We start from the raw sequence: 55,464 nt of genomic DNA on the forward strand, positions 1-55,464 counted from the left end.
TCGTGCCAAACTGTGCGGCGGTGGGCGTGTCTACGGTCGATGCTTGCATCTGACTCTCCGATGGTTCGAGTGTGGAAACCCAAACCTACCGGAGAGGGCACGCTCACCGCCCCATGGAATCTACGAACTATTCCCCCTTCACAAACTTCGCGAACGCTTCCGCGTAATCCGGATGCCAGCGCGACAATGCGGGGCGATTTTCGACGATGTCGCCGGCGGCCCACAGCATGCGCCGTTCATCGAGCTGCCGCGGCACATCGTTGTCGGGGCACAGGATGTAGAAATCGCCGGCGTCGATGCGCTCAATCATGAAGTCGACGGTCTGCTCCGGCGTCCAGGCGCCCGGCGGCTTCTCGGTGCGGCCGCGGGCGGTCAGGGCAGTGAAGACGTGACCGGGGATCATCAGATGCGCGCTGATCTGGCAGCCCGGCAGGTTGCGCAATTCGTGCTGCAGTGCCTCCGTCTGCGCTTTCACGCCGGCCTTCGAGACGTTGTAGGCGGGATTGCCGGGCGGCGTCGTGATGCCCTGCTTGGAGCCGGTATTGATGACGAGGCCGGGGCGCCCGCGTTCGACCATGTGGGGCACGAAGGCCTGGGTGCCGTGAATGACACCCCACAGGTTTACCGCGAGAATGCGCTGCCAGTTCTCCAGCGGACCAAAGCTGTTGCTGTCGGGGCCGATGCCGGCATTGTTCATCAGGATGTCGGTACCGCCGAACCGCTTTTGCACCGCGGTTTCAAGCCCGGCGACGTCATCGAAGCGGCTCACGTCGACCGATGCCGTCATGATGTCGGCCGCGCCGCCCTTGGCGACAGACGCCAGTTTGGCCGCGGCCTCGGCGAGGCGCTCGGCGCCGATATCGGCGATGCACACCCTCATGCCGAGGCCGGCGAAACGCATCGCGGCAGCGAGCCCGATGCCGGAGGCGCCCCCGGTGATCACGGCAACATGATTTGGCGACATCGCTGGATGGGGCATCGTCATTCTCCGGACATATCTGAGGTATGGTTTCGCTCGGCGGATACCTTAGACTACCATGGACGAAAGGGCATGGGAGGTCTTCGCGTCGGCCGCTTTCGGCAAGCGTTCGGCTGCGTTACGGTTTCATGCCACCGTTATAGATATTCAAATATAGCGACCACAAGAATCCTGACTGACTTCAAGGGAGTGTAGACATGGCTGTCACCCAGGCAATTCCGATCACGCGCCATCCCTATGCGGACGGCTCCTACAAGAAGATGTTGATCGACGGCCAATGGGTCGATGCCGCCTCCGGCAAGCGGTTCGAGACCCACAACCCGGCGACCGGCGAATTGCTCGCGACCGTCGCCGAAGGCGACGCGGAGGATATCAACCGCGCCGTGGCGGCGGCCCGCCGCGCCTTCGAGGGGCCGTGGAGCAAGGTCAAGCCATATGAGCGGCAGGGCCTGTTGTTGAAGCTTGCCGATCTCGTCGAGAAGAATTTCGAGGAGTTGTCGCAGCTCGACACGCTGGACATGGGCGCGCCGATCAGCCGCACCCGCGGCAACCGGCTGCGCGTGCTCGGCATGCTGCGCTATTACGCGGGGCAGGCGACGGCGCTGCACGGCGAAACCATCGAGAACTCGCTGCCCGGCGAAATCTTCTCCTACACGTTGAAGGAGCCGATTGGCGTCGTTGGCGCAATCATTCCCTGGAACGGTCCGCTCGCCGCGACCGTCTGGAAGATCGGTCCCGCGATCGCAACCGGATGCACGGTGGTGCTGAAGCCCGCCGAGGAAGCGCCGCTGACCTCGCTGCGGCTGGCCGAGCTCTGCATGGAAGCCGGCGTCCCGCCCGGCGTCGTCAATGTCGTGCCCGGTTATGGCGAGACCGCGGGCGCTACGCTGGCGTCACATCCCGATGTCGACAAGGTTGCGTTCACGGGCTCGCACGTCACCGGACAGTCGATCATCCGCGCCTCCGCCGGCAACCTCAAGCGCGTGTCGCTCGAACTCGGCGGCAAGTCGCCCGACATCGTGTTCGCCGATGCCGATCTCGACGCCGCGGTGCCCGGTGCGGCAATGGCGGTGTTCGCCAATTCAGGGCAGATCTGCAGCGCCGGCACGCGGCTGTTCGTCGAACAGAAGGTTTATGACGAGTTCGTCGGCCGCGTCGCCGAATTCGGCAAGAAGCTGCAGGTCGGCAACGGCATCGATCCGAACACGCAAATCGGGCCACTGGTCTCGCAGCAGCAGATGGATCGCGTCAGCGAATATCTCAACATCGGCCAGAAGGAAGGCGCCAGGGCAGTGGCCGGCGGCGGCCGGTTGACCGAAGGCCCGCTTTCGAAGGGCTATTTCGTGCAGCCGACAGTCTTCGCCAATGTGCAGGACAATATGCGCATTGCGCAGGAGGAAATTTTCGGTCCGGTGATCTCGGCGATTTCCTTCGAGGATACCGACGAACTGGTCAAGCGCGCCAATGCCACCACCTTCGGATTGGGCAGCGGCGTCTGGACCACCAATGTCAGCAAGGCGCATCAGGTTGCGAAGGCGCTGCGCGCCGGCTCGGTCTGGGTCAACTGCTATCAGGCGATGGACCCGGCGGTGCCGTTCGGCGGCTACAAGATGAGCGGTTATGGCCGCGAGTCCGGCAAGCAGCACGTCGAGGAATATCTCAACGTCAAGGCAGTCTGGATCAAGACGGCCTAACGCCGCGTCAGGATTGCGCTCCCTCTCCCGCTTGCGGGGGAGGGCTGGGGTGGGGGCTCTCTCCGCAAGCCATAATGTGGAGAGAGCCCCCACTCGGATCGCATCATTCGATGCGATCCGACCTCCCCCGCAAGCGGGAGAGGTGAAGAGAGTCCGTGGCGGCTTCGAGCCATCATTTCTCTTTTACTACCGGCTGGCGGTTTTCTTCGGCCGCCCGATCTCCCTGTGTAGCGCCTCGAGCTCCTTGCGCGCGGCGTTGGCGGCATTGCGTTCGATCTTGCGGTAGCGCGCAATCAACGACGTGCCGAACGGCGTCAGTACCGCGCCGCCTCCGTTCTTGCCGCCGGTTTGCCGTTCGACCGCGGCCTGGCGGCAGATCCGGTTGATCTCGTCGACCAGGTCCCACGCGCGCTTGTAGGACATATCCATCGCGCGGCCAGCGGCCGAGATCGAGCCGCAGGCCGCGATGCTCTCCAACAACTGAATCTTGCCGGGTCCGATGCGTGCCTCGTCAGCCAGGTCGATCCGGACGCTCAGCGAAGGCAGCGATCTGGCGTTCGTTTTCGGCATGGGCGACTTGCTCTCTTGCATCGCGTGGCGAGATTGCCACCGGAGCCTTTTACGAACAAGCTGAAGCGGTTACATATCCGTATCAACACGGGGGTTCTGGAATAGACATGAAGTATCCATCGCTGTTTTCGCCGCTCAAGGTCGGTCCCTATCAGCTCCAGCATCGTCTCGCGCTGGCGCCGTTGACGCGGATGCGGGCAGCCAAGCCCTCGCTGGCGCCGCGGCCATTGAATGCGGAGTATTACGCGCAGCGCGCGACGCCGGGCGGATTGCTGATCGCCGAAGCTTCGCCCGTGATGGCGACGGGCTTCGGCAGCCCCGGCGTGCCCGGCATCTATACGGAAGCGCAGATCGCCGGCTGGCGCGAGGTGGTCGATGCGGTTCACGCTAAGGGCGGCGTAATTTTCCTGCAGCTCTGGCATGTCGGGCGGGTCTCGCATTCCTCGTTCCAGCCTGGTGGCGTGCTGCCGGTCGCGCCTTCGGCGGTACCGATCGCGGACCTGAAAACAGGCACGGCTGATGGCAAGGCTGTCCCCTACGAGACGCCGCGCGCGCTCGAGACGTCGGAAATTCCCGGCGTGATCGACGCCTATCGACAGGCCGCGAAGAACGCGCTTGCCGCCGGCTTCGACGGTGTCGAGGTACATGGCGCCAACGGCTATCTGATCGAGCAGTTTCTGCAATCGCACACCAACCTGCGCACCGATCAATATGGCGGTTCGATTCCGAACCGCGTGCGCTTCCTGATGGAGGTGACGCAGGCCGTGGTCGAGGTCTGGGGCGCCGACCGCGTCGGCGTGCGGCTGTCGCCCTATGGTGTTGCCAATGGCAGCGGCGAGCCGGACCCGATGCCGCTCTACACATATGCGGTCGAGCAGCTCAATCCGCTTGGGCTGGCGTATCTGCATTTCATCGAGCCGCGCTCCTCCGGCGCCGGCCGCGCCGAGGTCAACCACCAGAACGTGCCGTCGGCGATGGTGCTGTTCCGCCCGATCTGGAAGGGCGTGCTGGTCACCGCCGGCGGCTTTACCGGCGAGACTGCCGATGCAGCAATCAGGGATGGCCATGCCGATGCGGTCGCCTTCGGCCGCATCTTCATCTCCAATCCGGACCTGCCGCGCCGCCTGCAGCGCGGCTTCCCGCTGACGCCTTATAACCGCGCCACCTTCTACGGCGGCGACGTGGCGGGCTATACGGACTATCCGGAGCACGATGAGCTGGAGCAGGCGTGAAGCTCCGCCGTCATTGCGAGCGAAGCGAAGCAATCCATCGTGCCATGAGCCGAAAGAATGGATTGCTTCGTCGCTTTGCTCCTCGCAATGACAAAACGTGAGGATGGGCCAAACATGTTTCCGGAAGAGGAATTAGACAAGAAGAAAACCAAGGCTGTCGCACTCGGCAAACCGGCCGTAGGACAATGCCTGTGCGGCAAGGTCGCCTTCGAGATCGACGTGCCGGCGCGCTGGGCCTGGCACGATCATTCGCCGTCGAGCCGTCGCGCGCACGGCGCGGCGTACGCGACCTATGTCGGGAGCTGGCGCAAGCGTTTTCGGATCACCAGGGGCAAGACCAGCCTCGCGCGCTACGAAGACGAGGCCACCAAGACCGTACGCAGTTTCTGCTCCAATTGCGGCACGCCGATTGCCTATGAACGCCCGCGCTCGCCCCACATGGTCAACATTCCCCGCGCGCTGTTCTCGGGCCGCACCGGCCGCCAGCCGCTCTATCACATCGCCATCGAAGAATTGCAGGAATGGGCCTATACGGGCGAGCCGCTGGTGCCGCTGAAGGGATATCCCGGCGTCGTCTGGCAGCGCTCGAAAAAGAAGAAGCGCGCGGAGCGTGAGGGGATGGTCTAGGGCAGGATGAGATCAGGTTGGGTCATGACGACGGACCGTCTCCTGCCTCGGGCGCAAGCGGCCTGAGTGCGGCGTGCCGGGGGCCCATTCTACTTTGCATGGGGTTGTTTTCGCGATTTTGTGTCTGGGCCCTGCGGTGTACCGCCGAAGAGTGTGCGCCGCGTCCGGGACACGAGAGTGCACGCGCAGAGCAGCCATGACCTCGCTCCATTGCGCGCGACGTTCAAGTTTGGTCATCTGCCTCCATCCCGCAGGCCGACGGACCGGCGGGCAGGAGGAGACATGAAGAACAAAATCACCGGCCGCTCCGCTTTCCTTGCACTGCTGAAGGACGAAGGCGTCACGCATCTGTTCGGCAATCCCGGCACCACCGAATTGCCGATCATGCACGCGCTAAAGGACCATCCCGACCTAACCTATGTGATGGCGATGCAGGAAAGCCTCGTCGTCGCCATGGCCGACGGTTTCAGCCGCGCCTCGGGCAAGCTCGTCGCCTGCAATGTCCATGTCGCGCCCGGCCTCGGCAACGCCATGGGCTCGCTCTACAATGCCAGCTTTACCGGCACGCCCCTGATCCTTACCGCCGGCCAGCAGGAGCAGGGCCACGGCCTGACCGAGCCGGTGCTCTATGGCCCGCTGGTGCAGATGGCACAGCCCCTGGTCAAATGGGCGGTGGAAGTGACCCGGCTGGAGGATCTGCCAAGGATCGTGCGCCGCGCGGCCAAGATCGCGACCACGCCGCCGACGGGACCGGTGTTCATCTCGCTGCCGGGCGACATCCTCAATTCCGAGGCCGGCATCGAGCTCGGCCGCTCGACCCGCATCGACACAAGTGTCAAGCCGTCGGAGGAGGCGCTGCAGGCGCTGACCGCGCGTATTCTCAAGGCAGAGCGGCCCGTGATCATCGTCGGCGACGAGATCGTCAAGAGCGATGCATTGCGGGAGGCCGCCGAGCTGGCGGAAACGCTGGGCTGTCCGGCGTATCAGTCGTCGACGCCCTATGGCGCGCATTTCCTGTCCGAAAGCCCGTGCTTCATGGGCGCGATCGCGCGCATCCAGAAGATCGCCCGCGAGACGCTGGCGCCCTACGATCTCCTCATTGCGCTCGGCGGCGATCCCCTGCGGATGTCGGTCTACAGCGAGACCGATCCGCTGCCGGACGGGCTGTCGATCGTGCAGGTTGGGTTGGTCGACAACGACCTTGCCAGGAATTACGGCGCAGACATTGCGGTGAAGGCTGACGTGAAGGAAACCCTGCACGCGCTTGTGCCGGCGCTGCAGGCCGCCGGCGGCGGCGGGCTGCAGGCGCGCGCGAAGCGAGGGCTCGACGCGCTCGCATCAAACAACTGGACGGCGCGGCGCAAGCCGCTGGTCGAACAGATCTCAAAACATGCCAACACCTCGCCGATCGATCCGGACTGGCTGGCGCTGCAGGTTGTCGAGGCGATGCCTGATAGCGCGATCCTTGTCGATGAAGGCCTGACATCGTCGCGTCAGATAATCGCGCTGCGTCCGCATCGTGATCGCTATGGCTATCACGCGCTGGCCTCCGGCGGCATCGGCTGGGGCTTGCCGGCGTCCGTCGGCGTCAGCCTCGCCAATCCGCAGCGGCCCGTCGTGTGCTACTCCGGCGACGGCAGCTCGATGTATTCGATCCAGTCGCTGTGGACGGCGGCGAACCACAAGCTGCCGCTGACGTTCGTGATCGTCAACAATGGCGGCTACCGCATCATCAAGCAGCGGCTGCTCGCCTTCCATGGCGACGATCATTACGTCGGCATGGATTTTGTCGATCCACCGGTGGATTTCACGGGTGTGGCGAAATCGCTGGGGTTGGAAGCGACCAAGGTGACCGATCCCGGTGAGTTGAAGTCGGTGTTGTCGTCCGCCTTCAGCCGCCCCGGCGCGAAGCTGATCGAGGTGGTCGTCAGCAATTCGGTGAATTGATTACCCCCGTCATTGCGAGGAGCAACGCGACGAAGCAATCCATTTCTCTGCTTGCGGCGCGATGGATTGCTTCGCTTCGCTCGCAATGACGGCGGGACTAGTGTTGCGCTACTCAGCCGCTTTCGCCCGCCCATGCGGCCGATACCTTGCCGCCGGGTGCTGCTCCGTCAGCCGCGCTCGGCCCTTGCCGAACAGTTTCTCCCGCAACGTCCCTTCCGCATACGCCGCCTTGTATCGCCCGCGCCGGGTCAACTCCGGCACCAGCATGTCGGCGATATCCTCGAAATCGCCGGGCGAGATGGCGAACGCGACGTTGAGGCCATCGACGTCGGTCTGCTCGAACCACGCCTCGATATCGTCGGCAACCTTCTCAGGCGTGCCGACCACCACGGGGCCTGCGCCGCCAATGCCGACATGCTCGACCACCTCGCGCACGGTCCAGACCCTGTCAGGATCGGCGCGGGTAACATTGTCGAGCGCGGTGCGTCCGGCATCGTTCTGGACATGGCGCACCTGCTGCTCGAGGTCGTAACTCGAGAAATCCACGCCCATCCAGCCCGACATCAACGCCAGCGCGCCCTCGGGCGCGATGTGCTTGCGATAGTCGGCGTATTTCGCCTTGGCCTCGGCTTCGGTGCGGCCGAGAATGATCGTCATCATCGAGAACATCAGGATTTCAGCCGGGTTGCGCCCGATCTCCTTGGCGATCGCCCGGATCGCCGCTACCCGCGGGCCGATGATCTTGGCCGACGGTCCCGACATGAACACACATTCGGCGTGTTGCGCGGCGAACTGCCTTCCACGCGGCGAGGTGCCGGCTTGATACAGCACCGGCGTTCGCTGCGGCGACGGCTCGCTCAGGTGAATGGCGTTGAGCCGGTAGTTGCGTCCCTCATGCTGGATGCGATGCACTTTCGTCGGATCGGCAAAGACGCCGCGCGAGCGGTCGCGTAGCACGGCGTCGTCCTCCCAGCTTCCTTCCCAGAGCTTGTAGACCAGCTCCATATATTCATCCGCGATCTCGTAGCGGTCGTCATGCGCGGTCTGCTTGTCCTTGCCGGCGCCGCGGGCGGCAGAGTCGAGATAGCCGGTCACCACGTTCCAGCCGACGCGGCCTTCGGTGAGGTGATCGAGCGTCGACATGCGCCGCGCAAACGGGTAGGGCGGCTCGAAGGAGAGATTGCTGGTGACGCCAAAGCCGAGATTTTGCGTCACCGCCGCCATCGCCGGGATCAGCATCAAGGGTTCGTTGGCCGGGGTCTGCGCGGCATTGCGCAGCGCAGCGTCCGGGCTATTGCCGAATACGTCGTAAACGCCGAGCACGTCGGCGAGAAACAGCCCGTCGAACCGCCCGCGCTCCAGCACCTTTGCCAGATCGAGCCAGTAGGGCAGACGGTTGTAGCCGAGGGTGCGGTCGCGCGGATGGGTCCAGAGCCCCGGCGATTGATGCGCCACGCAGTTCATGGCGAAGGCGTTGAGCCGGATTTGCTTTGTCATGACGCGAACCTCGAAGCGCGCAGAGTTCCCGCGCGCATCCGCCCGGTTAATCGCCGGGCTGTTGCCTGAAATTGTTGCATCCCCGCTGTGTTTGGCAAGGCCCATTCGGCACGCCCCACCACTTCCAGCGGGCGGGTTATCCCGATAGGTTGCGGCCCAACACGGCAACGAACAAAGGAAGAAAATATGGCTGATAGAGCCGACGCGGTTGCGCGGGCACGCGAGTATCTCCATTCCGGCGCGTTTCTCGCCGAACTCGGGCGCAGGGTCGGCTATCGGACCGAAAGCCAGAACCCCGGCCGCGAGGACGCGTTGCGCGCCTATCTCGTCGAGGACCTTCAGCCTGCCTTTGCCGCGCTCGATTTCTCCACCCGCCTGATCGAATCGCCGACTGGCAGGGGACCATATCTGCTGGCGGATTATCGCGAGGATGCCTCCTTGCCGACCGTGCTCACCTATGGCCATGGCGATGTCGTCGACGGCATGGAGGGCGAGTGGCGCGACAATCTCGATCCCTGGAAGACCACGACCAAAGGCGAACGCGTCTATGGCCGCGGCACCGCCGACAACAAGGGCCAACACAGCATCAATCTCGCGGCCTTGCGCGCCGTGCGCGAGATCCGCGGCGGCAAGCTCGGCTTCAACGCCAAATTCATCATCGAAACCGGCGAGGAGATCGGCTCGCCCGATCTGCGACAGGTCTGCGAAGCCCATCGCGAGGAACTGAAGGCCGATCTGTTCCTGGCGTCCGATGGGCCGCGCCTGTCAGCGGAGCGGCCGACCATCTTCCTCGGCTGCCGCGGCGGCAACCGCATCCATCTTGATGTCAATCTGCGCGAGGGCGGAAACCATTCCGGCAATTGGGGTGGGGTGCTCGCCAATCCCGCGACGATCCTTTGCAATGCCATTGCCAGCCTCGTCGACGGCAAGGGACGGATGAAGCTCGACGCGCTGAAGCCGCCGCGGATCTCGAACGCCGTCCGCGCGGCGCTCGCGGACGTGAAGATCGAGCCGACCGCGGACGAGCCGGCGCTGGCGCCCGACTGGGGCGAGGAGGGACTAACGCCGGCCGAGCGGCTGTTCGCCTGGAATACGCTGGAAGTGCTGGCGATGTCGTCAGGCAGCATCGACAAGCCGGCCAACGCCATTCCCGGGCGCGCCAATGCCGTGCTGCAGCTTCGCTTCGTCGTCGGCACCAAATATGAAGAGGTGGTCGACGCCGTGCGCGCGCATCTGCATGCCAACGGCTTTTCGATGGTGGAGGTCAGCGGCGCGCAGCGTTTTGCTGCTTCGCGCACCGATGTCGACAGTCCCTGGGTAAACTGGACGGCGGAATCAATTCTCAAGACCACCGGCAAGGCACCGGCGATCCTGCCGAATTTCGGCGGCTCGCTGCCCAACGACGTGTTTACCGAGGGACTGGGGCTGCCGACGATCTGGGTGCCGCACTCCTACCCCGGCTGCTCTCAGCATGCGCCGGACGAGCACATTCTTCTGCCGGTGACCGAGGAAGCGCTCGCCATCATGGCGGGGCTGTTCTGGGATCTCGGCGAGAAGAAGCGGGCGTTCTAGCTGCGGCTCACACCCCCTCGTCCAGCGCGACCATCTCGCGCTTCTTGCGCAGCGCGGGCAGCAGCGGCGCGATAAGCAGCACCAAGGCGAACAACAGGCAGGCGGCCGAGATTGGCCGCTGCACGAAGGTCATGAGATCGCCTTGCGATAGGATCAGCGATTTGCGCAAATTGTTTTCCAGCATCGGCCCCAGCACGAAGGCCAGCACCAGCGGTGCCGGCTCGTAGCCGAGCTTGCGCATGAAATAGCCGATCACGCCGAATGCAATCATCACATAGACGTCGAACACGTTGTTGCTGGAGCAATAGACGCCGATGATGGTGAACAGGATGATCAGGGGAAACAGGACGTTGTAGGGCAGCTTGAGAAGCTGCACCCACATGCCGATCATCGGCAGATTGAGCACCAGCAGCATCAGGTTGCCGATATACATGCTGGCGACAATGCCCCAGAACAGGCCAGGGTTTTGCGTGATCATCAGCGGGCCGGGCTGCAGCCCATGAACGACGAAGGCGCCCAGCAACAGCGCCATCACCACGTTCGGCGGAATGCCTAATGTCATCAGCGGAATGAAGGCGCCGCCGGCTGCGGCGTTATTGGCTGCTTCGGGTCCCGCCACGCCCTCGATCGCGCCGTTGCCGAAGCGCTCCGGTGTCTTGGACAGCCGCTTCTCAAGCGCATAGGACGCGAACGACGAGATCACCGCGCCGCCGCCAGGCAGGATGCCGAGGAAAAATCCAAGGATCGTTCCGCGCGACATCGGGCCGGCACTGGCTTTCCAGTCTGCCCTGCTTGGCAGCAGGTGCGTGATCTTCGTGTTGATGATGTCGCGCTTGATGACCTGCTCGGTGTTGAGCAGCACTTCCGCGATTCCGAACAGGCCCATCACCACGGGAACGAGGCCGATGCCGTCGATCAGTTCCACCCGGCCGAAAGTCAGACGCGGCTGGGCGGTAATGCTGTCGAGCCCGACCACGCCAAGCACGACGCCGATGCACGCCATCAGCAGCGCTTTCGCCATCGAGCCCTGCGTCAGGAAGGTGAGAACCACGAGGCCGAGCACCATCAGGCTGAAATATTCCGCCGGTCCGAAAGCGATCGCGACGCTGGCGAGCTTGGGCGCCACCAGCATCAACGCGATCAGCGCGAAGGTGCCGGCGACGAACGAGCCGAATGCGGAGATGCCGAGCGCCGGCCCGGCGCGGCCCTGCTTGGCCATCTGGTGGCCATCGATACAGGTGACGACGGAAGCAGCTTCGCCGGGAATGTTGACCAGGATCGAGGTAGTCGAGCCGCCATACATCGAGCCGTAGTAGATGCCGGCCATCATGATGATGCCGGACTCCGGCGTGCCCGAGAGCGTGATCGGCAGCAGCAGCGACATCGCAGAGATCGGGCCGATGCCGGGCAGCACGCCGACCAGCGTGCCGATGAAGACGCCGATGAAGCAGTAGATCAGGTTGACGGGTTGCAGGGCGACGCCGAAGCCATGGGCGACATTGACGAGTGTGTCCATGGTGCGATCAGCCGATTTCGAAGATGCCCGAAGGCAGTTGGATCAGGAGCAGGCGCTTGAGGATCCACCACATGCCGAGCGGAACCAGCACTGCAATTGGAACGGCCAGCGGCCAGCGGACCGGATCGACCACGCGCAACAGCAGCAACATCAGCGGAATGGAGGTCAAAAGAAAGCCGAGCGGGTTGAGGGCGAAGGAAAAAGCGATGAGGCAGACGATCACCAGCAACGGCTTGGTCCAGCGCGTATTCACCCAGCGCGAGCCAAAAGTCGGCCCGCCCTCGGTCAATGCGGCTGTCATGATCGAGGTGGCGAACAGGCACATCAGAATGCCGGTATAGAACAGCACGAACCCGGAGCCGGGGTCGTTGATAGTGCCGAGCTTGAGCTTCAGCCCGGACCAGATCACGAAGCCGCCGAGCGCAAGCCCGATCAGCCCGCCCCACAGTTCGGAATTGTTGAGGCGGAATTTGACGTCGCTGCCGTTACTCATGTGCTTCTCTCAGCCGTCCCTCGGACACTGCGCAGCACCATCAGCGCGTTTTACGCGCGTCTTGACGCGCTATGGTGGTGCGCTGCAGAGCCGGGGCCCAATGTGTTTGCAGGCGTAGTGTTTGCGGGCGTAGGGTTTGCGGGCGCCGTGGGTCCCGGCTCTGCGAAGCAGCGCTTGCGCGCTGCATCGCGCCCGGGATACGGCGGTTCAGTTCGTCTTCTTCGCCAGACCGAGCTTGTCGACCACCTTGCGCTCTGACTCGGTAACCTCGACGACGAACTTCTTGTAGTCCTCGGTGTTCTTGTAATTCGGCACCATGTCGAATTTGGCGAGCGTCGCGATTACGGCCGGATCATCCAGCGCCTTCTTGAAGGCGTCGTGCAGCTTGGCGACGATCTTCGGGTCCATGCCCTTCGGTCCGGCGATACCGAACGGGGAATCATAGACCATGGGATAGCCGAGCTCCTTCAGCGTCGGCACGTCGGGATAATTCGGCGAGCGCGCCGAGGTCCACACCATCAGCAGCCGCAGCTTGCCGGCGTCGACCAGCGGCCGCCATCCCGTCGAATCCGCCTGCAGCATGGTGTGCTGTCCGAGCACCGCCGCATTGGTTTCCGCGCCGCCCTTGAATGGCACCTGGGTGAGCTTGACGCCGGCCATGGTCGCGATCTGCTCCATGCCGATATGCAGCGATGTGCCGGCGCCCGGCGTCGCATAGGTCACCTTGCCGGGATTCTGCTTGGCGTAATCGACGACGTCCTTCCAGGTCTTGAACGGCGACTCGGCGCTGGTGGTGACGCCGAACGTGTAGCCGGTGAGGTGGACGATATAGGTGAAGTCCTTGTCCGGATTCCAGGACACTTCCTGCATCAAGGGTAGGCGGAATACGGTGATCGGAATCTGCGCAATGGTGTAGCCGTCGGGCTTGGCGCCTGCCGCCATGGTGGCGGGGCCGACGGTGCCGCTGCCGCCGGCCTTGTTGTCGATGGCGATCGGCTGTCCGAGCACCTTGGAAGCGCTTTCGGCGATGGCCCGCATCGAGAGGTCGGTCGAGCCGCCTGCCGGCCATGGGACGATCAGGGTGATCGGCTTGGTGGGATACTCCTGCGCGCCGGCGGCTGCTGAAATCAGCATGCCGACGGCAACAACGGCGATCGTCAGACGGCCATATCGAAACATATGCAACACCTCCCTGCGGCTTCCCTTGATACCGGAGCCGATTGTTTCTTTCCCGGGCGCGATCTTCCCTGAAATTGCCCTGGAAGAAAAGCTTGTTGACCGCGGCGGCTGAGGCCGCCCGCGCCGCAGCAGGCTGGAAACGATGTATGCGACAAATGGTCTGCCGCCGGCATCCCGAATTACGGAATTAGATCGCCACTGCACCGTGGGATGTTGGGCAAGATCTGGTGCGGACCGACCTGGACGGTTGGTTCCGCTGGTTCGCAACCTGCGTCCGTCAGGCGGCGCGGCGCAGGGCGAACGCCCCGGCCGCGGTGACCGAGCGCTTGCACTCAATCATGTCAGCCGTCAGCCGCGCGCTGCCGCATGCCAGCGTCCAGCCGAGCATGCCATGGCCTGAATTGATGAAGAGGCCGTCGAGCGGCGACCAGCCGATGATCGGGCGGCTGTCCGGCGTCATCGGACGAAGCCCGCACCAGGGCTCGACGTCACCGGCCGCGTCGATACCAAGCAGCTCGGTGGATGCGCGGCGCAGCACGCCGACGCGCCCTGCATCGATCGTGGTGCCGCGTTCAAGATCGGCGATGCCGGCAACCCTGATGGCGGGGCGGCGATCGCGCGCGAGCGGGGCGAATACCAGCTTGCGCTCCATATCCGTGACGCTGTGCCGGAGCACACGCGCCTCCGGCGCCGGTGAAAGGGTGATGCTGTAGCCTTTGAGCGGATAGATCGGCAGATAGAATCCGCACGCTTTCGCAAATGCCGCCGATGCCGCGCCCATGCACAAAACGAAATAATCCGCCTGCACATGGCCCTGGTTCGTGTCGATGGCCACCAACCGGCCGCCGGATCGAACCGGCCCGCGAACTTCCGTACCGAGTACCCATTCGACGTTGCGTTGCCGTTTCAGTTGGAGCGTGAGGCCCGCACAAAACGCCGCGCAATCCCCGACCTGTTCGGAGGCCGTGAAGATTCCGCCCGCGAGTTCGCCGGCATCAAGTCTGAGCGCAGGCTCGAGCGAAAGGCATTCCGCCGGCGTCAATGCCTGTTGGCCATCCTCGCCGGCATTCGCGGTGATCGCGCGCCGCGCTGCCTCGAATTCGCCCTGGCGTCGGAACAAGACGAGCTTGCCGGCGGTCCGCAATCCGAACGAGAGCATCAGGCTTTGCGTCAACCGCGCCAGTTCGCTCCGGCTCAAGGCGGCGAGCGCGAGCTGCGCTGCAATGGTCTCGCGCACCGCTGCGGGCCGGCAGGCGAGCAAGAAGCGCAGGCCCCAGGAAATCAACGCGGGATCGAGCCCGGCGCGGATGCGCATCGGCGATTCCGGTGACAGCAGCAGCGACGGCAGCTTCTTCAGGGTTGCCGGCGACGCCAGCGGCGCCACGAACGCGTAAGAGAGCTGGGCGCCATTGGCGGCGCTGGCATCTTTCGCGGTGGAAGCGTGCCGGTCGACGATGATGACGTCGTGCCCGGCCTCGGCAAGGCACCATGCGGTCGTCAGTCCGATGACGCCGGCGCCCAGTACACAGATTTTCATCTCTAGGTCTCATCCAAGGTGATCGTCCGATCAGAACGCGAGAACCGATCGGGCGAAGGGTTGTCACCCACCAGGTTTAAGCCGTCCGAACGCCGCCATCGATGCCAAGTCTGCATGATGCAAAATTTGCATAACCTGTCGGTGGCGTGGCAGGATAAGGAAGGCGAGGACATTGGAGGCGCATGCGGAACGGCTGAGATGAGCGGGCAAGGAATCAGGGAAATTGCCGCCGAGACGGCGCGGGGCGATGCAAAGCTTGCATTGGTCATGCCGCATCCCGATCCGCTACGTTTGCCGGCATGGGGCATCACATTTCCTATTCTGAACCAGCGCCGGTTGGTGGCCGCTTCGATGCGTTGCCCCAAGGTGGCCATCACGGCGGTGGCGCGGCGATCGCCTGCAAAGCGGGGAGGGTGATGGAGCTTCGCTGGCTGCAGGATTTTCTGATGGTGGCCGAGACCGGCAATTTCACTCGCGCCGCCGAGAAACGGAACACGTCGCAGGCCGCCTTCAGCCGCCGCATCAAGTCGCTCGAAGCCTGGCTCGGCTTCGACCTGATCGACCGCAGCGTCTACCCGACGCAGCTCACGCCGCAAGGCGAGCGCTTTCGCGAACATGCCGGCGAGTTGCTGCGACAGATGCTCGACAGCCGTCTCGAGCTTGGCGGCAAGCCGCTTCACCGCAACGAGCATATCCGCATCGCGCTGCCGTTTGCGATGGCCACAGCGCGGCTGCCGCAATGGTGGCAGGCCTGGTCACAGGAGCGGCGGCTGAGCTGTTCGGTGGTCGTGGGCAACATCCATGATCTCGTCACCTCGCTGGTATCAGACAATGTGGACCTGATGATCTGCTACCATCACGCGCAGCAGCCGATCCATCTCGACCCGGATCGCTACGAACGTGTGCTCCTCGGCACAGAGTTCCTGCGCCCCTATGCCAGCGAAGCGCTGGTGGCGAAGGGCGGCGCGTCGCTGCCTGGGCGAGCGTCACATCCGGTGCCGCTTCTGATGTATTCGCCCGGCGTCTATTTCGCCCGGCTGGTCGATCTCATCCTGGAGAATGCCCCCATTACCGGCGTCCGGGTCATCGAAAGCGATATGTCGGACGTTCTGTGCGGGATGGCGCTCAGCGGACGCGGCGTGGCTTGGTTAACGGAGGGCACGGTTGCGGCTTCGGGCCGGAAGCGGCTGACCCCGATCGGCGGCGACAAATGGGCTTTGCCTTTATCCTTAGTCGCATTTCGCGATCGGACGAATAGCCAGCGGCCGCTAAATCTGTTTTGGTCCGAATTGTGCAGGTATAGTGCCGGGCACGCCGGGGGCGGTCTTGCCAAGACAGGTTCGAGACCGCCGGCCAAACGGCCCGGCAAGTTGAGTTAGGGTGGATGAGCAATCATCTGAAACCTTTAGAGGGAGAAGTTACGTGAAACACCGTCAGATTATCGGCTGTCTGCTCGCGGGTGCATTGTGCACCACCCCGGCAATGGCCCAAGAACTCACCGGGACTCTGAAGAACATCAAGGATACCGGCGCGATCACACTCGGCTTCCGCGACTCGTCGATTCCGTTCTCCTATCTCGACGACAACCAGAAGCCGATCGGCTACGCCATGGACATCTGCTACAAGATCGTCGATGCCGTGAAGAAGGAGCTGAAGCTCGACAAGCTCGAGGTCAAGCTCAATCCGGTGACGTCGTCGACCCGCATTCCGCTGCTTGCCAACGGCACCATCGATCTCGAATGCGGCTCGACCACCAACAATGCCGAGCGCCAGAAGCAGATTTCCTACACCAACACCCACTTCCTGACCGCCAGCCGCTACGTCACCAAGAAGGCGAGCAAGATCAATTCGATCGACGACCTCAAGGGCAAGTCGGTGGTTTCCACCGCCGGCACCACCAACATCAAGCAGCTCACCGAGGCCAACGCCGCGCGCAGCCTCAACGTCAACATCATCCCGGCCAAGGATCACGCCGAGGCATTCCTGATGGTCGAGACCGACCGCGCGGTGGCCTTCGTGATGGACGACATCCTGCTGGCGAGCCTGGTTGCCGGCTCGAAATCGCCGGATGATTACGTGATCTCGAAGGATGCGTTCTCCAAGCCGGAGCCTTACGGCATCATGCTGCGCAAGGACGATCCGGCCTTCAAAAAGGTGGTCGATGCCGCGACCGCCGCGCTCTACACGGGCGGTGAGGCGCAGAAGATCTACGACAAGTGGTTCACGCAGAAGATTCCGCCGAAGGGGCTGAACCTCAACGTTCCGATCAGCTCCGAACTGAAGAACGAGTTTGCCAAGCCGTCGGACTCGCCGGATCCGGATTCGTATAAGTAAACGTTCCCGCGCTCATGCAATGGCCCGGCCATTGCATGAGCGTACTCCTGTGGGACGAATGGCGGACGGTGGGGACCCGTGAACTATAACTGGAACTGGCATATCTTTTTCGAGCAGAACCCGACCGGGGCCGGCACCTATCTCGATATGCTGGTCGCGGGACTGCTGCTGACCATCAAGACGGCGCTGCTGGCCTGGATCATTGCGCTGATCTTTGGCACGATCGTCGGTATCTTGCGCTCGCTGCCGTCGAAGACGGCATCCTGGATCGGCTTTGGCTACGTCGAATTCTTCCGCAACATGCCGCTCTTGGTGCAGCTATTCCTCTGGTTCTTCGTGCTGCCGGAGCTGCTGCCGCGTACCGCAGGGCTGTGGCTGAAGCAGCTTCCCAATGCGCCGTTCTGGACGGCGGCTATCGGGGTTGGCCTGTTCATGTCGGCGCGCGTCGCCGTGCAGCTCGCCGCAGGTATCGCCTCGCTGCCGCGCGGGCAGAGGCAGGCGGCGACCGCGCTCGGCCTGACGACGACGCAGGGCTATCGCTACGTGCTGCTGCCGATGGCATTCCGCATCATCATGCCGCCGCTTACCTCCGAATTCCTCAACACCGTCAAGAATACGTCTGTCGCGATCACCATCGGCCTGATCGAATTGACCGGCCAGGCGCGGGCGATGCAGGAATTCTCGTTCCAGGTGTTCGAGGCCTTCACCGCCGCGACCGTGATGTATCTCGCGATCAACATCATCGTCGTCACCGGCATGCGCTTCCTCGAACGCAGCCTGGCGATCCCCGGCTACATCACGGGGAAATGACGATGTTCGGCAATCTCGATTTCGACGTCATCCGCCGCTCGCTGCCCTATCTGTTCCTCGACGGCATGAGCTTTACGCTGATGCTGACCGGGCTGTCGGCGCTGGGCGGGCTGGTGTTCGGCACGCTGATCGCGCTGATGCGGCTATCCAGCTACAGACTGCTCGGCCGTATCGCCGGGCTCTATGTCGACTTCATGCGCTCGCTGCCGCTGGTGCTGGTGATCTTCTGGTTCTACTTTCTGGTGCCCTATATCGGTCAGTGGCTGACGGGCGCGTCGCGGCCGATCCGCGTCGGCGCGTTCACCTCGTCGCTGGTCACCTTCATCATGTTCGAGGCGGCGTATTTCTCCGAGATCATGCGCGCCGGCATCCAGTCCATCTCCAAAGGACAGCCGGCGGCGGCAAGCGCGCTCGGCCTCACTTACAGCCAGTCCATGCGCTACATCGTGCTGCCGCAGGCGTTCCGGAACATGCTGCCGGTGCTGCTCACGCAGACCATCGTGCTGTTCCAGGATACTTCGCTGGTCTATGTGCTGTCGATCCCGGACTTCCTCGGCGCCGCCAGCAAGGTGGCGCAACGCGACGGCCGGCTGGTCGAGATGTATCTGTTTGCCGCCGCGGTCTATTTCGCGATTTCCTGTGTCGCGTCCTGGGGCGTCCGGCGCCTGCAGGCACGCATTGCTATTGTTCGGTGACGAGCATGATCCGGAAAAGTGGAAGCCGGTTTTCCTCGGGACAAACGCGAAGCGTTTGCCCGGAGATCATGCTCAAAAGGATAGGTTCATGATCGAAATCAGCCACGTCAATAAATGGTACGGGCCGAGCTTCCAGGTGCTGAAGGATTGCACCACCAGCGTCGCCAAGGGCGAGGTGGTGGTGGTCTGCGGCCCGTCGGGCTCGGGCAAGTCGACGCTGATCAAATGCGTCAACGCGCTGGAGCCGTTCCAGGAGGGGCAGATCATCCTTGACGGCATCAAGGTCAACGATCCCAAGACCGATCTGCCAAAACTACGCGCCCGCGTCGGCATGGTGTTCCAGCACTTTGAATTGTTTCCGCATCTGCGCATCATCGAAAACCTGTGCCTGGCGCAGGAGAAGGTGCTGGGCCGCTCGCATGATGAGGCCGTTGCCAAGGGCGACAAGCTGCTGGAGCGCGTCGGGTTGACCGTGCATGCGAACAAATATCCGGCTGAACTGTCCGGCGGCCAGCAGCAGCGTGTGGCGATTGCCCGCGCACTCGCCATGGATCCGATCGCGATGCTGTTCGACGAGCCAACCTCGGCGCTCGATCCGGAAATGATCAGCGAAGTGCTCGACGTCATGGTTGATCTCGCCCATGAGGGCATGACCATGATGGTCGTCACCCACGAAATGGGCTTTGCCAGCAAGGTCGCGCATCGCGTGATCTTCATGGACAAGGGCGAGATCGTCGAGGATGCGCAGAAGACCGATTTCTTCGGCAGTCCGCGCAGCGAACGTGCGCAGAAGTTCTTGTCGAAGATTCTGTCGCATTAGGGCGTAATCGTCATTCCGGGGCGATGCGCAGCATCGAACCCGGAATCTCGAGATTCCGGGTTCGCCTCTTCGAGGCGCCCCGGAATGACGGCGTGAAGACTTGGCCGTCAACAATTTGCATATAGGAATGCCGTCACCGGCATCGCTATCGCCAGGAGACTCTACTTTGGAACAGATCGCTTACGTCAACGGCTCCTTCGTCCCCCTGTCAGAGGCGAAGGTCTCGATCCTCGATCGCGGATTCCTGTTTGCCGATGGCATCTATGAAGTCGCCGCCGTGCTCGACGGCAAGCTGATCGACAACGCCTCGCACCTGGCGCGGCTGGAGCGCTCGGTCGGCGAGATCGAGCTGGCGCTCCCCGAGACCACGGCGCGCATCCAGGAGATCCAGCAGGAGCTGGTCAAGCGCAACAATCTCGTCAACGGCATGGTCTATCTCGAAGTGACGCGCGGCGCCGACACCGGGCGCGATTTTGCGTTTCCCAAAGGCGTCAAGCCGACGCTGATCATGTTCACCTCAACGAAGGACATCGTCAACGCTCCCTCGGCCAAGACCGGCATCAGCGTGATCACGGTGCCCGACCTGCGCTGGGCCCGGCGCGACATCAAGAGCGTGGCGCTGCTGGCACAGGTGCTGGCCAAGCAGGCGGCGGCTGCGGCCGGCGCCGGCGAGGCCTGGATGATCGAGGACGGCAAGGTGACCGAGGGCGGCTCGTCCTCCTGCTTCATCCTCACGCAGGACGACGTGATCGTGACGCGGCAGAACGGCAGCGAAATCCTGCCCGGCTGCACCCGCAAGGCCGTGGTAGCGCTTGCCGAAGAGCGCCAGCTTCGCGTCGAGGAGCGTGCATTTTCGGTCGAGGAGGCGCTGGCCGCCAAGGAAGCTTTCATTACCAGCGCCAGCCTGTTCGTACAGGCGGTGGTGTCGATCGACGGCAAGAAGGTCGCCGACGGCAAGCCCGGCCCGATGACCAATCGGCTCCGCGAGATCTATGTCGAGTTCGCCAAGGCGACGGCGGTTTAGCTCCGCCTGTGTCGTCGCCCGCCTTGTGTGCATTTGCGCGCAGGGGCGGGCGACCCAGTATTCCAGAGGCGATCGTGCTTGAGCCGAGAGGCCGCGGCGTACTGGATGCCCCTGCATTCGCGGGGCATGACAGCGAGGGATGTGGAGCGGGGGTCGTCGCTACCACACCACCCCTCACTTCTTCCCGAACGTCGTTAGTTGCGCGCCGTCATCGGCGACGAAAATCGCGAGCAGGCTTGCCGGCTCCGTCGTGCTCGCATTCTCGCTCACCAGATGCTCGCTGCCGGGAGGCTCGAAGAAGGCCTCGCCGGCCTTGTACACCCTGGCCGGTCCGGTTGCCGAATTCTCCGAGCGGATGCTGCCCGTCAGCACATAGGCCATCACGCTGCCGGCGTGATGATGACTGGCGGACTTGCCGCCGGGCGCGTAGTTCACCAATACGGTGGTCAGGCTTTTGCCGGGGACGTTCGGCAGCTTTTCCGAACGCACGGGCGTCACCTTGTCGCCCTCGGCATGCGCGGCCGGCATGGGGCCAGTGACCAGCGCGAGCAGGGCGATTGCCGCCATGCCGCAAATCAATCGTGTCATGCGATTCTCCTTTTCACGCCACTGCTGCCTTCGCCTTCATCGGGTGAACCGCGCGGAAGGAAATCGCGATCCTGTTCCAGGCGTTGATGGCCCCGATCAGCATGGTGAGATTGACCATCTCCGCTTCCGAGAAATGGGCGCGGAGCTCTTCGTAGAGATCGTCGGGGGCGTGTGTCTCGGCGATCAGCGTCACCGCGTCGGTCCACGCCAGCGCGGCGCGTTCGCGGTCGGTATAGAGCGGCGACTCATGCCAGGCGCTCAGCAAATAGAGCCGCTGTTCGGTCTCGCCGAGCTTGCGGGCATCCTGGGTGTGCATGTTGATGCAATAGGCGCAGCCGTTGATCTGCGAGGCGCGCGTCTTCACCAATTCGATCAGCGACTTTTCGAGCCCTGAGGCGACGATCTGGGTTTCCACCGCGACGAGCGCTTTGATGGTATCGGGCGCGGCCTGGTAATAATTCATCCGGGACTTCATGCTCGTTCTCCTCTCTGGACGCTTTCAATTTGAACGATTGCCCAAGTCTATCCCGATCGGAACGATAGTCACGGTCTGGATCGATGCTGTCCGATACAATAAAGTGATCTGAAGAAAGCCAGGGGAGGCGACGGATGTTTGCGCGCGAGCGGGTGTCGGCGGGAAGCCGTGCGATGCTACTGACTGCGGTCGATCGATGCCGCATCGTCTTCCTGTTCGCGCTCGCTGCACTATTGCTGTTTCTGCTCGGCCACGCCGCTCTCGCCGCCTATCCCGAGCGTGTCATCAAGATCATCGTGCCGTTTGCGCCGGGCGGCGGCACCGACGCCATCGCGCGCGTGCTGGCGCAGGAGATGGCAAAGGATCTCGGCGGCAGCATCATCATCGAGAACAAGCCGGGCGCTGGCACCATCATCGGGGCGCAGGCGGTCGCTTCCGCCGAAGCCGACGGATATACGCTGCTGATGGGATCATTTGCCCATGCGGTCAACCCGAGCCTGTAGGCCAAACTGCCCTTCGATCCGGATAAGGACTTTGCGTCGCGCGTTCGCCCAATATCGTCGTCGTCAACCCGAAGTCGCCGTTTCGTTCCATCGCCGATCTGATCGCGGCGGCGAAAGCCGAGCCCGACAAGATCTCCTACGGCACGTTCGGCACCGGGACCTCCGCGCATCTTGCCGGCGAAATGTTCAAGCGCATGGCCGGCATCAACATGACGATGGTGCCCTACAAAGGCTCCGCGCCGGCGATCACCGATCTGATCGGCGGGCAGACCCAGGTGATGTTCACGACGGTCGCAAGCGCGGCTTCCCTGATCGAGGGCGGCCAGCTGCGCGCGCTGGCGGTGACGACTGCAGAACGCTCGCCCGCCTTTCCGCAATTGCCGACGATCGCCGAGACCGGCCTTGCCGGCTTTGAAGCGGAAACCTGGTACGGCCTGTTTGCGCCGGCGAAAACGCCGCCTGATATCATCGACCGTCTCAACAGGTCGGCGGCGAAAGCCGTGCAGGCCGACGCTTTTAAGAAACTTGGCGTCAACGAGGGCCTCGTTATGATCGCGGCGCCGCCGGAGGAGTTCGGCCGCTACTACCGCAGCGAGGTGGAGCGCTGGCGCAAGGTGATCGAGCAAGCCGGCATCAAGGCCGAGTAGGGCGGCGCGAAGTCGGTTCCCCCGGCCGCGGTTCCCCGCTAGGATGCCCCGCATGTATGTAAGCGCTTCCGAGAGCCGGGTGCTGGCGCGCATCTTCGGGCTGTTGTCCGAGGACCTCAGCGAGCGCGACGTGCGCGAGGCCGTAGGCCATGATCTGCTCGAATTGCTGGAAGCCGATCACTACGCCTCCTTCGTGTGGCAGGATGCGACCGGCCGTTTCGAGAAGGCCGTGTACCTGAACATGGACCCGGCCAACATCGCGGCCTACGACCGCTACTACCAGCAACATGACCCGATCACGCTAAAGCTGCAGGCACGCCGCGAGGCGACGCTGGTCACGCAGGTGATGCCGCAGCGCGACCTGATGCGGACCGAGTTTTTCAACGACTTTCTAGCCCGCGATGGGCTGCATTGGGGTGTCAACGCTTACAGTTTCGTTGGCGGCCGCAACATCGGCGACGTCAGGATCTGGCGCGGCCGGCGGCGCGACAATTTCGATGGCCATACGCTGGAGCTGTTGCGGCTGATCGAGCCAGCCTTTACGGGTGCGCTGGTCCGCGCCGCAGGCGGGGCGGCGACCATTGCGGCGGATGGTTCACCGATCCTCAAACTTTCGGTGCGCGAGTTCGAGATCGCTAGGATGATATCGGACGATCTCAGCGACAAGGAGATCGCGCACCGGCTTCAGGTCGAGATTTCGACGGTCCGCACCCATATCGAGCGCATCTTCGCCAAGCTCGGCGTCCGCCGCCGCAGCGGCGTCGCCAGCCTGTTTGCACGGCATTAGGGCAGGGCCCATCCTACTTTGCATGGGGTTGTTTTCGAGATTTTGAGTCTGGGCCCCGTGGTGCCGTGCCCAGCTAGCGCGACGGCGGCGGTAGCCGGCCGAACAGCTTCTCCATCGCCATGCCGACCGCCAGCAACTTGCGATCGCTCCCCGCGGGACCATCAAGCTCGAGACCGACAGGCAGCCTGCTCGATGCACCCAGCGCGATCGGAAGCTGGATGCCGGGAATGCCGGCATTGCTGCCGGGATCGGTGTTCTGGATGAACAGCAGGAAATTGGCGAGGCTCGACGAGTCAGGATTTGAAGCAATCGCCACCTTCGGCACCGTCGGGAAGGCAATGGCATCGAGCTTGTTCTTGGCGAACGTATCGCGATAGAGCGCCTGCAACGCGGGCCGGGCGGTTTTCAGGGCGGCGTCATAAGCGGGTTTGGCCTCAGTGGCCGTATTGTTCGGTCCCGGCAGCTTGCGCGGAATCACCAGCCCGTCATAGGTGCCCTTCACGTCGGGGCTTGCGATCTCCTTGGCGAGGTTCTCGATGCTGACGCCAGAGCCGCTCTTCTTGAGATAGGCGACCATGTCGTCATAGGCCTCGTACAGCGCGAGCGGAAATCCGACCTGGCCGTTGAGCTCCGCAAGTTTCGGCATTTCGATATCGACCACCGTCACGCCGCTCGCCTTGAGTTTTTCCAGCGCAGCCTTGAATGCGGCCTCGGTGTCGCCATCCAGATTGGCCAGCATTGATTTGTCGACGCCGATGCGCACCTGCTTCAGTTCGGCGGGCGCAATCGCGCCGCCGCCGGCGATGACGCGATCGAGAACCGCCACGTCGGCCAGCGTCGAAGCCATCGGGCCGGCGGTGTCGCGGGTATGTGAGATCGGCGCGATGCCGGCTTGCGGATAACGGCCGACCGTCGGACGCAGCGAGGCGCAACCGTTCAGCGCGCAGGGAACCCTGACCGACCCGCCGGTGTCGGTGCCGAGACCGGCCGTGACGATCCGCGCGCCGACCGCGGCGCCCGTTCCCGAGGACGAGCCGCCAGCAATTTTTGTCGCGTCATAGGCATTGCGCACGCCGGGCTCCGGGCCGGTCTTAAAGCCTCCATTGTAGCCGGAGATGCCGAAGGCGAGCTCATGCATGTTGGTCTTGCCGATGATGATAGCGCCTGCCGCGCGCAGTTTTGCGGCCACCGGCGCATCTTTCTTCGGCACGAACTTTTTCAGCGCCGGCGTTCCGGCCGTGCTCGGAAGACCGGCCACCTCGATATTGTCCTTGATGACGATGGGCACGCCGCCGAGCGGCTTGCATGAACCTTTCTTGCGGCCGGCGTCGAAGGCCTCCGCCGCTTTCATCGCGCCGGCCTCGTCGAGCGTGATGAAGGCGTTGAGATCGGCGTTTGTCTTGGCGCGAGCCAGTGCCGCCGCGGTCAGCGCCTTGCTGGTGACCTTGCCGGCGCAGAGATCGGCTGCGGCCTGGGTGGCGGTGAGTTGATCCAGATCGATCGCCTGTTGGGCTGCCGCTGGGGACGCCGCGGCGAGGACAAGGCTCGTAAGAGCCGAGCCGAGCAGGGTGGAGCTGCGAGCCATGATGATCCTCCGTAAGATAGATACTCGTCCGGACGAACCTTATCTTCTGCTGGTTCCGGCGCCTGTCCTCATTTCTGAGGACGCCGGTCGCTCCCATAGCTCCTTAGGGGGAGAGAAGAGCGAACGCCGGTTCTCTTCACGTCATTGCGAGCGAAGCGAAGCAATCCACGTCTCGGCGCGGGGATAGATGGATTGCTTCGCTGCGCTCGCAATGACGGATGGATATAGTTTCACAGTCTCGCGGGATGAGGGTGGGAGACCTCAAATCTTCTCCTTCACAAACCTGTTTCGCAATGTCCCGATCCCGGTGATGTCGATCTCGACCACGTCGCCGTCCCTGAGGTCGGGCGAGGTGCCGTCGGTTCCCATCCAGATCACGTCGCCCGGCGACAGCGTGAAATATTTGGAGAGTTCGACCAGGAACGGCACGACCCCAAAAATCATGTCGTTGGTGCGGAAGCGGCCGGTCTCCTTGCCGTTGACGCGGATCGCCGTCTCCATTTTGTCGAGGTCGACATCGGTCTCGATCCACGGGCCCATCGGCTTGAAAGTGTCGGCGTTCTTGGAACGCCACAGACTGCGGTCGGCCTTCTGCCAGGTGCGCTCGCTGACATCGTTGCCGATGGTGTAGCCGAACACGCAATCCATCGCATTGGCTTCGGTGAGGTGCTTTGCTTTCTTGCCGATGACGACGACGAGTTCGCCCTCGTAATGAATCTTTTCGGTAGCGCTTGCCGGGATCACCACGTCCTCGTCATGGGCGATCAGCGCGTTCTGTGCGCGATAGCCGATCTCGGGCCGATCAGGCACGTTCGGCACCGTGCCGGCCTTGTCGGCGGCTTCCTTCAGGTGCTTGAGGTAGTTCAGCCCGACGCAATAGAAGGTGCGGGGGATCAGCGGCAACTCGATCTTCACGTCTTTCAGCGCATGAGATTGCGTCCCGCGCTGCCACTCGCCGAACGGATCTCCGTTGACAGCGATCACCTTGCCGTTCTCCACGATGCCCCAGGATGTCTTGCCGGCGGCGGTGAATTTCAGCCAACGCATCGCTCTTCCTTTTCTTATTCGGCCGCAGCCCGCGAACTGGATTTCCAGGCACCAGCCGCAGGCCGCTTCAAGCCGAGATTCTCGCGCAGGGTCTTGCCGGCGTAATCCCGGTGAAACAGCCCGCGGCGCTGCAGTTCCGGCACGACATGCTTGACGAAATCGGCGTAGGAGCCGGGCACGATGGTGGCCGCGATGACAAAGCCGTCGCAGCCGCGCCCGACGAACATCTCCTCCAGCTTGTCCGCTATCTCCTTCGGGCCGCCGACGATGGCATCCTGCACCTGGCCGCGGCCGGAGAAGGTGACGAAGTCGCGCGCGCTGGGATTGGTCTTGCCCGATGCCTTGAGCACACCGTCGCGAATGCCCAAAATGCCCTGCATGCTCTTGAGCTCTTCCGTGGTCAGCGGCTCGTCGAGCGGTTTTGACGCAAAATCGTAGTTGAGCGCTTCCGCGAGCAGCGACAACGCGTCGATCTGCAGCGGCAGCTTGTTGATGACCGCCATCTTGTCCTCGGCCTCGGCCTTGGTCGCGCCGCAGACCGGCGTGGTGAGGTTGCAGAGGAACATCTGGTCGGGGTCGCGGCCGGCCTTTGCCGCTTCGTTGCGCACGGCCGCATAGCCTTCCTTGGCGGCGGTGACGTTGCGCGCTGCCGTGAAGATCACCTCGCCCCATCGTCCCGCAAAGCGCTGGCCGCGGCCGGACGCACCGGCCTGGATGATGACGGGATGGCCCTGCGCCGAGCGCGGCACCGTGAACGGCCCGCGCGACTTGAAGAACGCGCCGTTGTGATCGAGCCGCTTCACCTTGGCCGGATCGGCAAAACGGCCGCTTTCCTTGTCCATGATCAGCGAGCCGTCTTCCCAGCTATCCCAATGACCGAGCACGACTTCCATGAACTCGTCGGCGCGATCGTAGCGGAAGTCATGTTCGAGATGGGCGTCCTTGCCCATGTTCTGGGCCTCGCCGTCATTGAGCGAGGTGACGACATTCCAGCCCGCGCGTCCGCCCGACATCAGGTCGAGAGTTGCGAAGCGGCGCGCAACGTCGAACGGCTCGTAATAGGTAGTGGAGCAGGTCGATCCCAGCCCGAGCTTCTCGGTGACCATGCCCATCGCGGTCAGCACGATCAGCGGATCCATCTTCACGCAGCGGATGCCGTATTCGACGGTGTGGGCGTGATCGTTGCCGTAGCGGTCCGGCATCGCGAGGCGGTCGTCGAAGAACGCCATGTGGAACTTGCCGGCTTCGAGAATCCGGGCGATCTCCTGGTAGTAGTCGGCCGACATCGAATCGTCGCGCGATTCCGGGTGCCGCCACGAACTCGGCAGGTTGGTGCAGTTCTGCGCTTGCAAAAATCCCACCAGCGCCATTTGCCGTGTCATGCCGTTCTCCTTGCGCGGGCCGGTGTGGATTTCATTTCAGGTCGAGTTCGGCGGCGAGCTTGTAGTCGGTGGCGAGCGCCTTCAGCCTGTCCCAGGTGGCGTCCTCGACCTCGATACCGTCGCGCCGGCGCTGCTGTTCGCGGATGTGCTCGATCTCGCCGGGATAGAACACGCCGGGAGAGCCTTCCGACGGCGGGGTCGATTTAAGATAGCGCGCGAATTCGCCGACTTCCTTCTCGAAATCCTTCAGGGGGCGGAACGCCCCGACATTGAACACCGCCATGAAACATCCGTCATTGTGCCGGCCGGTCGGCTCGACGCCAAAGCCTAAACCCGTGAGCAGGCCACACAGCACTTCCACCATCGCGGCCAGCCCGCTTCCCTTGTAGCCCTCGCTGCCGCCGAGCGGCAGCAGCGCGCCGCCCTTGCGATACTGCGAGGGATCGGTGGTGTGCCGTCCCTCGGCGTCGATGATCCAGCCTTGCGGGATTTGTTCGCCACGCGCGACCGACAGCGCGATCTTTCCCGCCGCCACCGCCGAGGTCGCCATGTCCAAATAGAACGGCGCCTCGAGATCGGACGGCACCGCAATCGAGATCGGATTGGTGCCGAGCCGTGCCTCACGGCCGCCGAACGGCGCGACATATTTTGGCGAGCGGCCGGAATCGGCGGCCGCAATGCCGATCATGCCGGCCCGCATCGCCATCAGGGGATAGGCGGCGAGCCGCCCGACATGGCTCTGCCGGAACACGGTGCAGGCGGCGACATTGGCGGTCTTGGCCTTTTCGATCGTCAGCGCCATCGCCTTGGCGTTGACGTGAAAGCCGAAGCCCCAATGGCCGTCGATCACGGTCGTAGTCGGCGATTCCTGGACGATGGTCCATTTGGCGCCGGGCACGATATGGCCGGTCTTGATGCGGTCGATATAGGTCGGGATCGCGATCACGCCGTGCGAGTCGTGGCCGGCGAGATTGGCGTTGACGCAGCCGACAGCTACCGCATCGGCTTCCTCCTCCGACGCCCCGGCGGCCCTGAGCAGCGCCGCGCCGATGCGCGTGAGACGGTCGGCCTGGACCATCGGCATGGCAATTTCCTCTACCACTAACGCCCGCGCGGACGGCGGGTCTTGCTTGACGCCGGCATGCTCTCAAAGCGGCGGCGGCAGGGCAAGCGTGGAAATATCCTGTTAGCCATGCTGCGGGCACGGCTCTGGCGTGCCGGGGATTTCCATTCCAGGAAAATTCGACCGATGCCGGCCGGCGGTATGGCTGACAAATCGTGAAAGTACCGTAGTTCTCCTGAGCGGCGCCAATTGCCGTTGGTCTGACATTTACTCTGATTGGCAACGGCAAGTCGCCGATAACGAGCATTTAGGCCTGCTACACGCATAAAATCCGTTGGGGGCAGCCCGGCGCTGCCGGCAGGAGCTTGGGGACGGTGAAGACCGATATCGCGCGCACGCTCGCGGCGTTGAATGCGACCAACGAAGCGATTCTGTACGCCAAATCGCCCGAAGAATTGTACGCCAAGGTCTGCGAAGCCGCGTTCTCGGTTGGCGACTTCCTGGCCGTCGCAGTTTTCCTGCTGGAACCTGAAACCAATCTTCTGCGTTTCGCCGCCGGTTGCGGCGATGACGTGCCCCGTCTGCGCAGCATCAACATTTCCGTCGTGGCCGATACACCGGAAGGATCCGGAGTCTCAGGGCATGCATTCCGCAACCAGCGCGTATGCGTCAGCAATGACTTCCTGAACGACACGCGCTCGCTACCCTGGCGCGACGGCGCCAAGGCTAACCAGGTCGGCGCGGCAGCTGCGCTGCCGCTGATCTGCAACGGCCAGAGCGTCGGCGTGCTGCTGGTCTCGCGGCGCGAGGCGCACTCGATCGACGATCAACTCGTCGCGATGCTGGAGCGTGTGTCGGCCAACATTTCGTTTGCGCTCGACAATTTCGACCATGAAGCCGCGCGCAAGAACGGCGAGCGCACCACGCGGCGCCTGAACCGGATGTTCGGCGCCATCAGCGCGACCAACGAAGCCATTCTTCGCGCCAAGACCGAACAGGAACTCTATCAGCGCGTCTGCGATGCCGCGGTTCACAGCGGCGCATGCTGGCGGCGCTCAGCGCGACCAACGAGGCGATCATCCGTGCCTCGTCGCGGCCGGAACTGTTCGAACTAGTATGCGAAGCGGCGGCGACGGGTGGCAAGTTTACCTTGACCTCCATCGCGTTGGTAAAGCCTGACAGCGATCTTCTCGATGTCGTGGCTGCCGCCGGTCCGACCGCCACTAGCGCCCGCCAGGCAACGCTTTCGACCAGCGAGACGCGACCGGAGGGACGTGGGCTGTGCGGCCAGGCGATACGATCGCAGCGCGTCTGCATCATGAACGATTACCTCGCTGATGCGCGCGCCGCGGTGTTTCACGGTACAGCGCGCACGGACGGTACGAATTCAGGTGCGTCGTTCCCCTTGTTGGTGCAGGGCCAAGTAGTCGGCGTAATGTCTTTCATGTCGCGCGAAAAGGATACGTTCACGCCCGAGTTTGCGGAGCTGCTGCAGCGGCTGGTCGACAACGTGTCGTTCGCGCTGGAAAATTTCGATCGCGCCGATGAAAAGACCCGCGCCGACGAGCGGATCGAGTATCTGGCGTCGCACGACAGCCTGACCAACCTGCCGAACCGCGAAATGTTCAACGGCATGCTCCGCCGCGCGATCGATGCGGCCGCGCGCTACCAGCGGCAATTCGCGCTACTGTTCATCGACCTCGACAGGTTCAAGGTCATCAACGACTCGCTGGGCCATGACGCCGGCGACATGCTGCTGGTGGAGATCGGCGGCAGGCTGCGCCGCGCGCTGCGTTCGAGCGATGTGGTGGCGCGGCTCGGCGGCGATGAGTTCGTGGTCATTCTGGAGGAATCGGCCGAGCGAAACGAGGTCGAGCGCATTGCCGGCGAACTGCTCTCCGTGCTCAGCCAGCCACTGCAGCTCAGCGGCCATGAATGCCACACCACCGCCTCGATCGGGATCGCGATGTATCCGTCCGACGGCACCGACATCCAGACGCTGACCAAGAATGCCGACATGGCGATGTACCTCGCCAAGGAGGACGGTAAGAACGGCTTCCGCTTCTTCACCAAGGAATTCAAGACGCAGTCGATCGAGCGCCTGACGCTGGAAAGCGCCCTGCGCCGCGCGCTGGAACGCAAACAGTTCTCGCTGCACTATCAGCCCAAGGTCGACATGGCGAGCGGCCAGATCACCGGTGTCGAGGCGCTGCTGCGCTGGATCCATCCCGAGCTCGGCACCGTCTCCCCGGGCCAATTCATCCCGCTGGCCGAGGAAACCGGGCTGATCGTCCCGATCGGCCGCTGGGTGCTCAAGGAAGCCTGCGCGCAGAACATGGCCTGGCAGCGCCGCGGCTTGCGGCCGGTGACGATGGCGGTCAACCTGTCGCCGCGGCAATTCGCCGATTCCCATCTGTTGCGCGACGTCGACGAGGCGCTTCTGGCAAGCGGCATGTCGCCGGTGCTGCTGCAGCTCGAAGTCACCGAAAGCATGGTGATGCGGAACGTCTCGCGCGCGATCAAGGTGCTCGACGCGATCCAGAGCCGCGGCATTCGCCTTGCCATCGACGATTTCGGCACCGGCTATTCGTCGATGTCGCTGATGAAGCAATTCCCGATCGACACCATCAAGATCGACCGCTCCTTCGTGCGCGACCTGCCGGTCGATTCCGAAGACCAGGCCATTGCGCAGGCGATCATCAGCATGGGCAAGGCGCTGGGCATGACGGTCATTGCCGAGGGTGTCGAGACCGTCGAGCAGGAGACCTTCCTGCGCAACCATGCCTGCGACGAAATGCAGGGTTATCTGTTCTCCAAGCCGCTGCCGGCAAAGCAGATGGCTGATCTGCTCCGAGCCGAACCGCGGCTTGCCTCGCCGCCGTTGCAGCCAGAAGCCGGGTCAGGGCTGAAAAGCGCTGTCGTCTGACGGCTGCGGGTGCAGCTCACGGACCGTCGGGTCCGGGATGTCGTTCTTGCGGGGAAAGTCGTACGGCCAAGGCAGCGACGTCTGTCCCGCAAAGGCCTGCAGGAAGATTTCTGCCCCCGCCGCATACGTCGCCTGATCGGGCAGGCCGAGCTCGGTGCACCATTCGGGCGGCAGGGATAGCGGCGCGTGGCGCAACTGTATCGCGGGTCCCCACCACCACGCCGGAGCGGGCGACCGTTCCGCTTCGGGAACGGCCCGCCAGCGCGCATATTCGCCGATCATGCGCTCGAATTGCAGTCGCGCCGCTGGATGCATTTCATCTCCTGAAACCGGATGATAGCCGCATCCTTGCGCCGCGCAAATGCGTGTCAGCCGGCTACTGCCGGCCATGCTGCCAGTGCGAAGTCACGTCCGCGCCTGACTTGTTGAGGTGGACATGCTGATCGACATGGTCGACCCATGACACCGGAATGAAGTGGTGGTGCTGTCCGTCGGGCGAACTCTGCTTGGTCAACTTGATCTTGTCGGTTCCTTCCATGTGGTCGACCTTGCCGACCGTCTTCTTGTCCGACGAGATGACGTCCATGTGTTCCTTGATCTGTTCGGTAACAGCCATGTTTCATATCCGTAGAATGGTTGGGAACATGAAACGCGCCGTCGTCGAAATGGTTGCTGCGGTTATTTCTCTTCCGCCGCCGTCGAGGTCGCCGGACCTTCGCCCATGATCAGCAGCACGGCGTCCTCATCCTTGGCGCCGTCCCAGTGCACCTGCTTGCCGAAATGCGTGACGAAACTGCCGGCCGGCATCGGCGTCGTATTGGCCGGATCGAATTTCGGTCCCGAGCCGACCCACCACGTACCCTGCAGCACGACGATGTAGCGATCGTTGGGATGGAAATGCGGACGGCTGGTCATCGTCAGCAGCGTCGCGAGGTATCGCCCAGGTCGCCTTGCCAGCTTCATGGATTCCTCCCTCGATCGGCTTTTTAGCTGTCCGTCCACGCTAGCCGGTCCTGTTCTTGGGACACAAGGCGTGCTTCTGCATGCGTGACCGGCGGCTGCGATACGCACGGTACGCACGGTACGCACAACGCAGCTGCAGCATGAAAAACGGATTTACGCCCGAAATTGTGATGCTAGGTTGCCGCCCAACCAAGAGCAGCCATGGGAGGGTTACGTTCATGAAGCGTTTGTCGGTACTTGCGGCCGGTCTGTTGGTCGGCGCCGCCGCTATGCAATTTTCCAGCGTGGCGTCCGGCCAGAGCGACGGCTGGGTGACGCTCCTCGACGGCACCAAGATGGGTGACTGGACCGAGGTCGGCAAAGCCAATTGGGCGATGAAGGACGGCGCGCTGGTCGCGGACAAGATCACCGAGGGCAAGGATCCGTCCTATCTCGTCAGCAAGCAATCTTACAAAGACTTCGAGATGAAGGTCGAGTTCTGGGCCGACGATGACGCCAACAGCGGAATCTTCATTCGCTGCGACCAGTCGGCCAAGATCGACGCCAAGATCTGCTACGAGGTCAACATCTTTGACAAGCGGCCCGATCCGACCTACGGCACCGGCGCGATCGTCGATGTCGCCAAGGTCGACCCGATGCCGAAGGCGGGCGGCAAATGGAACACTTACGAAATCACGGCCAAGGGCCCTCAGCTCGTCGTCGTGTTCAACGGCCAGAAGACCGTTGATGTCCAGGACTCAAAACACGCCAGCGGCCCGTTCGCGCTGCAATACGGTTCTGGCGTGATCAAGTTCCGCAAGGTCCAGATCAAGTCGTTGTAAGCCGCCGCTCGCTCAGTCTGCGCGGCGCGAGCGCACAAGTTTCCGCATCGTCATGGCCGGGCTTGTCCCGGCCATCCACGTCTTTGTTGCTGCAACATAGGAAGACATGGATGCCCGGGACAAGCCCGGGCATGACAAGCTTGTGGATCAACCGTCCTTATCGGGGGACGCGCTGCATCGGACCGCCGACGCTCAGGGGACCACGGCTGCCTCGCCTCAATCGCGACCAGGACCGATTGTCTTCAACGGATGCGCCGTCTTGTGCCATGCCCAGGCGGTGCGAATGATCGTCGCAAGATCCGAATGAACGGGATTGAAGTTCAGCGTCGCGCGTGCAGCGGAGGGATCGGCGACCAGATAGGTCGGGTCACCGGCGCGGCGCGGCTTGACGACATGCGGGACTTCGCGACCGGTCTCGGCCGCAATCGCCGCGAGGATCTCGCGCACCGAAAAACCGTTGCCGGTACCGAGATTGAAGGCGCCGCCGGAATGTCCCTCGAGCAGCAGCCTTAGCGCCAGCACATGGGCGGCCGCCAGATCGGTTACGTGGATGTAGTCGCGGATCGCCGTCCCGTCCGGCGTGTCGTAATCGTCGCCGAATACGGCGAAATCAGGCACGTGCCCCTGCAGCGCCATCATCGCGCGGGGGATCAGATGTGTCTCCACGTCGCGCAACTCGCCGATGCCGCCGGCAGGATCGGCGCCCGCGGCATTGAAGTAGCGCAGCGCGAACGAGCCGAGGCCGTAGGCTGCGCGATAATCCGCCAGCACACGCTCGATCATCCATTTCGAGGCGCCATAGGGGTTGATCGGCAGACAGGGATAATCCTCGCGCAGCGCCTTGCTGTCGGCATTGCCGTAGACCGCGCCGGTCGATGAAAACACCAGGCGATTGCAGCCGGCGTCGCGCATGGCCGCGAGCAGCGACAGCGTGCCGGCGAGATTATTGGCGTAGTATTTCTGCGGATCGGCAACGGACTCGCCGACCAGGCTCGACGCGGCAAAGTGCATGACGGCCACGATGTCGTGCTCGGCAAAGCTCCGCGCCAGCGTCGCCTTGTCGGCGATATCGCCGACGACGAGCGTGCCCGCGGCGAAGCTGCGATGGCCAGTCGAAAGATTGTCATAGGTGACGGGCAGGTAGCCTGCCGTATCCAATGCCCTGCAGCAATGCGAGCCGATATAGCCGGCGCCGCCGGTGACGAGAATGGCTGGACGGTTGCTCATCGATTGCGTGTCCCGTCGATGTCCGCCGATCGGCTCCTGTTCAGCAACAAATAGAGCGCGCGCGGGTTGGTGGTCAGATAACGCCAGAACAGGCGGCGTGGCTCCAGCCAGATGCGCCAGACCCATTCGAGGCCGGCATTCTGCATCCATAGTGGCGCGCGGACGCGGCTGCCCGACAGGAAATTAAACAGCCCGCCCGACGTCTTGATGACGCCGACATTGGAGAGGGCCGGCGTGAACTCCTCGACAAAGGCCTGTTCATAGGGCACGCCGAGCGAAACCCAGAGATAGTCCGGCGCCAGCGCATTGATCTCGGCGACCTTGGCCCGCAGCGCCCCGCCGCGAAGATACCCGTGGCAGCGGCCGATGATCTTGAGTTCGGGATATTGTTTGCGGACGCTGGCGACTGCGGCGGCGTTCTCCGCCTCGTCCGCGCCGAGCAGGTAGAAGGTCAGGCCGGCCGCCTGCGCCTTGCGGGCGACGACGTGGAACAGGTCGGTGGTCGCGACGCGCTCGGGTAGCGGTGTCGTCGATTTGAAGCGCGACACCGTCACCAGCGGCTGGCCGTCGGCGTTGATCAGATCGGCGGCCCGGAACAGCCGGTCGGTCATCGGCTCGGTCGAGCAGCGCGCCAGCACCTCGCCATTGGCCGAGGTCAGGTAGAGCGGACGATCGGCGCGGCGCTGCGGGAACACCATGTCGATCATGAAGTTCGCGGTCTGCTCGAGATCCAGCACGGCAAGTCGCAGCCCGCCCAGCGTGACGCGGGGGATGTTGGCCGTGGCCGCTCGCCCGACGGTATTTACGCGGCGCTCAAGCATATTGCTTGTCTCGCTGCTGGCTGGCCGTCGGGTTGACTTCGCTGAGGACGACACCGACGAGCCTGTGCTCGGTTCCGCCGAGGGCAGCGATGATGTCTTCCATACTGTCGTTGATATCGAGCTGCACCGGCAGGATCGCTACCAGGCCCTCGGCCATGTCGAGCAGTTTGCGATCGGACGGGCTCCACGGCATGGCCGGCCCGTCGAGGATCACGAGGTCATGACCGCCGGCGGAACGCGCCTGCGCAATCGCTTTGCGAATAGCGTTGCTCGCTTTGGCGTCCGTGGCCTCGATAACCGGGAGGATCGAAATTCCGTTCGCGGTCGCGATCGCACGGGGCGGCTTGGTTCCGATGTTAAGCCAGCCGAACCGGCTGGGCTCGGTCTTGTCCAGGTGGCTCACCTTGTTCGACAGCGCGCGTTCCCTGAAATCGGCATCGATCAACAGCACCTTGGCGCCGTCGCGCGCGGCGGCGAGCGCGATGTTCAGCGCGGCGATGCTGCGGGCCTGATCCGGGCTGGCGCCGATCACGGCCATGACAGGCGTTCTTTCGGTACGCCTGGCCAGCGCCGCGCGCATCTCGCGCAAGGCAGTGAGGACGGTCATCAGCGGAAAGCCCGGGCGCAGCGTCGGCCAGCCCAGACGCGTGACGTCCGTAGTGCCGCCGGTCGCCAGGATACTGCCGAGCGTGCGCATCACGTCGACTTCTTGTAGCCGCGCGATCGGCGGCTTTTCGATCAGGCTGACCGCGGGCTGCGGCTGGCGTTCGGCGGCGGGCGGCTCGCTCGCGGCCTCGGGTGCGGCGGGCTGCTCCGAAGCTTCCGACGGCGCCTTGCCCCGGGGCTGAAACGCAGTCGTGCGCGGCATCAACTGGTTGACGGCGACGAACCAGCCGGCGGCGGCTAGCCCGCCCAGGGCGAAGCCGATCATCGCCAGCAGGCTCATGGCTGGCGGGAAGGTGCGCCGCTGCGGCACGGTGGCTTCGCCGATGATGCGGGCGTTCGAGGTGTTGAGGCTCTCCTGCTCCTCGGTCTCGCGCGAGCGCTTCAGGAACGACTGATAGACGTCGCGGCTCGCCTCGACGTCGCGTTCGAGTTCGCGCAGGCGCACCGAGGCCTGGCTCATCTGGACGCTCTGGATCTTCTGGGTTTCCAGCGCCTTGTTGAGCGAGTTCTCGTAGTCGCGGGCGCGGACCAGATCGTTCCTGGCGGCCTGTGCAAAGCGCTCGACTTCCTCGTTGATGGTGCGGCGCAGATCCTGCACCTGCTGCTCCACCTGGCGCAGCGCGGGATGACGCGGTCCGAGTTCGGCTTGCAATTCGGCCTGGCGCTTGCGCGCTTCGGCTTGTTGCGCGCGCAGATTGGCGATTGTGGGCGACTGCAGCGCCTCGGGAATCGCGCCGGCGTCGCTCGACGCCTTGCGGCTGGCTTCGATCTGGTCGAGTTTGGCCTTTGCGTCGAGCGTCAGCGCGCGCGCCGCGGCGAGCCGCTGGTTGCTGGCCGAAAGCTGCTGGTCGCTGATCAGCGTGTCCTGGGTGCCGACGAAATTGTTCTGCGCCTTGTAGACCGCGAGCGTGTTCTCGGCATTGCGAAGCCGCTCCTGCAATTCCTTCAGCCGGCCGGAAAGGTCGCTGGTCGCGCGCCGCGCGGCGGCAGCCTGCGACTGCTTGGATTCGGCGAGATAGGCCTTCGAGATCGCGTTGGCGAGCATCGCCGCCTTGGCCGGCTCATACGACCAGACGTCGATATCGACGATGAAGGTGCGATCGGTCTTCTTGACGTTGATGTGCCGATTGAGCGCTTCCAGCGCGCTCATCTGAATTTGCTTCTGCTGCTCTGGCGTCGGCCGCAGCTCGATCCCGACCAGGCCGAGCAACGATCCGAGCAGACCTTTGGCGTCGCCGCCGCCGAACTCCGGATCCCTTTCCAGGTTGGTATCGCGGATCACCTGTAGCAGCACGTTGTTCGAGGTGATGACGCGCGCCTGGCTCTCCACCACCATCGCAAGGCCGGACATATCCTGGGCGCGGGGCGTCAATTCGCGATCGACCAGCTGCAGTTCGCGGGGATCGACGTAGAGCTGGGCGGAGGCGGTGTATTTCGGCGTCAGGCTCTTGCCGACCGCAACCGCGACGCCGGCGGAAATCAGCGCCGCTGATGCGATCGCGACCTTCCGTTGCCAGAGGAACTGGGCCAGGTCGAGCACGCTGAAGCCGGCCGGCGCGGTCAGCGCGGCGGGCCTGACGTCAGGCTTTATCGGCTGGTCATAGATAAGCATCGACCCCAGCTTCCATTCGAACTGCCGCACGCATCGGCTGAGGGGTTACTCTTCGGGCTACGCCGGGTGCGCTGGAAAAAAGCGCTGAACAAACGCAACAGGGAAAATTAACCATACTCACCAAGGGACTATTCACCGAATTGGCAAACAAAGCGTTTAAGCGCGGGCGCATCGCATCGCCTCCGCCATGGTCAGGGCCGGAACGCCGGGATGCCGCTCGAAGCGCATGCTCGAGCAAAGCGGGCGAGCAACAATAGCGGCTCGGCCGTTCCGTGACGTCGTGGCCGTAGAAAATTAACCATCTATTATTGCTTTGCGCCAGTCGGTGGCTGACCTTCGCCCGTGTCTCTGACAACATCGCGTTCATGGTCAGCGCTTTCGCAGGATGACGTGGTAGTCGCCGTGCCGTACATCGGTGCGGCCGGGCAGGAATAAGTTCATCACGCGCGCGGCGGCATCGACCAGTGCTGCGAAAGCGGGCATGCGCAGCCGCATCTCGGGATAGCGCGGGCTCTCATACTGCTTGCGATAGATCATCTGCAGGCCATGCTGTTCGGCGAACGCTTCCAGGTTGGGAAGCGTGACCAGCGGGTGGAACAACGTCGGGAACGGCGCGTGGCCGGGCAGGCCGGCTTTCTTATCGCCGCGGACATGGCGATAGAACCAGACGTGGAACCAGTGCGGCGAGTATTTGGTGACGACGCCGGACAGTGAGCGCGGGTTCGGTGCGCCGATCAGGATCATGCCGCTCGGCTTCAGCGCTTCGCAGAAATTCAGCAGCGCCGCTTCGACATCGGGCACGTGCTCGATCACGTTGTAGCAGATCACGAGATCGAAGCTGTTGGGCTTGAAGCGATAGGCCTGGATGTCGCCGAGGATTGCCTTGTGCGCATAGTCGTTGTTGCGGATCTGGTCCTCGTCGATGTCGACCACGGTGACGTGGGCGCGATGCAGCACCTTGAGCGGCAGAAAGCTGGTCGAGCCGCCGCCGGCCTCGTAAATCGAGAGTTCGCCTTCAGGCAAGGTCGCTTCGAGAATGCGGTGAACGGTCAAGAGGCTCTGCCGCGCCTCGCCATGCGCCAGCGCGAGCAGCGCCTGCGGATGCTGCACGGTTTCGGGATTGGCGGCTGCACTCTGCGCGTGTCCGATCGTGACCGCCTCGTTCATCGATTTCGTCCATTCTGACGTGGAGGTTGCCTCGTTCATTTCAGTTTTCCCAATCGACGCGCTTGAAAGCGTCCATCAATGCCTGGTCCGGCTTGTGAACCGACGGATCGAACGGCACGCGGTTGGTGCGCTGATATTTCCAGTTGCTGCCGATTTCGCGGAAGTGCCGGAACGAAAAATCCCCAGTGCAGAAATACGAGGCCCACCAGGAGAAGATCGAATGGACGTGCCATTGCGCATGGGCGGGGCATCGGGCGGGGACCACCGTCCATTTCGGCAGGCACGCGTTGGCGTCGCGCCGGATCACGAACCTCGAACGTTCATATTGCGGCGGCATGAAGATCGAGAAGTCGGTATGGCGAAGCGGAGCGCGCATGTCATCGTGGACGCCGTCGTCGATGCCGATGATCCATCGCCCGCGATATCGGACTAGGCCGGTCCATGACTGTTCGGCGGCTTCGAACACCGATTGTCCCGTCTTCGACAGCACCAACTCGTCGATATCGGAGTTCATGGCGCTCCGCGCATGCTGCAGGAAGCGCCATCTGGCGTGCTCCCAGGCGCCCAACTGGCAGAAATCGGAATCCCAGTGGTCCCAGCTATTGGCTCCCTGCGGGCCGTATTTGAACGGCCACTCCATCACGACGGAGCAGCGGATGCCCGGGACCGACCGAAGCGCCGCGCTCAAGGTGGCGCTGTCGTAGGCGCTGGAGCCGTTATCGTAGATGAGAACCGCATCGGCCCCGTGAATGTCGCGGTTGAACCTCACCCAGTCGAGGATCCATTCGATCGGATTGTCCTTCGACATCGTGAAGATGACGCGGCGATCCCGGAACATTTCCGAACAGTTCGGCGACACCGAGAACGTGAAGCTCCCAAGGTCGCCCAATGCCTGGACCGGGCCTGTATTCTCGGGAATATCCAGCCACAATTGGGCGTGGCGGTCGAGGTGCCTTGTCCGCGCCTTGCGCGTCCCGGCGCCGCTGATGAAGGTCGTCGTCGCGACGTCGCGCGCCAGGTTGAAGAACGGCGGCGCGAACAGGGCGATCTGTGATTTGCTCACCTGCACCGCGTCGTAGAACAGCGTGTTGCTGTCGAAGTCGCGGTCGAAGTTCTCGCCCCGACACGCGAGCGGGCGCGTCGCCTCGCGGCGCTTGTCGGTAAAGCCCGACAGCGACACCGGGTTGGTTCGGCAGATCACATGTCGATTGTCGGCCGCAACGGTCGCATTTTTGCTGGCGAGCCGCATCATGGTTCTCTTGCCGATATGCCGGGTAGTCCCGTGGACGGGGCGGTGACGGACGCGGACGGGAGGACGTGTCCTTCAAGATTTGATTGACCTGCGGCCGACCAGAGATTGCGCCGCGCGCCGTAAGCGATCACGGCCTGGCGGAGGCCCGCGATGTCGAACGCGAAGGCGGCGAGGGCGTATACGATGCAGCCGGTCGTGGCCAGCACGGCAAACGAGACCACACCGATCGGAAGCCGCGGTTTCAGGAACGTCAGCACCAAGGCCATGATCGCCGTCGCCGCGACGACGCGCATGATGTGGGGCGCGTTGAAAGGCAGCGGAAACGCCTTCCGCGTCAGGAACCACCCGAACGCTGCGCCGAAGGCTTCGACGATGACGAGGCTCGATGCGGCGCCGACCAGGCCAAATCGGGCAAGCAGGACCGGCATGACGGCGAGGTTCGCGACCAACATCGCGATGCTCTGCGTCGTCATCATGAACGGCGTCTTGGCGAGGTGAAAGCTCGCGTGAATGTAGGACTGGGAGAATGACTGGAACAGCCAGGCAAAGGCCAGGATCGGCATGGTCTGCGCCGCGGTCTCGCGAAACTCGCTGCCGAGGATCACGCCGGCGATATAGCTGCTCGTCAGCGCCACGCCGACGACCGCCGGCAGCACGGCGGCCAGGAGAATTTCGAGGCTGAACTCCAGATGCGGCCGTGCTTCACGGTCGCCGCCGGTTGCGTAGGCGCGAACCGCCAGCGGAATCGTGGCGGATGCGATGCTCACCGCGGGAATGAGTATGATCTGCCGGACGAGATCGGCAGATGCGCCGTATTGGCCGGCCGCATGGTCGCCCATGAAATGGAACACCAGCATGCGGTCGAGCGCCGCATGGATCGCGAAGACGATGCCGGACAGCGTGATCGGAATGCCAAAGGACGCGAATGTCCGCAGATCGGAAATCTTCGGTCCTGCGACAGGGGATTGCAGGATCGTGCTCGCAAACAGCGTCGTCGTAACGAAATAGGTGATGGCCACCATCGCGAGCTGGCACAGTCCGCCGCCGCCGAGAAGTGCCGCGGCCAGGCACAGCGCAAACGCGAGGCAGGCGCGGATGATCGATGCCGTCATGAACGCAAGCGATTGCAGACGCGCTTTCAATAGTTCCTGCCCGAGCTCGAACAGGCCGAGCCCGAGCGCGAAGAAGATGGCAGCGATATTTCGCTCCAGCGATACCGACGTCGTCAGCGTGGCAACAAGGAGTGCGATCGGCGCGGCGAGCGCGGAGATGAGATAGGCGAGGAAAATGGTCTTCCTGACGTCGACCGCGCCGCCCTCCGACTGAAAACGCAGCGCGGCGACGCGGACCCAGGTGAACAGCAGCGCCGAGACGATACCCGCGGTGCTGAGCCCGACGACATAGACGCCATATTCGTCCGGTGAGAGCAGGCGCGTGAATACGACCGCGCTCAGCAGGCCGATGGCGGCCGACACGACGCTTGCAACCGAATAATGGAACGTCTGGCTGAGCATTAGTTCGGCAATGGGTCCAGGGTTAACAACACGACACTATTCATCTCGACAAATCGGCGGGAGGCCCGCCGTTAACAGGCGCAAACCTCCCGCGCTGCCCATTGGAGCAAGATCGGTGCCGAACCCGCGCTGAACGTGCTGCGGCGCGTCAGCGTGGTTAATCCGACGGTTTTCCGCCGTCTGCTGCAGATAGGCGACGAAGCCGGGAATTTTCGGCACATCCGGTCTTTCCACGATGTCGCAGACATCCGGGCGCCGCTGCAGTTCCGCAGTAACCATAGCGGCGGCGGCGGTCGTGCGTGTGGTCCGCGCTGGACCGGATATTGCAAAGCCGGTTGCCGAGATCGCCGGCCTTGTCGGCAAATGGATTGCCGATGAGCTTTTGTTTGATTTTTTTTCGAGAATCTCTTTCTGCAAGCAGGGGCCGTGAGGCTGCTGTTCTTTTTGGGACAGCCGCCTTGTCCGGCCTGTGTCCTTTTGCGACGGCGCGAACTACTCATCGCGCAAGGTGCGTTAACGCCGTGGGCGACGCGAGGGCAGCCAATGTTTCGAACTGATCCCAGGCGACGCAGGGGACATGGCCTGAAGCGGCTGCTGCTGTTGCTGGCGGTCTTCGTGCTGACCGTGCTGCTGCTGGCTCGCGTCGACAGCAATGCGGCCTCACGCGGCGTTTCCAACCCGGCGAAATTTGCCGACGCCTTCGTCAATTGGGGGCCAAACGGACGCGAACATACGCTGCAGACGTGGGAACAATGGTTGAAGCAAAAGCCGTCCTCGGTGTTGGGCGTCGACTTCTACGGTCAGACGACGTGGGAGGATTTCTCCAAATTGAACTGGGTTCCCGGCGTTTGGAAGAAGCTCAATCCGTCGCGCAACGTGGTCTGGTCGATCCCGCTGACCATGAAAGGCACGCCGCTCGCCGACGTTGCCGAAGGGCTCCACGATATCGAATTCGAAGCGGCGGCCCGGGCGATTTCGGAAGCGCATCCGAAAGCGATCATCCGGCTCGGCTGGGAAATGAACCTGGCTGAGATGGCATGGTTCGCGAAGGGGCATGAGGCGGATTACATCAAGGCGTTCCGCCGCGTCGTGGAAATATTCCGCCGTCACTCCTCAGGCTTCAAGTTCGACTGGTGTCCGGGATGGGGACCGCAGGAAATGCCGGCGGACGCGAGCTATCCCGGCGACGATGTCGTCGACTACATCGGCCTCGACGTTTACGACTTCAAGCATGAAGGCACGCCTGAAGAGCGCTGGAACAACTTTTACGTCAAGGCGCCGTTCGGCCTGGAATGGCATCGCGAGTTTGCGCGTCTGCACGGCAAGCGCATGAGCTACCCCGAATGGGGCGTCGGCAATGCCGGCGACAATCCGTTTTTCATTCAGCAGATGCACGACTGGCTCATGAAGAACGAGGACAGGATTGCTTACGCTGCGTACTTCGATGTCGACGGGGCGTGGCCGACACAGATTGACAACGGCGCGTTTCCGAAGTCGCAGCTCCTGTTCCGAAAGCTGTTCAGTCGTTGATCTCCGGTCGGGAATGTTCAGCGCGGATTAACTCCGTCCATTAACCGTCCTCGGAGTTCGGCACGTCGCGCGGTGCCGGCGGACCGAAATTTGCACCATCGCCAGCGTTACGTTCGCAAACGCCGGGTCATCCCGGAACGAACGGCCTTATCGAGACGGAAGTGTCCCGGGATCCAAGCCGGCGATCCCGTTTCGGGACGATGAGACATATTCGTGAACGACCTGAGTGTCATGGCAGGGATATCGACCAGCGATCTCCGGATGGACGGACCGGATCCGTCGGTCAGGGCGCTGCGCGCGCTGGTGGCGCTTTCGGCAGGCCTCGATCCCACCATCGAAACCGTCGTCTGCATTCCCTGTTTCCGCCGTCCGGATTACCTGCGCCGCACGCTGGAATCGCTTGCCGGTCAGCGCACCGTTCGCCGCTTCGCCGTCGTCATGGTGGAGAACGACGTGTCGAAAAGCGAGAGCGTGCCGGTAGCCACCGAATACCTCGCGTCGGGAAAATTATCAGGTCTTTGCGTGATCGAACCACGGCAGGGCAATTGCCATGCGATCAATGCCGCCTTCGAGACGGCGCTGCAGATGTTCCCACTGGCGACCAGCTTTCTGATGATCGACGACGACGAAATCGCTTCGCCGGACTGGCTGGAGTTGATGCTCACCACTGCGGAAGCGACCGGCGCCGACATCGTCGGCGGACCGGTATTCCCTGAGTTCGATGATGAACGGAAGCGCGGACTTCGGCGTCACCCGGCTTTTGCGCCGGCCTACGACGCCTCGGGTCCGGTGCCGGTGATCTATGGCTGCGGCAATTGCCTGATCCGGCGCTCGGTGTTCGACCGGCTGGGTACGCCGGCGTTTGATCTCCGTTTCAATTTCCTCGGCGGCGGGGACACTGATTTCTTCTATCGCTGCATGCGGCTCGGCATGCGATTTCACTGGGTGGCCGAAGCCACGATCAGCGAGACCGTGCCGCAAAGCCGGACCAGCCTGAAATGGCTGGTGACGCGGGGCCTGCGGATTGGCGCCATCAATTATCACGTCCAGCGCAAGGCTACGCCGACGGTCTGGCTGCAGGCGAAGCTGACCATCAAACTGCTGGCGGCCTTGCCGTTGTCGCTCGTCTATGCCGCGTACGCCATTCTGACCGAACGCAAGGGTTCCATTGCCATGCACCCGATAACGGTGGCGATCGGCAGCGCGCTGGCCGCGTTCGGCCTCGAACCGCAGCCCTACAAGGCGTCGAAGATCGTCTCATGAGCCAGCTCGTCGACGCATCCGAGATCCGCATTGTGGCTGCCGGCGTCGAGCGGCAGCAGGTGATGGATATCGTGCGCGGCGCGACGTTCGTCGGAACGCTGCTGTTGGGGTGGATATCGCTGCATCCGTTTGAAAGCCTCGGCGATCTGCAGATCGGCAACGTCGGCACCGGCAATGAGCTTGCGACTTACGCGTTATTCGGCGCGCTGAGCGTGCTGACGGTCGCGCTGGCGATGCGAGACGATGGGCGCGGATTGGCGACGTTGTTGTCGCCGGCATTTGTCCTGTTCGGCGCCTGGGTGCTGGTGACGGTGGTGCTGTCGTTCGATCCGGGCACGTCGATCAGGCGTCTTTCGCTGACGGTCTGCGTCGTCGCGGTGACGGCGGCGCTGATGCTGCTGCCGAAGTCGCAGCAGGAATTGATGCACTGGTTCACCATTGCGGCGTTCGCACTGCTCGCGGTCTGCTATCTCGGAATATTGCTCGCCCCGGATCTTTCGATCCACCTGGCGAGCGATCCGCAGGAGCCTGGCCTTGCCGGCAACTGGCGCGGCGCGTTCGGCCACAAGAACCAGGCCGCGGCCATCATGGTGATGGTGCTGTTTCTCGGCGTCTACATCATCCGCTCCGGCCTCTGGCTTTCCGGCGCGGCCATCGTCGCGCTTGCTTCGCTGTTCCTGTTGTATTCGGCCGGAAAGAGCTCGCTGACACTGTGCTTTGCGGTGCTGTTGCTGACGTCGGTTACCTCCTTCATACGCTCGTTCTGGCTTCGCGCGATCGTGCTGCTCACGCCGCTGCTGCTATTGAACCTGTTGAGCATCGGCACCGTGATGCTGGAGAGCCTCGCCGGAATTTCCAAGCTGTTGCCGTTCGACTCGACATTTACCGGCCGCACCGACATCTGGGCATTTGCGCTGCAGTCGCTCCGTGCACGGCTGCTCACCGGCTACGGCTTTGCGTCCTTCTGGGGCTCCAGCGCCATTCAAAATCTCCCTGAAGGCAAGGAGTGGGCCGGCTTCGCTGCGCACAGCCACAATGGCTATCTCGACACCGCGCTGGGCATGGGCGTGCCCGGGCTGGCGCTGCTCATCCTGGTGCTGGTGATCCTGCCCTTGCGCAATTTTCAGCGGGCCGACGAGGGCGGCAACAATGGTCCGCTGGCCATGGTGCTGCTGCGGATCTGGCTGTTCGGGCTCTATCTGTCGGCGATGGAAAGTTTCTTCCTCGACCGCGCCGATCCGTTGTGGTTCACGTTCCTGCTGGCGGTATTCGGTCTGCATTATCTCGCGCGGTTTCGGGCGGCAGACTAGCGTCCCGTCATTCCGGGATGGTCCGAAGGACCAGACCCGGAATCTCGAGATTCCGGGTTCGATGCTTCGCATCGCCCCGGAAGGACGGCCCGCACAGCGTCAGCCACATCGTTCCACCAGCCGTCGAAATCGAACGGCAGCGGTATCGGCGGGCGCTTGATCACCGCGGCGATCCGGTCGGCAAACGCCTCGTTGTCCGAACCGCGCGCGACCAGCACGATGGCGCCGCGGCCGATCAATTCCTTGAAGCGCGGGTGGTGGTCGAATTCATCTGGCCGCGTAGGGCCGGCGACGATCAGCGGACGGCCTGATTGCACGCAGGTGAGAATGCTGGAGCGCCGCGCGGTGAGCCCCTCGTCGAGCGGATAGCAGAAGACGTCGATCTCGCTGAACAGGCCGAACACCTCGTGATCGGACGCGACGAAGCCGGAGACGATCACGTCGTCGGCGACGTCGAGTTCTCTCGCGCGGGCATGAAACTCCTCCTCGACCTTGTCGACGCCGCGAATGAAAGAGCCGACATAGACGATCAGCGGCTTGAGCCCGCGTTGCTTCAGGATAGCGCCGATCTCGAGCAGCGCGTTGGGCTGCTTGCCCGGATAGATCGATCCGAAATGACCGATCAGGAGCCGCCCGTCGCCCTTCGCGGCGGTCAGGCGATGCCGCAATTTCGAATCCTCGATTCCCGCTGGTGCCTCGATGTTCGGCGGCAGCGGTGCCAGCACGCTCTTCCTTGTCGTCCAGCCGAGCAAGGGATCGTCTGCCAGCTCCTGCCGTACCAGCGGCGAGAACATGATGATGACATCGGCAAGGACCAGCGCGGGCATGTAGGTGATGCGACGCAGCCAATGCAGCCCGCGCCACTCATGTTGAATCAGGACGACCTTGCGCCGGCGCAGCCGGGCAATCGCCATCGCTACCAGCGGCGCGAACATCACGCGCTTCCAGGCCACGATCGGAAAATTGCAGACCAGGCTTTGCGCCGAACCGACTGCGCGCCAGATCTCGGCGAATGCGCCTTCCTTGCGCGTCAGGGTTAACGTCGCGCTGATTCCCGGCTCGAGCTTTTCGATCGTCTCCTGCAGCAGCCGGGTAAACTGGCCGACGCCGCAATGCATCTGCGGTCCCGCGCCGAGAAACAGCGCCCGATATCGGGTTTCTCCAGTCATCGTGCGGCGGCGGGGTTCGAGGGGCGGTCAGGCGTTAGCCATACAGCGCAGACATTAGCTTGAGGTAAGCGGGCGCGTCTGCCCGGCACCGTTCTTGCCAATCCGACCATGAAAATCGTCCGGCCGTCTCATAACGGCACATCGGGCGGCTACGGCAATGGCGGCAGGCGGCGATTTCGGGACAACCGGAATAGGCGGCCACTGAGGCAACGGAAGTCAGCAGGAGCAGCGGCGATGACGGGCAAGATCTTCAGCACATGGGATGACGCGCATTCCGAGCTTTGGAGCCATCAGCCGATCCGGCTCCAGCATGAGATGCACAATTCGCCGGCGTTCTCGATGGACGAACTTGCGCAGCTGATCGAGAGCTATCCGCGCGAGCACTACAGCCTGGTGAAGACCGGCGCCAAGGGCTCCGGCCGCGTCTGGCGCGAGGGCGATATCGGCAACCTCTCGGGACGGCAGGTCATCGAAGCCATTTCCCGCGGCGGCCTCTGGCTCAACATGCGCGACGTCGGCGCGGTCGACAGCCGCTTTCGCAAGCTGATCGACCGGATGTTCGAGGAGATCGCTGCCAAGGTTCCTGATTTCGTGGTGCCGAATCACCAGGCCGGCATTCTCGTCTCGTCGCCGGACGCGCAGGTTTACTATCATGCCGACCTGCCGGGGCAGGGTCTGATCCAGATCGCCGGCCGCAAGCGGGTGTACGTCTATCCAAACACCGCGCCGTTCATCAAGCCGCAACATCTCGAGGACATCGCGCTGTTCGACGTCGAGGTCGATCTGCCCTACGCGCCCTGGTACGACGCACATGCGCAGGTGTTCGACCTCGAACCCGGCCAGATGCTGAACTGGCCGCTGAACGCGCCGCACCGCGTGGAGAATCTCGGCACCGTCAACATCTCGATGACGGTCTCCTATGGCAATGACGATATTCGCCGCGCCCAGATCGTCCACCTCGCCAACGGCCTGCTGCGTCATCGCTTCGGCTATACGCCGAAGACCAGCAATCTGCGCGGCCCGTCTTTCTTTGCCAAGAAGGTGCTGCAGAAGCTCGTGCGCGACAGCAAGTGGGTCAAGCGCGAGCGCAAAGCCCGACGTGCGATCGACTTCCGCCTCGATCCGAACGAACCCGGCAAAATCGTCGATCTGCCGAAGGCGGCGTAATCGCAACGCCGATGACGGCATTGACGACCAGTGCGGGGCAGTTGGCGGCGCAGTCCACCGGCCGCGCGGCCGGTTTCCGCGTCGAGCTGGTGCGCGACTGGAAGCAGGCCATCGCGCGTTGGCACGACATCAACCCGTCGACGCCGTTCCAGCATCCGCAATGGTATGACGCCTGGTACCGCGCTTTCGCCGGCGCCGAGGGCGTGACGCCATTGATCGCTGTTGTCACGGATGCGTCGACCGGCGAGCCGGCGGTGCTGCTGCCGCTGATCCGCTGCCAGCAAGGCAAAATCGCAACGATCGAATTCGCCGATCTCAATCTGACCGACTACAACGCGCCGATTCTCGGGCCCACGGCGCCGCGCGATGCCAAGGCCGCGCGTGTGTTGTGGCGTAGTCTGTTATCGGCGCTGCGCCGGATGCCGGATGCGGCCGATCTCGTCCGCCTTCGCAAGGTGCCAGTCGATCTCGACGGCAAACCCAATCCGCTCGCCTTGCTTGGCGACGGCGGCGCCTGCGCGCTCAACGGCAATCTCGTCACGACAGGCGAGGATTACGACGCCTGGCGGTACACGCTGCAAAAAGTCGTGCGCACGGAGCTGCAACGAAGCTGGCGCGTCTTCACACGCGATCCTGCCGCATCCTTTGCGGTCGTCACTGATAGCAACGAAGCATTGCGGATTCTCGCGACCACCGAAGTTCAGCAGAGCACACGAATGCAGAGCCTCGGGCGGAACTACATTCTCAATGACGCGACTTGCGCAGCGTTCTACCGCAACCTGGTCCGCGACGGCGTCGGCAATGGCTATGCGGTGGTCTCAGTGCTCAAGGTCGGCGACGAGATCGTGGCGACGCTGCTCGGCATCAGGACCGGCTCGCGCTACGTGATGCTCCGCATCAGCAATGCCGGCGAAAAATGGTCGAACTGCTCGCCGGGCCGGTTGATCATCGAGCGCACCATGGCTGCCCTGCACAAAGACGGCGTGCGCGAGTTCGATTTCTCCGTCGGCAATTACGCCTACAAGCGCCGCTTCGGCGTAAGGCGGCTGCCGCTGATCAACATCAGCACCGCTTTGAGCTGGCGCGGATGGCCCTTTGCCTTGCGCGATCGCGCCGTGGGCGCGCTGCGAAACCATCCGCAGTTCGATGCGAGGCTGAGACGCGCGTTCGGTAAGCCGTTGTCATACGAAGAGAAATGACGCCTAGGGGCCGGAGTTCCGCACCGGTGCAAATCTGTCACACATGCCGGGATTGTGGGGATGTTCTCTCTGTGTTCGCGAGAGTTCATGATCGCCTGCACGTCAGAGGCGTATGCTGCGCTGCGGGTCGGGGACACTGGTAAATGCTTTCTTGGGCGTTTTCTTGGGGAGAGCCGACATGCCAGCCTACATCCATCATCACGACGAATTCGAGCCGGGCTTCGTTATTTGTCCGAGCTGTGTGGGGCTCGAAATGTATGTGCGCGACGTCGAACCGCACTGGAGCATGGCGAAGATCGATTTCACCTATGAGTGCGCCGATTGTGGGACCGAGGTTCGCCAGACCATCGTGAAGCCGGAATTGCGGCATTAGCTTGGGGAATCCGTAGGGGGGCATGGGCGCATCGCGCCGTGCCCACCTTCCTCGGCAAAATCGACGGGGATGGTGGGCACGCGCTTTGCGCCCACCCTACACGCTAGCTTCAAACCCGCCGCACCACGGCCGGCCGGCCAGGATCGCACTCCAGCGCGTCGCGATCCCACTTTGCTGATATTGCCGCGGCCTCATAGGTGCTTTGCAGGAAATCGAGCAGCGCCTTGTCGGGATCGGCAGCCGTGCGCACGGCATCGTACGGCAGGATGAACTCGCCGAGTGCTTCGCTGAAGAAGGCCGCCTCTGGCCGCAGCTTCGCCGAGCGGAAGCCTGCTGGCTGGGGATACGCATAGGAATAGAACGCGGCATAATCGATCGCGCCGCTGCCTGGCCAGAATCCGGCGCTGCTGACTTCGTGTGAATAGGCTTCATGTGCGACCGCATCGGGCAGGTTCGGCACACCGCCGGGATGGCGCGGGGCGCGGCGGCCCGAGAAGCGCGTCACCGCGAGATCGAAACTGCCCCAGAAGAAATGCACCGGACTGGCCTTGCCGAGGAAGCCGGTTCGGAATTGCTTGAAGACGCGGTCGCAGTTGACGAGAATTTGCAGGAAGCACCCGACAGCATCGGGATCGTAGGAAGCGTGCTTGGTGTCCTCTGAAAAGCGCACCGGCTCCGGCAATTCGTTCGGCATCTCGTCGATGACAACGGCAATGTCGAGTTCGGCAAGCGCTGCCATCGTGGCGGCGTAGAAGCTGGCGACCGAATGTCCTGCTAGCGCAAATTGCTCCAGCGAGCCGTCGCTGGTCGAGATGCGCAGCGTGTGGTCAATGAAATCGAAGTCGATCTGGAACGTTCGCGGGCCGTCGGGGACTGGCGACGTCGTCAATCCACGCGGCGTGACGTAGAGCGTCACATGCCAGGAATGATTGAGCCAGGGCGATTTGGTCAGCCGGATCTTGCCGACGATCTGGGTCCAGAGGTGCAGCGTCGCACAGGTGTCACGCCACGCCGCGGTCGGCAACTCCGGCCACGGGACTTGCGAATCGTTACTCATGCCACAACCCTGCGCGTGTCTGCCGTGAAGGCAGAAGGCGTATCACGAATTCACGCGGCCTCTAATAGCGTTTTCGAGCGAAGTGGGAACCGGTTCGCGTGAAGAAAACGCGCCAAAAAAAGAATCTAGAGCTTCGGTTCTGATTCAATCAGAACCGAAGCTCTAGAAACCGCGGCTCACGATTTCGTGCACTCCCGGCAGCGCCGCTGTCCGCGCGAGGCGCTGTACAGGCTTCTGCACCACCAGCGCCTTGCCATGGCCTGCAGCGGCCGGCGCGCCAGTTGAGCGAGAAAGAGAATTTCGACCATCGTTCTTTCCGTCGTCCCCTGAGGGACGAGATAGGGCGGCATTCCCGAATGAGAATGCCGCCCGTATCGCATCAGCCATGCAGTTTGCTCGCGGTCTCGGCGATCACGCGTCCTTGATAGCGCGCGCCGGCGAGTTCGTTTTCGCTCGGCTGGCGGCTGCCGTCGCCACCGGTGATCGTGGTGGCGCCGTAAGGCGCGCCGCCGGTGACTTCGTCGAGCTTCATCTGGCCGGCAAAGCCGTAGTTCAGGCCGACCACCGTCATGCCGAAGTGCAGCAAATTGGTGATGATCGAGAACAGCGTGGTTTCCTGCCCGCCATGCTGGGTCGCCGTTGACGTAAAGGCGCCGCCGACCTTTCCGTGCAGTGCGCCCTTGGCCCAGAGACCGCCGGCCTGATCGAGGAAGTTCGCCATCTGCGACGCCATCCGGCCGAAACGCGTGCCGGTGCCGATGACGATCGCGTCGTAATTGACGAGGTCCTCGATCTTGGCGATCGGCGCGGCCTGGTCGAGCTTGTAATGCGAGGCCTTGGCAACGGCTTCGGGCACCAGCTCCGGTACACGCTTGATATCGACAGTGGCGCCGGCCTTGCGAGCGCCTTCGGCGACGGCATTCGCCATCGCCTCGATGTGACCGTAGGCGGAATAATAGAGCACGAGAACTTTGGCCATGATGGCTTTTCCTTTGAGTTTGCAAGAGGTGTTGTTGGTTGTTGAGCTGTCATTGCCGGGCTTGACCCGGCAATCCCTCGCCTTGAGTCTTGCGAAGAGGGATGGATGCCCGGGTCAAGCCCGGGCATGACGAGTGGAGTTACGCCGCGTCGACCAGCACCAGTTCGGAATCTTCCAGCGCGGTAATCGTCAGCTTCGCCTCGTCGCTGATCGCGGCGCCATCGCGGGCGTTGACGCGCACGCCGTTGACTTCGACGCTGCCGGCCGCCGGCACCAGATAGAGATGCCGCGCCTTCTCCGCGGAATATTCCGCGCTATCGCCGGCCTTCAGCGTTGTGGCGAGCACCCGCGCATTGGCGCGGATCGGCAGCGCGTCCTTGTCGCCTTCAATGCCGCTGGCGATGGTGACGAGCTTGCCGGAGCGATCCGACTTCGGAAACGGTTTGGCGCCCCAAGTCGGCTGGCCGCCCGTCGTCGTCGGCTCGATCCAGATCTGGAAGATCTTGGCCTTCGAAGGCTCCAGATTGTATTCGGAATGACGAATGCCGCTGCCGGCGCTCATCACCTGCACGTCGCCGGCTTCAGTGCGGCCCTTGTTGCCGAGCGAGTCCTGATGCGTGATCGCGCCTTCGCGGACATAAGTGATGATTTCCATGTTGGCGTGCGGATGGGCGGGAAAGCCGGTGTTCGGCGCAATCTCGTCATCGTTCCACACCCGCAAGGAGCCGTGGCCCATATTGTCGGGATCATAGTGGCTGCCGAACGAGAAGTGATGTTTTGCTTTCAGCCAGCCGTGATCAGCGCTGCCGAGCTTTGCAAAAGGTCTAAGTTCGATCATGGGATATTCCTTCGTTGAAAGTTCTTTGAATTAGGAAGCCGGGCGGCATGCGCCCGGCCTCGCTGGATTTGAATTACGCGCCGAAGCCGCCGTCGACGTTGAGCACGGTGCCGGTCACGAAGGAGGCTTCGGGGCTCGCGAGGAAAACGACGCCGGCGGCGATCTCTTCCGGCTTGCCGAAGCGTTGCAGCGCGTGCTGCTTGCGCTGCAGGGCGGCAAAATCGCGGTCGTCGTCCGGGTTCAAGTCGGTGTCGATCGAGCCTGGCTGCAGCACGTTGACGGTGATGCCGCGCGGTCCGAGGTCGCGCGCCGCGCCCTTGGTGTAGCCAACGACGGCCGCCTTGGTGGCGGCGTAGTCGGCGAGGCCGGGGAACGAGGCGCGGGTCGCGATATCGGAGCCGATCGTCACGATGCGGCCGCCTTCGCCCATCAGCTTTGCCGCCGCGCGGATCGCAGTAATGACGCCGTCGACATTCACCGCGCTCTGCCGGGCCAATGCCGCGGTATCCGCATTGGGATCATCGACCGCGCCGCCGACGGCAACGCCGGCATTGTTGACGAGGATGTCGAGGCGGCCGAAATCCTTGGCGACGTTTTTCACGAGTTGATCGACGTCGACGGAGGAGGCCTGGTCGGCCTTGTAGGCGCGGGCATTGACGCCCTTGGCCTTCAGCTCGGTGACGACAGCCTCGGCCTTGTCGGGAGAGGCGACATAGCTGATGGCGACGTTGGCACCTTGTTCCGCGAGGGCGCGGGCGCTGGCCGCGCCGATGCCGCGCGAACCGCCGGTGACGAGGGCTACCTTGCCTGAGAGCTTCTTGGTCATTGGATTCTCCATTGCTTGAATTCCCGATGTCCCTTGGATATGCCGCCGACCGTGGTATAGAAATAGAAACTATTGAAACTCATTGTTTCCAAAAATGACCTTCAGGGGTGGCCGCATGTCAAAGCTCCCGGATTTCGAGGCGCTGGCGATTTTCGCAAAAGTCGTGGAATTGCGGTCGTTTGCATCGGCCGCGACCGAGCTCGCGCTGTCCAAGGCGACCGTGTCCAAGGCGGTCAGCCGGCTGGAGCAGCGGCTCGGCGCGCGGCTGTTCAACCGCACTTCGCGGCGGCTGGCGCTGACCGATGCCGGGCAGAGGCTGGCCGAGCGCGCGGCGCGCCTCCTGGCCGATGGCGAGGACGCCGAGAACGAGGCCTTGTCGCAATCGATGGCGCCGCGCGGGCTGGTGCGGCTCGCAGTGCCGATGACGTTCGGCGTCAAGGCGATAGCGCCGATCCTGCCGGAATTTCTCGCCGCTTACCCGGAGGTCTCGATCGATCTGCACCTGAGCGATGCAACCGTCGACCTGATCGGGGAGGGTTTCGATGCCGGCCTGCGCATCGCGCGCCTGCCGGATTCTTCGCTGATCGCGCGGCGGCTCTGCGCGATGCCGCGCTACACCGTGGCGGCGCCATCCTATTTAAAGCGCCACGGCCGGCCGACACACCCGATGCATCTGGCCCAGCACAAATGCTTCGGCTACGCCTATCTCTCGACTGCAAATGTCTGGCATTACACCAACGCCTCAGGCGAGCAGGCCAGCGTGCGCCCCGCAGGCCAGCTCCGCGTCAACAATGGCGAGGCACTGTTGCCGTCCGTCATCGCCGGCCTCGGCATCGCCGATCTGCCCGACTTCATCATCGGCGACGCCATCGCATCCGGCGAAGTCGAGGTGATCCTGAAAGGCTGGCACCAGCCCGAAGGCGCCGTGCATCTGGTGACGCCACCCGGCGGCCCGCGACCCGCGCGGGTGGAGGTGCTGGCGGATTTTCTCGCGAAGCATTTTGCGAAGGCGAAGAAGCGGAGGAACGGCTAGGCGTTGATCTTCATCCTCCCCCTCCAGGGGAGGGTGAGACGACGCGCACTATCGCCAGATGCCTTGTATCGGCTAGGCTGCCCCCAATAACGAAAATAAATCGGGAGGCCCTCACCAATGAACCGCCGCGAACTTCTCAAGGCGGCAGCCGCGCTGCCGCTGGCGCAGACCGCGCTCTCCAGAGCCGCGTCAGCCCAAGCCCCATACCCTTCCCGCAACATCACCATGATCGTCCCATTCCCGCCGGGCGGCCAGGCTGATCTCGCCGCGCGGCCGGTGGCGCAGGCGCTGGAGCGGATCCTCGGCAAGCCCGTCATCGTCGACAACCGCGCCGGTGGCGGCGGCGGATCGGTCGGCAACGCGGCGGCGGCACGCGCCGAGCCCGACGGGCATACGCTATTGATGACACTATCTTCGCTCGCGGTGCTCCCCGAGGCCGATCGGCTGTTCGACCGGCCGGTGGCGTATGAAGTCTCGCAATTCGCGCCGATCGCGCGCGTGCTCGCCGATCCGACGCTGCTCGCGGTACCGGCCTCGGCGCCGTGGAAGACGCTGCAGGAGTTCGTCGACGACGCCAAGAAGCGTCCCGGACAAATTCCCTACGGCTCGTCCGGGCCCTACGGCACGCTGCATGTGGCGATGGAGATGTTTGCAGCGAGCGCCGGCATCAAGCTGCTGCACGTGCCGTTCCGCGGCGCCGGTCCGGCGCTGACCGCGCTCTTGAGCGGCACCATTCAAGCGGTGGCGTCAGCGCCGGGCACGCTGAAGCAGCAGGTCGATGACGGCAAGATGCGCGTGCTCGCCAATTGGGGCGCCGAGCGCATCAAGAGTTTTCCCGATCTGCCGACCTTCAAGGAACTCGGCTACAAGGATGTCGAGTTCTACATCTGGGCCGGACTGTTCGCGCAAAGCGCGCTGCCGGCGCCGATCATGACCCGGCTGCGCGAAGCGATGGCGGAAGCGGTGAAGGCGCCCGAGGTGGTGAAGACATATGAAACCGCCGGTAGCCCGGTGGCCTATCTCGACGCGCCGGAGTTTGCAAAATTCGTCGCGGAAGACAGCGCCCGGCTGGTCGCAGCCGTGAAGAAAATCGGCAAGGTGGAGTAGGGAACTCGCTTCACATTTTTTTGTTCGCACCAACGTCGCGT

51 protein-coding genes and 1 pseudogene are annotated in these 55,464 nt (G+C 63.3%); 24 read left to right on the forward strand and 28 right to left on the reverse strand.

Annotated features, from left to right (window positions below; all coding sequences use genetic code 11):
• Positions 1-127: 127 nt before the first annotated feature.
• Positions 128-979 (reverse strand): SDR family NAD(P)-dependent oxidoreductase, encoded by an 852-nt coding sequence (locus AC0QUY_RS32770; RefSeq protein ID WP_475390223.1) that lies wholly within the window; start codon positions 977-979, stop codon positions 128-130.
• A 197-nt stretch (positions 980-1,176) separates the two neighbouring features.
• Here AC0QUY_RS32770 and AC0QUY_RS32775 point away from each other — a divergent pair, with 197 nt between their 5' ends.
• On the forward strand, positions 1,177-2,673 hold the full coding sequence (locus AC0QUY_RS32775) for an aldehyde dehydrogenase family protein (RefSeq protein ID WP_161849853.1): 1,497 nt from the start codon (positions 1,177-1,179) through the stop codon (positions 2,671-2,673).
• Positions 2,674-2,859: 186 nt separating this feature from the next.
• On the opposite strand, the gene AC0QUY_RS32780 is transcribed toward AC0QUY_RS32775, so the two are convergent.
• Positions 2,860-3,243 carry a winged helix-turn-helix domain-containing protein gene (locus AC0QUY_RS32780; RefSeq protein WP_475390224.1) on the reverse strand — a complete coding sequence of 128 codons (384 nt, stop codon included), beginning with the start codon at positions 3,241-3,243 and terminating at the stop codon, positions 2,860-2,862.
• Positions 3,244-3,350: 107 nt separating this feature from the next.
• On the opposite strand from AC0QUY_RS32780, the gene AC0QUY_RS32785 reads away from it, so the two are divergent.
• The 3 genes from AC0QUY_RS32785 to AC0QUY_RS32795 all read left to right on the forward strand — a co-directional run bounded on the left by AC0QUY_RS32785 (position 3,351) and on the right by AC0QUY_RS32795 (position 7,049).
• Complete coding sequence (locus tag AC0QUY_RS32785; RefSeq protein ID WP_161849851.1) at positions 3,351-4,475, forward strand: alkene reductase; 1,125 nt, start codon at positions 3,351-3,353, stop codon at positions 4,473-4,475.
• Between the two features lie 114 nt (positions 4,476-4,589).
• Positions 4,590-5,102, forward strand: a complete 513-nt coding sequence (locus AC0QUY_RS32790; protein WP_475390225.1) for a GFA family protein — start codon at positions 4,590-4,592, stop codon at positions 5,100-5,102.
• A gap of 282 nt (positions 5,103-5,384) precedes the next feature.
• On the forward strand, positions 5,385-7,049 hold the full coding sequence (locus AC0QUY_RS32795; protein WP_475390226.1) for a thiamine pyrophosphate-binding protein: 1,665 nt from the start codon (positions 5,385-5,387) through the stop codon (positions 7,047-7,049).
• A 108-nt stretch (positions 7,050-7,157) separates the two neighbouring features.
• Here AC0QUY_RS32795 and AC0QUY_RS32800 read toward each other — a convergent pair whose 3' ends face one another.
• A complete protein-coding gene (locus tag AC0QUY_RS32800; protein ID WP_475390227.1) occupies positions 7,158-8,546 on the reverse strand; it encodes an LLM class flavin-dependent oxidoreductase in 1,389 nt (462 codons plus the stop codon).
• Between the two features lie 186 nt (positions 8,547-8,732).
• Between AC0QUY_RS32800 and AC0QUY_RS32805 the strand changes: the two genes are divergently transcribed.
• Positions 8,733-10,118 (forward strand): M20 family metallopeptidase, encoded by a 1,386-nt coding sequence (locus tag AC0QUY_RS32805; RefSeq protein ID WP_475390228.1) that lies wholly within the window; start codon positions 8,733-8,735, stop codon positions 10,116-10,118.
• Between the two features lie 7 nt (positions 10,119-10,125).
• On the opposite strand, the gene AC0QUY_RS32810 is transcribed toward AC0QUY_RS32805, so the two are convergent.
• From AC0QUY_RS32810 to AC0QUY_RS32825, 4 genes are all read right to left on the reverse strand, one after another.
• Positions 10,126-11,634: a tripartite tricarboxylate transporter permease gene (locus tag AC0QUY_RS32810; RefSeq protein WP_475390229.1), complete on the reverse strand. Its 1,509-nt coding sequence runs from the start codon at positions 11,632-11,634 to the stop codon at positions 10,126-10,128.
• Between the two features lie 7 nt (positions 11,635-11,641).
• Positions 11,642-12,127, reverse strand: a complete 486-nt coding sequence (locus AC0QUY_RS32815; RefSeq protein WP_475390230.1) for a tripartite tricarboxylate transporter TctB family protein — start codon at positions 12,125-12,127, stop codon at positions 11,642-11,644.
• Positions 12,128-12,334: 207 nt separating this feature from the next.
• Positions 12,335-13,306 (reverse strand): tripartite tricarboxylate transporter substrate binding protein, encoded by a 972-nt coding sequence (locus tag AC0QUY_RS32820; RefSeq protein ID WP_161849845.1) that lies wholly within the window; start codon positions 13,304-13,306, stop codon positions 12,335-12,337.
• Positions 13,307-13,583: 277 nt separating this feature from the next.
• Positions 13,584-14,843 (reverse strand): FAD-dependent oxidoreductase, encoded by a 1,260-nt coding sequence (locus AC0QUY_RS32825; RefSeq protein ID WP_475390231.1) that lies wholly within the window; start codon positions 14,841-14,843, stop codon positions 13,584-13,586.
• A 416-nt stretch (positions 14,844-15,259) separates the two neighbouring features.
• On the opposite strand from AC0QUY_RS32825, the gene AC0QUY_RS32830 reads away from it, so the two are divergent.
• The 6 genes from AC0QUY_RS32830 (at position 15,260) to AC0QUY_RS32855 (ending at position 20,526) form a co-directional block, all read left to right on the forward strand.
• Positions 15,260-16,222 carry a LysR family transcriptional regulator gene (locus AC0QUY_RS32830; RefSeq protein ID WP_475390232.1) on the forward strand — a complete coding sequence of 321 codons (963 nt, stop codon included), beginning with the start codon at positions 15,260-15,262 and terminating at the stop codon, positions 16,220-16,222.
• Positions 16,223-16,325: 103 nt separating this feature from the next.
• Positions 16,326-17,177, forward strand: a complete 852-nt coding sequence (locus tag AC0QUY_RS32835) for an amino acid ABC transporter substrate-binding protein (RefSeq protein WP_475390277.1) — start codon at positions 16,326-16,328, stop codon at positions 17,175-17,177.
• A 78-nt stretch (positions 17,178-17,255) separates the two neighbouring features.
• Complete coding sequence (locus AC0QUY_RS32840) at positions 17,256-17,987, forward strand: amino acid ABC transporter permease (protein WP_475390233.1); 732 nt, start codon at positions 17,256-17,258, stop codon at positions 17,985-17,987.
• A gap of 2 nt (positions 17,988-17,989) precedes the next feature.
• The gene (locus tag AC0QUY_RS32845; RefSeq protein ID WP_161849840.1) at positions 17,990-18,682 is read left to right on the forward strand and encodes an amino acid ABC transporter permease; all 693 of its coding nucleotides are present in this window, start codon (positions 17,990-17,992) and stop codon (positions 18,680-18,682) included.
• A gap of 88 nt (positions 18,683-18,770) precedes the next feature.
• Positions 18,771-19,502 (forward strand): amino acid ABC transporter ATP-binding protein, encoded by a 732-nt coding sequence (locus tag AC0QUY_RS32850; protein WP_475390234.1) that lies wholly within the window; start codon positions 18,771-18,773, stop codon positions 19,500-19,502.
• Between the two features lie 166 nt (positions 19,503-19,668).
• Positions 19,669-20,526: a D-amino-acid transaminase gene (locus AC0QUY_RS32855; RefSeq protein ID WP_475390235.1), complete on the forward strand. Its 858-nt coding sequence runs from the start codon at positions 19,669-19,671 to the stop codon at positions 20,524-20,526.
• A gap of 174 nt (positions 20,527-20,700) precedes the next feature.
• Here AC0QUY_RS32855 and AC0QUY_RS32860 read toward each other — a convergent pair whose 3' ends face one another.
• Both AC0QUY_RS32860 and AC0QUY_RS32865 read right to left on the reverse strand, forming a co-directional pair.
• The gene (locus AC0QUY_RS32860; protein WP_475390236.1) at positions 20,701-21,114 is read right to left on the reverse strand and encodes a cupin domain-containing protein; all 414 of its coding nucleotides are present in this window, start codon (positions 21,112-21,114) and stop codon (positions 20,701-20,703) included.
• Between the two features lie 13 nt (positions 21,115-21,127).
• Positions 21,128-21,589: a carboxymuconolactone decarboxylase family protein gene (locus AC0QUY_RS32865; RefSeq protein WP_475390237.1), complete on the reverse strand. Its 462-nt coding sequence runs from the start codon at positions 21,587-21,589 to the stop codon at positions 21,128-21,130.
• Between the two features lie 173 nt (positions 21,590-21,762).
• Here AC0QUY_RS32865 and AC0QUY_RS32870 point away from each other — a divergent pair, with 173 nt between their 5' ends.
• The 3 genes from AC0QUY_RS32870 (at position 21,763) to AC0QUY_RS32880 (ending at position 23,526) form a co-directional block, all read left to right on the forward strand.
• Entirely contained in the window at positions 21,763-22,092 is a 330-nt protein-coding gene (locus AC0QUY_RS32870; protein ID WP_475390238.1) for a tripartite tricarboxylate transporter substrate-binding protein, read from the forward strand.
• An 89-nt stretch (positions 22,093-22,181) separates the two neighbouring features.
• Positions 22,182-22,739, forward strand: a complete 558-nt coding sequence (locus AC0QUY_RS32875; RefSeq protein WP_475390278.1) for a tripartite tricarboxylate transporter substrate-binding protein — start codon at positions 22,182-22,184, stop codon at positions 22,737-22,739.
• Between the two features lie 52 nt (positions 22,740-22,791).
• A complete protein-coding gene (locus AC0QUY_RS32880; RefSeq protein WP_475390239.1) occupies positions 22,792-23,526 on the forward strand; it encodes a helix-turn-helix transcriptional regulator in 735 nt (244 codons plus the stop codon).
• Positions 23,527-23,599: 73 nt separating this feature from the next.
• Here the strand turns inward: AC0QUY_RS32880 and iaaH are convergent, their stop codons facing one another.
• The 4 genes from iaaH to AC0QUY_RS32900 form a co-directional block, all read right to left on the reverse strand.
• On the reverse strand, positions 23,600-25,027 hold the full coding sequence (iaaH, locus tag AC0QUY_RS32885) for an indoleacetamide hydrolase (protein WP_475390279.1): 1,428 nt from the start codon (positions 25,025-25,027) through the stop codon (positions 23,600-23,602).
• A gap of 345 nt (positions 25,028-25,372) precedes the next feature.
• Complete coding sequence (locus AC0QUY_RS32890) at positions 25,373-26,158, reverse strand: fumarylacetoacetate hydrolase family protein (protein WP_475390240.1); 786 nt, start codon at positions 26,156-26,158, stop codon at positions 25,373-25,375.
• Positions 26,159-26,172: 14 nt separating this feature from the next.
• A complete protein-coding gene (locus AC0QUY_RS32895) occupies positions 26,173-27,540 on the reverse strand; it encodes an LLM class flavin-dependent oxidoreductase (protein ID WP_475390241.1) in 1,368 nt (455 codons plus the stop codon).
• A 31-nt stretch (positions 27,541-27,571) separates the two neighbouring features.
• Complete coding sequence (locus AC0QUY_RS32900) at positions 27,572-28,624, reverse strand: Ldh family oxidoreductase (RefSeq protein WP_475390242.1); 1,053 nt, start codon at positions 28,622-28,624, stop codon at positions 27,572-27,574.
• Between the two features lie 353 nt (positions 28,625-28,977).
• Between AC0QUY_RS32900 and AC0QUY_RS32905 the strand changes: the two are divergent.
• Positions 28,978-31,529 (forward strand): annotated as a pseudogene (locus AC0QUY_RS32905) (bifunctional diguanylate cyclase/phosphodiesterase).
• Here AC0QUY_RS32905 and AC0QUY_RS32910 read toward each other — a convergent pair.
• The 3 genes from AC0QUY_RS32910 to AC0QUY_RS32920 form a co-directional block, all read right to left on the reverse strand.
• A complete protein-coding gene (locus AC0QUY_RS32910; protein WP_475390243.1) occupies positions 31,503-31,844 on the reverse strand; it encodes a hypothetical protein in 342 nt (113 codons plus the stop codon). The pseudogene AC0QUY_RS32905 and the gene AC0QUY_RS32910 overlap by 27 nt on opposite strands.
• Before the next feature lie 61 nt (positions 31,845-31,905).
• The gene (locus AC0QUY_RS32915) at positions 31,906-32,145 is read right to left on the reverse strand and encodes a DUF2171 domain-containing protein (RefSeq protein ID WP_057838047.1); all 240 of its coding nucleotides are present in this window, start codon (positions 32,143-32,145) and stop codon (positions 31,906-31,908) included.
• 62 nt (positions 32,146-32,207) lie between these two features.
• Complete coding sequence (locus AC0QUY_RS32920) at positions 32,208-32,492, reverse strand: cupin domain-containing protein (protein WP_475390244.1); 285 nt, start codon at positions 32,490-32,492, stop codon at positions 32,208-32,210.
• 218 nt (positions 32,493-32,710) lie between these two features.
• Between AC0QUY_RS32920 and AC0QUY_RS32925 the strand changes: the two genes are divergently transcribed.
• Positions 32,711-33,313 carry a 3-keto-disaccharide hydrolase gene (locus tag AC0QUY_RS32925; protein ID WP_475390245.1) on the forward strand — a complete coding sequence of 201 codons (603 nt, stop codon included), beginning with the start codon at positions 32,711-32,713 and terminating at the stop codon, positions 33,311-33,313.
• Between the two features lie 216 nt (positions 33,314-33,529).
• Here AC0QUY_RS32925 and galE read toward each other — a convergent pair whose 3' ends face one another.
• The 7 genes from galE to AC0QUY_RS32960 form a co-directional block, all read right to left on the reverse strand.
• Complete coding sequence (gene galE / locus AC0QUY_RS32930) at positions 33,530-34,540, reverse strand: UDP-glucose 4-epimerase GalE (protein ID WP_475390246.1); 1,011 nt, start codon at positions 34,538-34,540, stop codon at positions 33,530-33,532.
• Entirely contained in the window at positions 34,537-35,361 is an 825-nt protein-coding gene (locus AC0QUY_RS32935) for a WecB/TagA/CpsF family glycosyltransferase (protein ID WP_475390247.1), read from the reverse strand. The genes galE and AC0QUY_RS32935 overlap by 4 nt, the downstream gene beginning before the upstream one ends.
• Positions 35,354-37,639, reverse strand: coding sequence for an exopolysaccharide transport family protein (locus tag AC0QUY_RS32940; RefSeq protein WP_475390248.1), 2,286 nt, complete (start codon positions 37,637-37,639; stop codon positions 35,354-35,356). The genes AC0QUY_RS32935 and AC0QUY_RS32940 overlap by 8 nt, the downstream gene beginning before the upstream one ends.
• Before the next feature lie 369 nt (positions 37,640-38,008).
• A complete protein-coding gene (locus AC0QUY_RS32945) occupies positions 38,009-38,845 on the reverse strand; it encodes a class I SAM-dependent methyltransferase (RefSeq protein ID WP_475390249.1) in 837 nt (278 codons plus the stop codon).
• A gap of 1 nt (position 38,846) precedes the next feature.
• The gene (locus tag AC0QUY_RS32950) at positions 38,847-40,055 is read right to left on the reverse strand and encodes a hypothetical protein (protein WP_475390250.1); all 1,209 of its coding nucleotides are present in this window, start codon (positions 40,053-40,055) and stop codon (positions 38,847-38,849) included.
• Positions 40,055-41,572: a lipopolysaccharide biosynthesis protein gene (locus AC0QUY_RS32955; RefSeq protein WP_475390251.1), complete on the reverse strand. Its 1,518-nt coding sequence runs from the start codon at positions 41,570-41,572 to the stop codon at positions 40,055-40,057. Before AC0QUY_RS32955 ends, AC0QUY_RS32950 begins: the two co-directional genes overlap by 1 nt.
• Positions 41,573-41,608: 36 nt before the next feature.
• Positions 41,609-41,989: a hypothetical protein gene (locus AC0QUY_RS32960; protein ID WP_475390252.1), complete on the reverse strand. Its 381-nt coding sequence runs from the start codon at positions 41,987-41,989 to the stop codon at positions 41,609-41,611.
• A 126-nt stretch (positions 41,990-42,115) separates the two neighbouring features.
• On the opposite strand from AC0QUY_RS32960, the gene AC0QUY_RS32965 reads away from it, so the two are divergent.
• The 3 genes from AC0QUY_RS32965 (at position 42,116) to AC0QUY_RS32975 (ending at position 45,675) form a co-directional block, all read left to right on the forward strand.
• Positions 42,116-43,102, forward strand: a complete 987-nt coding sequence (locus AC0QUY_RS32965; protein WP_475390253.1) for a glycoside hydrolase family 26 protein — start codon at positions 42,116-42,118, stop codon at positions 43,100-43,102.
• Positions 43,103-43,363: 261 nt separating this feature from the next.
• Positions 43,364-44,365: a glycosyltransferase family 2 protein gene (locus AC0QUY_RS32970; protein ID WP_475390280.1), complete on the forward strand. Its 1,002-nt coding sequence runs from the start codon at positions 43,364-43,366 to the stop codon at positions 44,363-44,365.
• Positions 44,362-45,675 carry an O-antigen ligase family protein gene (locus AC0QUY_RS32975; protein WP_475390254.1) on the forward strand — a complete coding sequence of 438 codons (1,314 nt, stop codon included), beginning with the start codon at positions 44,362-44,364 and terminating at the stop codon, positions 45,673-45,675. Before AC0QUY_RS32970 ends, AC0QUY_RS32975 begins: the two co-directional genes overlap by 4 nt.
• Here the strand turns inward: AC0QUY_RS32975 and AC0QUY_RS32980 are convergent.
• Positions 45,672-46,844: a glycosyltransferase family protein gene (locus tag AC0QUY_RS32980; RefSeq protein ID WP_475390255.1), complete on the reverse strand. Its 1,173-nt coding sequence runs from the start codon at positions 46,842-46,844 to the stop codon at positions 45,672-45,674. The two genes, AC0QUY_RS32975 and AC0QUY_RS32980, sit on opposite strands and share 4 nt — an antisense overlap.
• A gap of 234 nt (positions 46,845-47,078) precedes the next feature.
• Between AC0QUY_RS32980 and AC0QUY_RS32985 the strand changes: the two genes are divergently transcribed.
• The 3 genes from AC0QUY_RS32985 (at position 47,079) to AC0QUY_RS32995 (ending at position 49,583) form a co-directional block, all read left to right on the forward strand.
• On the forward strand, positions 47,079-48,011 hold the full coding sequence (locus tag AC0QUY_RS32985) for a cupin-like domain-containing protein (RefSeq protein WP_475390256.1): 933 nt from the start codon (positions 47,079-47,081) through the stop codon (positions 48,009-48,011).
• 11 nt (positions 48,012-48,022) lie between these two features.
• Positions 48,023-49,210, forward strand: a complete 1,188-nt coding sequence (locus AC0QUY_RS32990) for a GNAT family N-acetyltransferase (protein WP_475390257.1) — start codon at positions 48,023-48,025, stop codon at positions 49,208-49,210.
• Positions 49,211-49,388: 178 nt separating this feature from the next.
• A complete protein-coding gene (locus tag AC0QUY_RS32995) occupies positions 49,389-49,583 on the forward strand; it encodes a hypothetical protein (RefSeq protein ID WP_161849816.1) in 195 nt (64 codons plus the stop codon).
• Between the two features lie 109 nt (positions 49,584-49,692).
• Here AC0QUY_RS32995 and AC0QUY_RS33000 read toward each other — a convergent pair whose 3' ends face one another.
• The 4 genes from AC0QUY_RS33000 to AC0QUY_RS33015 form a co-directional block, all read right to left on the reverse strand.
• Positions 49,693-50,640 carry a DUF5996 family protein gene (locus tag AC0QUY_RS33000; RefSeq protein WP_475390258.1) on the reverse strand — a complete coding sequence of 316 codons (948 nt, stop codon included), beginning with the start codon at positions 50,638-50,640 and terminating at the stop codon, positions 49,693-49,695.
• A gap of 379 nt (positions 50,641-51,019) precedes the next feature.
• Positions 51,020-51,619, reverse strand: a complete 600-nt coding sequence (gene wrbA / locus AC0QUY_RS33005; RefSeq protein ID WP_161849814.1) for an NAD(P)H:quinone oxidoreductase — start codon at positions 51,617-51,619, stop codon at positions 51,020-51,022.
• Between the two features lie 139 nt (positions 51,620-51,758).
• Positions 51,759-52,457, reverse strand: a complete 699-nt coding sequence (locus tag AC0QUY_RS33010) for a pirin family protein (protein WP_475390259.1) — start codon at positions 52,455-52,457, stop codon at positions 51,759-51,761.
• 73 nt (positions 52,458-52,530) lie between these two features.
• Positions 52,531-53,283 carry an SDR family NAD(P)-dependent oxidoreductase gene (locus AC0QUY_RS33015; RefSeq protein WP_475390260.1) on the reverse strand — a complete coding sequence of 251 codons (753 nt, stop codon included), beginning with the start codon at positions 53,281-53,283 and terminating at the stop codon, positions 52,531-52,533.
• Between the two features lie 115 nt (positions 53,284-53,398).
• On the opposite strand from AC0QUY_RS33015, the gene AC0QUY_RS33020 reads away from it, so the two are divergent.
• Together AC0QUY_RS33020 and AC0QUY_RS33025 are read left to right on the forward strand one after the other, a co-directional pair.
• On the forward strand, positions 53,399-54,316 hold the full coding sequence (locus AC0QUY_RS33020) for a LysR family transcriptional regulator (protein ID WP_475390261.1): 918 nt from the start codon (positions 53,399-53,401) through the stop codon (positions 54,314-54,316).
• Between the two features lie 117 nt (positions 54,317-54,433).
• The gene (locus tag AC0QUY_RS33025) at positions 54,434-55,423 is read left to right on the forward strand and encodes a tripartite tricarboxylate transporter substrate binding protein (protein ID WP_475390262.1); all 990 of its coding nucleotides are present in this window, start codon (positions 54,434-54,436) and stop codon (positions 55,421-55,423) included.
• Positions 55,424-55,464 lie beyond the last annotated feature (41 nt).

The sequence above is a fragment of the Bradyrhizobium sp. WYCCWR15520 genome (assembly GCF_056174665.1).

What these genes read in the sequence shown, in the direction of transcription:
- AC0QUY_RS32770 (WP_475390223.1), bottom strand. Translation starts at nt 979, where the DNA reads ATGCCCCATCCAGCGATGTCGCCAAATCATGTTGCCGTGATCACCGGG.
- AC0QUY_RS32775 (WP_161849853.1), top strand. Translation starts at nt 1,177, where the DNA reads ATGGCTGTCACCCAGGCAATTCCGATCACGCGCCATCCCTATGCGGAC.
- AC0QUY_RS32780 (WP_475390224.1), bottom strand. Translation starts at nt 3,243, where the DNA reads ATGCCGAAAACGAACGCCAGATCGCTGCCTTCGCTGAGCGTCCGGATC.
- AC0QUY_RS32785 (WP_161849851.1), top strand. Translation starts at nt 3,351, where the DNA reads ATGAAGTATCCATCGCTGTTTTCGCCGCTCAAGGTCGGTCCCTATCAG.
- AC0QUY_RS32790 (WP_475390225.1), top strand. Translation starts at nt 4,590, where the DNA reads ATGTTTCCGGAAGAGGAATTAGACAAGAAGAAAACCAAGGCTGTCGCA.
- AC0QUY_RS32795 (WP_475390226.1), top strand. Translation starts at nt 5,385, where the DNA reads ATGAAGAACAAAATCACCGGCCGCTCCGCTTTCCTTGCACTGCTGAAG.
- AC0QUY_RS32800 (WP_475390227.1), bottom strand. Translation starts at nt 8,546, where the DNA reads ATGACAAAGCAAATCCGGCTCAACGCCTTCGCCATGAACTGCGTGGCG.
- AC0QUY_RS32805 (WP_475390228.1), top strand. Translation starts at nt 8,733, where the DNA reads ATGGCTGATAGAGCCGACGCGGTTGCGCGGGCACGCGAGTATCTCCAT.
- AC0QUY_RS32810 (WP_475390229.1), bottom strand. Translation starts at nt 11,634, where the DNA reads ATGGACACACTCGTCAATGTCGCCCATGGCTTCGGCGTCGCCCTGCAA.
- AC0QUY_RS32815 (WP_475390230.1), bottom strand. Translation starts at nt 12,127, where the DNA reads ATGAGTAACGGCAGCGACGTCAAATTCCGCCTCAACAATTCCGAACTG.
- AC0QUY_RS32820 (WP_161849845.1), bottom strand. Translation starts at nt 13,306, where the DNA reads ATGTTTCGATATGGCCGTCTGACGATCGCCGTTGTTGCCGTCGGCATG.
- AC0QUY_RS32825 (WP_475390231.1), bottom strand. Translation starts at nt 14,843, where the DNA reads ATGAAAATCTGTGTACTGGGCGCCGGCGTCATCGGACTGACGACCGCA.
- AC0QUY_RS32830 (WP_475390232.1), top strand. Translation starts at nt 15,260, where the DNA reads ATGGAGCTTCGCTGGCTGCAGGATTTTCTGATGGTGGCCGAGACCGGC.
- AC0QUY_RS32835 (WP_475390277.1), top strand. Translation starts at nt 16,326, where the DNA reads ATGGCCCAAGAACTCACCGGGACTCTGAAGAACATCAAGGATACCGGC.
- AC0QUY_RS32845 (WP_161849840.1), top strand. Translation starts at nt 17,990, where the DNA reads ATGTTCGGCAATCTCGATTTCGACGTCATCCGCCGCTCGCTGCCCTAT.
- AC0QUY_RS32850 (WP_475390234.1), top strand. Translation starts at nt 18,771, where the DNA reads ATGATCGAAATCAGCCACGTCAATAAATGGTACGGGCCGAGCTTCCAG.
- AC0QUY_RS32860 (WP_475390236.1), bottom strand. Translation starts at nt 21,114, where the DNA reads ATGACACGATTGATTTGCGGCATGGCGGCAATCGCCCTGCTCGCGCTG.
- AC0QUY_RS32865 (WP_475390237.1), bottom strand. Translation starts at nt 21,589, where the DNA reads ATGAAGTCCCGGATGAATTATTACCAGGCCGCGCCCGATACCATCAAA.
- AC0QUY_RS32870 (WP_475390238.1), top strand. Translation starts at nt 21,763, where the DNA reads ATGCTACTGACTGCGGTCGATCGATGCCGCATCGTCTTCCTGTTCGCG.
- AC0QUY_RS32880 (WP_475390239.1), top strand. Translation starts at nt 22,792, where the DNA reads ATGTATGTAAGCGCTTCCGAGAGCCGGGTGCTGGCGCGCATCTTCGGG.
- AC0QUY_RS32890 (WP_475390240.1), bottom strand. Translation starts at nt 26,158, where the DNA reads ATGCGTTGGCTGAAATTCACCGCCGCCGGCAAGACATCCTGGGGCATC.
- AC0QUY_RS32895 (WP_475390241.1), bottom strand. Translation starts at nt 27,540, where the DNA reads ATGACACGGCAAATGGCGCTGGTGGGATTTTTGCAAGCGCAGAACTGC.
- AC0QUY_RS32900 (WP_475390242.1), bottom strand. Translation starts at nt 28,624, where the DNA reads ATGCCGATGGTCCAGGCCGACCGTCTCACGCGCATCGGCGCGGCGCTG.
- AC0QUY_RS32910 (WP_475390243.1), bottom strand. Translation starts at nt 31,844, where the DNA reads ATGCATCCAGCGGCGCGACTGCAATTCGAGCGCATGATCGGCGAATAT.
- AC0QUY_RS32915 (WP_057838047.1), bottom strand. Translation starts at nt 32,145, where the DNA reads ATGGCTGTTACCGAACAGATCAAGGAACACATGGACGTCATCTCGTCG.
- AC0QUY_RS32920 (WP_475390244.1), bottom strand. Translation starts at nt 32,492, where the DNA reads ATGAAGCTGGCAAGGCGACCTGGGCGATACCTCGCGACGCTGCTGACG.
- AC0QUY_RS32925 (WP_475390245.1), top strand. Translation starts at nt 32,711, where the DNA reads ATGAAGCGTTTGTCGGTACTTGCGGCCGGTCTGTTGGTCGGCGCCGCC.
- galE (WP_475390246.1), bottom strand. Translation starts at nt 34,540, where the DNA reads ATGAGCAACCGTCCAGCCATTCTCGTCACCGGCGGCGCCGGCTATATC.
- AC0QUY_RS32935 (WP_475390247.1), bottom strand. Translation starts at nt 35,361, where the DNA reads ATGCTTGAGCGCCGCGTAAATACCGTCGGGCGAGCGGCCACGGCCAAC.
- AC0QUY_RS32940 (WP_475390248.1), bottom strand. Translation starts at nt 37,639, where the DNA reads ATGCTTATCTATGACCAGCCGATAAAGCCTGACGTCAGGCCCGCCGCG.
- AC0QUY_RS32945 (WP_475390249.1), bottom strand. Translation starts at nt 38,845, where the DNA reads ATGAACGAGGCAACCTCCACGTCAGAATGGACGAAATCGATGAACGAG.
- AC0QUY_RS32950 (WP_475390250.1), bottom strand. Translation starts at nt 40,055, where the DNA reads ATGCGGCTCGCCAGCAAAAATGCGACCGTTGCGGCCGACAATCGACAT.
- AC0QUY_RS32955 (WP_475390251.1), bottom strand. Translation starts at nt 41,572, where the DNA reads ATGCTCAGCCAGACGTTCCATTATTCGGTTGCAAGCGTCGTGTCGGCC.
- AC0QUY_RS32965 (WP_475390253.1), top strand. Translation starts at nt 42,116, where the DNA reads ATGTTTCGAACTGATCCCAGGCGACGCAGGGGACATGGCCTGAAGCGG.
- AC0QUY_RS32970 (WP_475390280.1), top strand. Translation starts at nt 43,364, where the DNA reads ATGGACGGACCGGATCCGTCGGTCAGGGCGCTGCGCGCGCTGGTGGCG.
- AC0QUY_RS32975 (WP_475390254.1), top strand. Translation starts at nt 44,362, where the DNA reads ATGAGCCAGCTCGTCGACGCATCCGAGATCCGCATTGTGGCTGCCGGC.
- AC0QUY_RS32980 (WP_475390255.1), bottom strand. Translation starts at nt 46,844, where the DNA reads ATGACTGGAGAAACCCGATATCGGGCGCTGTTTCTCGGCGCGGGACCG.
- AC0QUY_RS32985 (WP_475390256.1), top strand. Translation starts at nt 47,079, where the DNA reads ATGACGGGCAAGATCTTCAGCACATGGGATGACGCGCATTCCGAGCTT.
- AC0QUY_RS32990 (WP_475390257.1), top strand. Translation starts at nt 48,023, where the DNA reads ATGACGGCATTGACGACCAGTGCGGGGCAGTTGGCGGCGCAGTCCACC.
- AC0QUY_RS32995 (WP_161849816.1), top strand. Translation starts at nt 49,389, where the DNA reads ATGCCAGCCTACATCCATCATCACGACGAATTCGAGCCGGGCTTCGTT.
- AC0QUY_RS33000 (WP_475390258.1), bottom strand. Translation starts at nt 50,640, where the DNA reads ATGAGTAACGATTCGCAAGTCCCGTGGCCGGAGTTGCCGACCGCGGCG.
- wrbA (WP_161849814.1), bottom strand. Translation starts at nt 51,619, where the DNA reads ATGGCCAAAGTTCTCGTGCTCTATTATTCCGCCTACGGTCACATCGAG.
- AC0QUY_RS33010 (WP_475390259.1), bottom strand. Translation starts at nt 52,457, where the DNA reads ATGATCGAACTTAGACCTTTTGCAAAGCTCGGCAGCGCTGATCACGGC.
- AC0QUY_RS33015 (WP_475390260.1), bottom strand. Translation starts at nt 53,283, where the DNA reads ATGACCAAGAAGCTCTCAGGCAAGGTAGCCCTCGTCACCGGCGGTTCG.
- AC0QUY_RS33020 (WP_475390261.1), top strand. Translation starts at nt 53,399, where the DNA reads ATGTCAAAGCTCCCGGATTTCGAGGCGCTGGCGATTTTCGCAAAAGTC.
- AC0QUY_RS33025 (WP_475390262.1), top strand. Translation starts at nt 54,434, where the DNA reads ATGAACCGCCGCGAACTTCTCAAGGCGGCAGCCGCGCTGCCGCTGGCG.